At 64.4% G+C, this 54,239-nt stretch carries 62 protein-coding genes, 1 tRNA gene and 1 pseudogene (2 of these 64 only partly in view); 38 read left to right on the top strand and 26 right to left on the bottom strand.

Annotated elements, in window-relative coordinates:
- From LG047_RS02580 to LG047_RS02455, 26 genes and pseudogenes are all read left to right on the top strand, one after another.
- Window positions 1-1,832, top strand: partial view of an AAA family ATPase gene (locus tag LG047_RS02580; protein ID WP_227965173.1) — the 3' portion only. 229 nt of this gene lie to the left of the window's left edge; 1,832 of the gene's 2,061 nt are visible here — the last part of the coding sequence; the start codon falls outside the window, past its left edge; its stop codon occupies window positions 1,830-1,832.
- A gap of 38 nt (window positions 1,833-1,870) precedes the next feature.
- Window positions 1,871-2,527 (top strand): annotated as a pseudogene (locus tag LG047_RS02575) (terminase large subunit domain-containing protein); the annotation flags it as partial.
- Between the two features lie 177 nt (window positions 2,528-2,704).
- Window positions 2,705-3,538, top strand: coding sequence for a terminase TerL endonuclease subunit (locus LG047_RS02570; protein WP_227968413.1), 834 nt, complete (start codon window positions 2,705-2,707; stop codon window positions 3,536-3,538).
- A complete protein-coding gene (locus tag LG047_RS19695; RefSeq protein ID WP_227965166.1) occupies window positions 3,529-3,900 on the top strand; it encodes an HNH endonuclease in 372 nt (123 codons plus the stop codon). Before LG047_RS02570 ends, LG047_RS19695 begins: the two co-directional genes overlap by 10 nt.
- Window positions 3,901-3,916: 16 nt before the next feature.
- Entirely contained in the window at window positions 3,917-5,077 is a 1,161-nt protein-coding gene (locus tag LG047_RS02560; protein WP_255679526.1) for a phage major capsid protein, read from the top strand.
- On the top strand, window positions 5,077-5,601 hold the full coding sequence (locus LG047_RS02555; protein ID WP_227965162.1) for an HK97 family phage prohead protease: 525 nt from the start codon (window positions 5,077-5,079) through the stop codon (window positions 5,599-5,601). The genes LG047_RS02560 and LG047_RS02555 overlap by 1 nt, the downstream gene beginning before the upstream one ends.
- 1 nt (window position 5,602) lies before the next feature.
- Window positions 5,603-6,130: a hypothetical protein gene (locus LG047_RS02550; RefSeq protein ID WP_227965160.1), complete on the top strand. Its 528-nt coding sequence runs from the start codon at window positions 5,603-5,605 to the stop codon at window positions 6,128-6,130.
- 116 nt (window positions 6,131-6,246) lie between these two features.
- Complete coding sequence (locus tag LG047_RS02545; RefSeq protein ID WP_227965158.1) at window positions 6,247-6,471, top strand: hypothetical protein; 225 nt, start codon at window positions 6,247-6,249, stop codon at window positions 6,469-6,471.
- The gene (locus LG047_RS02540; RefSeq protein ID WP_227965156.1) at window positions 6,443-7,489 is read left to right on the top strand and encodes a phage portal protein; all 1,047 of its coding nucleotides are present in this window, start codon (window positions 6,443-6,445) and stop codon (window positions 7,487-7,489) included. The genes LG047_RS02545 and LG047_RS02540 overlap by 29 nt, the downstream gene beginning before the upstream one ends.
- A gap of 188 nt (window positions 7,490-7,677) precedes the next feature.
- Window positions 7,678-8,451 carry a hypothetical protein gene (locus LG047_RS02535; RefSeq protein ID WP_227965154.1) on the top strand — a complete coding sequence of 258 codons (774 nt, stop codon included), beginning with the start codon at window positions 7,678-7,680 and terminating at the stop codon, window positions 8,449-8,451.
- A complete protein-coding gene (locus tag LG047_RS02530) occupies window positions 8,444-8,680 on the top strand; it encodes an AlpA family transcriptional regulator (protein ID WP_227965152.1) in 237 nt (78 codons plus the stop codon). Before LG047_RS02535 ends, LG047_RS02530 begins: the two co-directional genes overlap by 8 nt.
- 5 nt (window positions 8,681-8,685) lie before the next feature.
- Window positions 8,686-9,774 carry a tyrosine-type recombinase/integrase gene (locus LG047_RS02525; protein ID WP_227965151.1) on the top strand — a complete coding sequence of 363 codons (1,089 nt, stop codon included), beginning with the start codon at window positions 8,686-8,688 and terminating at the stop codon, window positions 9,772-9,774.
- 314 nt (window positions 9,775-10,088) lie between these two features.
- The gene (locus LG047_RS02520; RefSeq protein WP_227965149.1) at window positions 10,089-11,372 is read left to right on the top strand and encodes a site-specific integrase; all 1,284 of its coding nucleotides are present in this window, start codon (window positions 10,089-10,091) and stop codon (window positions 11,370-11,372) included.
- A 203-nt stretch (window positions 11,373-11,575) separates the two neighbouring features.
- Window positions 11,576-12,013 carry a hypothetical protein gene (locus LG047_RS02515; protein ID WP_144259511.1) on the top strand — a complete coding sequence of 146 codons (438 nt, stop codon included), beginning with the start codon at window positions 11,576-11,578 and terminating at the stop codon, window positions 12,011-12,013.
- Window positions 12,014-12,141: 128 nt separating this feature from the next.
- Window positions 12,142-12,351, top strand: a complete 210-nt coding sequence (locus LG047_RS02510; protein ID WP_036281898.1) for an AlpA family transcriptional regulator — start codon at window positions 12,142-12,144, stop codon at window positions 12,349-12,351.
- A gap of 382 nt (window positions 12,352-12,733) precedes the next feature.
- Window positions 12,734-14,869 carry an AAA family ATPase gene (locus tag LG047_RS02505; protein ID WP_227965147.1) on the top strand — a complete coding sequence of 712 codons (2,136 nt, stop codon included), beginning with the start codon at window positions 12,734-12,736 and terminating at the stop codon, window positions 14,867-14,869.
- 394 nt (window positions 14,870-15,263) lie between these two features.
- On the top strand, window positions 15,264-15,515 hold the full coding sequence (locus LG047_RS02500; protein WP_227965145.1) for a hypothetical protein: 252 nt from the start codon (window positions 15,264-15,266) through the stop codon (window positions 15,513-15,515).
- Entirely contained in the window at window positions 15,512-15,766 is a 255-nt protein-coding gene (locus tag LG047_RS02495) for a hypothetical protein (protein ID WP_227965142.1), read from the top strand. The genes LG047_RS02500 and LG047_RS02495 overlap by 4 nt, the downstream gene beginning before the upstream one ends.
- Window positions 15,767-15,851: 85 nt before the next feature.
- Window positions 15,852-16,109 carry a hypothetical protein gene (locus LG047_RS02490; RefSeq protein WP_227964266.1) on the top strand — a complete coding sequence of 86 codons (258 nt, stop codon included), beginning with the start codon at window positions 15,852-15,854 and terminating at the stop codon, window positions 16,107-16,109.
- A gap of 49 nt (window positions 16,110-16,158) precedes the next feature.
- The gene (locus tag LG047_RS02485; RefSeq protein WP_227964268.1) at window positions 16,159-17,217 is read left to right on the top strand and encodes a hypothetical protein; all 1,059 of its coding nucleotides are present in this window, start codon (window positions 16,159-16,161) and stop codon (window positions 17,215-17,217) included.
- The gene (locus tag LG047_RS02480) at window positions 17,217-17,618 is read left to right on the top strand and encodes a hypothetical protein (RefSeq protein WP_227964272.1); all 402 of its coding nucleotides are present in this window, start codon (window positions 17,217-17,219) and stop codon (window positions 17,616-17,618) included. The genes LG047_RS02485 and LG047_RS02480 overlap by 1 nt, the downstream gene beginning before the upstream one ends.
- A complete protein-coding gene (locus tag LG047_RS02475; RefSeq protein ID WP_227964275.1) occupies window positions 17,615-17,773 on the top strand; it encodes a hypothetical protein in 159 nt (52 codons plus the stop codon). Before LG047_RS02480 ends, LG047_RS02475 begins: the two co-directional genes overlap by 4 nt.
- Before the next feature lie 188 nt (window positions 17,774-17,961).
- A complete protein-coding gene (locus LG047_RS02470; RefSeq protein WP_227965140.1) occupies window positions 17,962-18,249 on the top strand; it encodes a hypothetical protein in 288 nt (95 codons plus the stop codon).
- A complete protein-coding gene (locus LG047_RS02465; RefSeq protein WP_227965138.1) occupies window positions 18,246-18,728 on the top strand; it encodes a hypothetical protein in 483 nt (160 codons plus the stop codon). The genes LG047_RS02470 and LG047_RS02465 overlap by 4 nt, the downstream gene beginning before the upstream one ends.
- Before the next feature lie 175 nt (window positions 18,729-18,903).
- Entirely contained in the window at window positions 18,904-19,122 is a 219-nt protein-coding gene (locus LG047_RS02460; RefSeq protein WP_227965136.1) for a hypothetical protein, read from the top strand.
- Window positions 19,115-19,270, top strand: coding sequence for a hypothetical protein (locus tag LG047_RS02455; RefSeq protein WP_227965134.1), 156 nt, complete (start codon window positions 19,115-19,117; stop codon window positions 19,268-19,270). Before LG047_RS02460 ends, LG047_RS02455 begins: the two co-directional genes overlap by 8 nt.
- Before the next feature lie 274 nt (window positions 19,271-19,544).
- On the opposite strand, the gene LG047_RS02450 is transcribed toward LG047_RS02455, so the two are convergent.
- Together LG047_RS02450 and LG047_RS02445 are read right to left on the bottom strand one after the other, a co-directional pair.
- A tRNA-Pro gene (locus LG047_RS02450) sits at window positions 19,545-19,622 on the bottom strand.
- 155 nt (window positions 19,623-19,777) lie between these two features.
- On the bottom strand, window positions 19,778-20,389 hold the full coding sequence (locus LG047_RS02445) for a MerR family transcriptional regulator (RefSeq protein WP_227968412.1): 612 nt from the start codon (window positions 20,387-20,389) through the stop codon (window positions 19,778-19,780).
- Window positions 20,390-20,587: 198 nt separating this feature from the next.
- On the opposite strand from LG047_RS02445, the gene LG047_RS02440 reads away from it, so the two are divergent.
- On the top strand, window positions 20,588-21,700 hold the full coding sequence (locus LG047_RS02440) for a COX15/CtaA family protein (protein ID WP_227965132.1): 1,113 nt from the start codon (window positions 20,588-20,590) through the stop codon (window positions 21,698-21,700).
- A gap of 11 nt (window positions 21,701-21,711) precedes the next feature.
- A complete protein-coding gene (locus LG047_RS02435) occupies window positions 21,712-22,566 on the top strand; it encodes a TIGR04222 domain-containing membrane protein (RefSeq protein ID WP_227965130.1) in 855 nt (284 codons plus the stop codon).
- Between the two features lie 86 nt (window positions 22,567-22,652).
- On the opposite strand, the gene LG047_RS02430 is transcribed toward LG047_RS02435, so the two are convergent.
- A complete protein-coding gene (locus LG047_RS02430) occupies window positions 22,653-23,057 on the bottom strand; it encodes a flagellar export protein FliJ (protein ID WP_227965128.1) in 405 nt (134 codons plus the stop codon).
- 184 nt (window positions 23,058-23,241) lie between these two features.
- Here LG047_RS02430 and LG047_RS02425 point away from each other — a divergent pair, with 184 nt between their 5' ends.
- Window positions 23,242-23,715 carry a cupin domain-containing protein gene (locus LG047_RS02425; protein ID WP_051134481.1) on the top strand — a complete coding sequence of 158 codons (474 nt, stop codon included), beginning with the start codon at window positions 23,242-23,244 and terminating at the stop codon, window positions 23,713-23,715.
- 6 nt (window positions 23,716-23,721) lie between these two features.
- Here the strand turns inward: LG047_RS02425 and pqqE are convergent, their stop codons facing one another.
- Genes pqqE through pqqB form a run of 3 tightly spaced genes read right to left on the bottom strand, consistent with a single transcriptional unit; the run spans window position 23,722 to window position 26,923 of the window.
- Window positions 23,722-25,185 carry a pyrroloquinoline quinone biosynthesis protein PqqE gene (pqqE, locus tag LG047_RS02420; RefSeq protein ID WP_227965126.1) on the bottom strand — a complete coding sequence of 488 codons (1,464 nt, stop codon included), beginning with the start codon at window positions 25,183-25,185 and terminating at the stop codon, window positions 23,722-23,724.
- Window positions 25,186-25,235: 50 nt separating this feature from the next.
- Window positions 25,236-25,997, bottom strand: coding sequence for a pyrroloquinoline-quinone synthase PqqC (pqqC, locus tag LG047_RS02415; RefSeq protein WP_036281876.1), 762 nt, complete (start codon window positions 25,995-25,997; stop codon window positions 25,236-25,238).
- Window positions 25,994-26,923 carry a pyrroloquinoline quinone biosynthesis protein PqqB gene (gene pqqB / locus LG047_RS02410; protein ID WP_036287273.1) on the bottom strand — a complete coding sequence of 310 codons (930 nt, stop codon included), beginning with the start codon at window positions 26,921-26,923 and terminating at the stop codon, window positions 25,994-25,996. Before pqqB ends, pqqC begins: the two co-directional genes overlap by 4 nt.
- A 272-nt stretch (window positions 26,924-27,195) precedes the next feature.
- Here pqqB and LG047_RS02405 point away from each other — a divergent pair, with 272 nt between their 5' ends.
- Window positions 27,196-28,338 carry an alpha/beta hydrolase gene (locus LG047_RS02405; RefSeq protein WP_227965124.1) on the top strand — a complete coding sequence of 381 codons (1,143 nt, stop codon included), beginning with the start codon at window positions 27,196-27,198 and terminating at the stop codon, window positions 28,336-28,338.
- Between the two features lie 48 nt (window positions 28,339-28,386).
- On the opposite strand, the gene LG047_RS02400 is transcribed toward LG047_RS02405, so the two are convergent.
- The 9 genes from LG047_RS02400 to ldtR form a co-directional block, all read right to left on the bottom strand.
- Window positions 28,387-29,223: a phosphatidylcholine/phosphatidylserine synthase gene (locus LG047_RS02400; protein WP_227965122.1), complete on the bottom strand. Its 837-nt coding sequence runs from the start codon at window positions 29,221-29,223 to the stop codon at window positions 28,387-28,389.
- 8 nt (window positions 29,224-29,231) lie between these two features.
- On the bottom strand, window positions 29,232-29,930 hold the full coding sequence (locus LG047_RS02395; RefSeq protein ID WP_036281869.1) for a phosphatidylserine decarboxylase: 699 nt from the start codon (window positions 29,928-29,930) through the stop codon (window positions 29,232-29,234).
- A gap of 99 nt (window positions 29,931-30,029) precedes the next feature.
- Window positions 30,030-31,247 (bottom strand): gephyrin-like molybdotransferase Glp, encoded by a 1,218-nt coding sequence (glp, locus tag LG047_RS02390; RefSeq protein ID WP_227965120.1) that lies wholly within the window; start codon window positions 31,245-31,247, stop codon window positions 30,030-30,032.
- A 48-nt stretch (window positions 31,248-31,295) separates the two neighbouring features.
- Window positions 31,296-31,775: a cyclic pyranopterin monophosphate synthase MoaC gene (gene moaC / locus LG047_RS02385; protein WP_227965117.1), complete on the bottom strand. Its 480-nt coding sequence runs from the start codon at window positions 31,773-31,775 to the stop codon at window positions 31,296-31,298.
- Between the two features lie 3 nt (window positions 31,776-31,778).
- Window positions 31,779-32,603 carry an indole-3-glycerol phosphate synthase TrpC gene (gene trpC, locus LG047_RS02380; RefSeq protein ID WP_227968410.1) on the bottom strand — a complete coding sequence of 275 codons (825 nt, stop codon included), beginning with the start codon at window positions 32,601-32,603 and terminating at the stop codon, window positions 31,779-31,781.
- A gap of 103 nt (window positions 32,604-32,706) precedes the next feature.
- Window positions 32,707-33,720 (bottom strand): anthranilate phosphoribosyltransferase, encoded by a 1,014-nt coding sequence (gene trpD / locus LG047_RS02375; RefSeq protein ID WP_227965116.1) that lies wholly within the window; start codon window positions 33,718-33,720, stop codon window positions 32,707-32,709.
- Window positions 33,717-34,331 (bottom strand): aminodeoxychorismate/anthranilate synthase component II, encoded by a 615-nt coding sequence (locus LG047_RS02370; protein ID WP_036281856.1) that lies wholly within the window; start codon window positions 34,329-34,331, stop codon window positions 33,717-33,719. Before LG047_RS02370 ends, trpD begins: the two co-directional genes overlap by 4 nt.
- Before the next feature lie 63 nt (window positions 34,332-34,394).
- Window positions 34,395-35,510, bottom strand: a complete 1,116-nt coding sequence (locus tag LG047_RS02365) for a site-2 protease family protein (RefSeq protein WP_227965111.1) — start codon at window positions 35,508-35,510, stop codon at window positions 34,395-34,397.
- 166 nt (window positions 35,511-35,676) lie between these two features.
- The gene (gene ldtR / locus LG047_RS02360; RefSeq protein WP_036287262.1) at window positions 35,677-36,189 is read right to left on the bottom strand and encodes a transcriptional regulator LdtR; all 513 of its coding nucleotides are present in this window, start codon (window positions 36,187-36,189) and stop codon (window positions 35,677-35,679) included.
- 360 nt (window positions 36,190-36,549) lie between these two features.
- Between ldtR and LG047_RS02355 the strand changes: the two genes are divergently transcribed.
- Both LG047_RS02355 and LG047_RS02350 read left to right on the top strand, forming a co-directional pair.
- A complete protein-coding gene (locus tag LG047_RS02355) occupies window positions 36,550-37,572 on the top strand; it encodes a bifunctional nicotinamide-nucleotide adenylyltransferase/Nudix hydroxylase (RefSeq protein WP_227965110.1) in 1,023 nt (340 codons plus the stop codon).
- 66 nt (window positions 37,573-37,638) lie between these two features.
- Complete coding sequence (locus LG047_RS02350; RefSeq protein ID WP_227965109.1) at window positions 37,639-39,036, top strand: nicotinate phosphoribosyltransferase; 1,398 nt, start codon at window positions 37,639-37,641, stop codon at window positions 39,034-39,036.
- On the opposite strand, the gene LG047_RS02345 is transcribed toward LG047_RS02350, so the two are convergent.
- From LG047_RS02345 to LG047_RS02335, 3 genes are read right to left on the bottom strand one after another with little or no spacing between them, the layout of a single operon-like run.
- Complete coding sequence (locus LG047_RS02345) at window positions 39,037-39,567, bottom strand: DUF6163 family protein (RefSeq protein ID WP_227965107.1); 531 nt, start codon at window positions 39,565-39,567, stop codon at window positions 39,037-39,039.
- Between the two features lie 53 nt (window positions 39,568-39,620).
- Entirely contained in the window at window positions 39,621-41,141 is a 1,521-nt protein-coding gene (trpE, locus tag LG047_RS02340) for an anthranilate synthase component I (RefSeq protein ID WP_227965105.1), read from the bottom strand.
- A gap of 8 nt (window positions 41,142-41,149) precedes the next feature.
- Window positions 41,150-43,057, bottom strand: a complete 1,908-nt coding sequence (locus LG047_RS02335) for a SurA N-terminal domain-containing protein (RefSeq protein WP_227965103.1) — start codon at window positions 43,055-43,057, stop codon at window positions 41,150-41,152.
- Window positions 43,058-43,281: 224 nt separating this feature from the next.
- Between LG047_RS02335 and ppk2 the strand changes: the two genes are divergently transcribed.
- Window positions 43,282-44,286, top strand: coding sequence for a polyphosphate kinase 2 (gene ppk2 / locus LG047_RS02330; RefSeq protein WP_227965102.1), 1,005 nt, complete (start codon window positions 43,282-43,284; stop codon window positions 44,284-44,286).
- Window positions 44,287-44,372: 86 nt separating this feature from the next.
- On the opposite strand, the gene LG047_RS02325 is transcribed toward ppk2, so the two are convergent.
- Window positions 44,373-44,939: a hypothetical protein gene (locus tag LG047_RS02325; protein ID WP_227965100.1), complete on the bottom strand. Its 567-nt coding sequence runs from the start codon at window positions 44,937-44,939 to the stop codon at window positions 44,373-44,375.
- Window positions 44,940-45,184: 245 nt separating this feature from the next.
- Here LG047_RS02325 and LG047_RS02320 point away from each other — a divergent pair, with 245 nt between their 5' ends.
- Window positions 45,185-45,601 (top strand): DUF2202 domain-containing protein, encoded by a 417-nt coding sequence (locus tag LG047_RS02320; protein WP_227965098.1) that lies wholly within the window; start codon window positions 45,185-45,187, stop codon window positions 45,599-45,601.
- On the opposite strand, the gene LG047_RS02315 is transcribed toward LG047_RS02320, so the two are convergent.
- From LG047_RS02315 to LG047_RS02300, 4 genes are all read right to left on the bottom strand, one after another.
- The gene (locus tag LG047_RS02315) at window positions 45,577-46,965 is read right to left on the bottom strand and encodes a glutaredoxin family protein (protein ID WP_227965097.1); all 1,389 of its coding nucleotides are present in this window, start codon (window positions 46,963-46,965) and stop codon (window positions 45,577-45,579) included. The genes LG047_RS02320 and LG047_RS02315 overlap by 25 nt on opposite strands.
- Before the next feature lie 128 nt (window positions 46,966-47,093).
- Entirely contained in the window at window positions 47,094-48,155 is a 1,062-nt protein-coding gene (gene arsB / locus LG047_RS02310; protein ID WP_227965096.1) for an ACR3 family arsenite efflux transporter, read from the bottom strand.
- An 8-nt stretch (window positions 48,156-48,163) separates the two neighbouring features.
- Window positions 48,164-48,688 carry an arsenate reductase ArsC gene (locus tag LG047_RS02305; RefSeq protein ID WP_227965094.1) on the bottom strand — a complete coding sequence of 175 codons (525 nt, stop codon included), beginning with the start codon at window positions 48,686-48,688 and terminating at the stop codon, window positions 48,164-48,166.
- Window positions 48,685-49,026, bottom strand: a complete 342-nt coding sequence (locus LG047_RS02300; RefSeq protein ID WP_036281828.1) for a helix-turn-helix transcriptional regulator — start codon at window positions 49,024-49,026, stop codon at window positions 48,685-48,687. Before LG047_RS02300 ends, LG047_RS02305 begins: the two co-directional genes overlap by 4 nt.
- A gap of 126 nt (window positions 49,027-49,152) precedes the next feature.
- Between LG047_RS02300 and tpiA the strand changes: the two genes are divergently transcribed.
- Complete coding sequence (gene tpiA, locus LG047_RS02295) at window positions 49,153-49,905, top strand: triose-phosphate isomerase (protein ID WP_227965092.1); 753 nt, start codon at window positions 49,153-49,155, stop codon at window positions 49,903-49,905.
- Window positions 49,906-49,995: 90 nt separating this feature from the next.
- Entirely contained in the window at window positions 49,996-50,418 is a 423-nt protein-coding gene (gene ndk, locus LG047_RS02290; RefSeq protein ID WP_227965090.1) for a nucleoside-diphosphate kinase, read from the top strand.
- Between the two features lie 120 nt (window positions 50,419-50,538).
- Here the strand turns inward: ndk and LG047_RS02285 are convergent, their stop codons facing one another.
- Complete coding sequence (locus LG047_RS02285) at window positions 50,539-51,237, bottom strand: glutathione S-transferase family protein (RefSeq protein ID WP_227965088.1); 699 nt, start codon at window positions 51,235-51,237, stop codon at window positions 50,539-50,541.
- 165 nt (window positions 51,238-51,402) lie between these two features.
- On the opposite strand from LG047_RS02285, the gene LG047_RS02280 reads away from it, so the two are divergent.
- The gene (locus LG047_RS02280; protein ID WP_227965086.1) at window positions 51,403-52,119 is read left to right on the top strand and encodes a hypothetical protein; all 717 of its coding nucleotides are present in this window, start codon (window positions 51,403-51,405) and stop codon (window positions 52,117-52,119) included.
- Between the two features lie 51 nt (window positions 52,120-52,170).
- Here LG047_RS02280 and purN read toward each other — a convergent pair whose 3' ends face one another.
- Together purN and purM are read right to left on the bottom strand one after the other, a co-directional pair.
- Window positions 52,171-52,812 carry a phosphoribosylglycinamide formyltransferase gene (gene purN / locus LG047_RS02275; protein ID WP_227965084.1) on the bottom strand — a complete coding sequence of 214 codons (642 nt, stop codon included), beginning with the start codon at window positions 52,810-52,812 and terminating at the stop codon, window positions 52,171-52,173.
- Window positions 52,809-53,876 carry a phosphoribosylformylglycinamidine cyclo-ligase gene (purM, locus tag LG047_RS02270; RefSeq protein ID WP_227965082.1) on the bottom strand — a complete coding sequence of 356 codons (1,068 nt, stop codon included), beginning with the start codon at window positions 53,874-53,876 and terminating at the stop codon, window positions 52,809-52,811. The genes purN and purM overlap by 4 nt, the downstream gene beginning before the upstream one ends.
- Window positions 53,877-54,035: 159 nt before the next feature.
- Between purM and LG047_RS02265 the strand changes: the two genes are divergently transcribed.
- A protein-coding gene (locus tag LG047_RS02265; RefSeq protein WP_227965080.1) for a hypothetical protein crosses the window boundary here: on the top strand, window positions 54,036-54,239 show its 5' portion. The gene runs 870 nt beyond the window's last position; the window shows 204 of its 1,074 coding nt (coding positions 1-204); its start codon is at window positions 54,036-54,038; its stop codon lies off the right edge, out of view.

Genomic DNA, 54,239 nt, shown 5'->3' with positions numbered 1-54,239 from the left:
TCCTCGGGCTCGCCGATCGCTATGGCTTGCCGGAAGGCGTCCCGATCGTCGAAACGCCCTCGGGCGGCCGCCATTACATCTTTCGGCAACCGGACGGCGAGCCGCTCGGCAACGCGACGGGCGCGCTCCCTCGCGGAATCGACGTGCGAGGCGCCGGCGGCTACATCATTGCGCCCGGCGCGGCGTTGCCGGATGGGCGGGCGTGGCGGCAGATAGGCGGGCCGGACCTCGCGGCCGCGTTCTTTTGCGAGACTATCCCGGTTCTCCCGCAATGGCTTGGGAAGCTGATTCGGCCTCCCAAAGAGCCGCGCGAGCTTCCCATTGCGGGGGCTCGCGCCGCAGGAACGCGCGAAGAGGAATACGCGCGCGCCGCGCTGGAAGCCGAATGCGCGAAGCTCGCCGAAACGGCCGAAGGCGGGCGCAATCAAGCCTTGAACGTGGCGGCGTTTTCGGCCGGAACGCTTATCGGCGCGGGATGGCTTGACCGCGGCGAGTGCGAGGCCGCGCTGTATGCGGCTGCGCTGGCCAGTGGGCTTGACGAGGGCGAAACGGCGGCAACCATAGCTTCCGGGCTCGCGGCGGGCATTGCCAAGCCACGCGGCCCGCTTGGGGAGCGCCCGGCGCCGTCGCTGGTATGGCCGCCGCTGGACGGTCGCGCGATAGAAGTCCGCGCGCCGGCGAGAGACGGCGAGCCGTTCGCTGGCGTCGTCTTTGATGGCGACGCCCCAACAGAAGCGCCGCGAATGCTCGTGAAGGGGCTGCTACCGTACGACGGAATCGCGTTCATCGGCGGCCAGTCGGGCGCCGGTAAGACTTTCGTCGCGGTCGACCTCGCGGTTTCGCTGGCCAGCGGCGAGCCATTCTTCGGGCGCAAGGTCAACGAGCGCGTCGGCGTCATGATCCTTGCGGCCGAAGGCGGCGGGACGATTGCGAATCGCGTTGCGGTCGCGCGCAATGAAAAGGCGCAAGGCGAGATTCTTCCGATTGCGTGGACTTCTGCGGTTCCCGATCTGTCAAAGCCGCGCGAGGTCGCGGCGCTCGTCGAAAAACTGAAAGCAGTTGGGGAGCGGTTCAAGGAAACGCACGGCGTCCGCCTTGGCGCGGTCGTTATCGACACGTTGGCGGCGGCGTTCGGGCTTGACGACGAAAACAACAATTCCGAAGCCGCTCGCGCCATCCGGCAGATGAACGTCCTTGCGCAAGCGTTGGGCGTGCTCGTCATTCCGATACACCATTATGGAAAAGGCGAAGAAACCGGATTGCGCGGCGCGAGCGCGTGGCGCGCGGGCGCGGACGTGGTGATTTCAGTTCTCGCCGATCGAAACCAAACGACCGGAAAGGTTGCAAATCGTCGCCTCGCGCTGGCCAAGGCGCGCAGCGGCGAAGAGGGCGAGATTTCCGCGTTTGATCTTCGCTTCGTCGAGCTTGGGAAAGACGAGGACTTTGAGCCGTTCGGGGCGCCCGCTGTTGAGCCGACAGCGGGCGCGGAACGGGCGAGCGTCCCAAAGGCGTCGCGGGCGGCGCGCGTCTATCTCGCGGCGCTGGAAACCGTACTGCGGACCAAGGGCGCCCCGGCGCGGCCGTTCGGAGAGGACGGGCCGGAAGTTCGCGCGGTCGACCGGGAGGACGTGCGGGCGGAGTTCTACCGAAGTTGGCCGGCGGACGGGGATAGCGAGGCGAAGAAAGCCGCAGCTAAGCAAAAAGCCTTTCGGCGGGGTGAGGCGGAGCTGTCCGACGCCGGGGAGATAGGAACGCGCGAGAGCGGAACGCTGACCATCGTCTGGTCGGACCCGGACACCGGACAGAGGCCGGACACGACAACCCCCTTCTAGGGGGGTTGTCCGGTCCGTCCGGCAGACAGGCCGGACAAATGTCCGGTCTGTCCGGGTTGTCCGGTTGTCAAGCTCACGATGGTCCCAATGCCCGAAAAGCCTTTTGGGGCGCCAATCGGACTGGAGCTTTTCCTTTCTCACTATTCCACAAATCGAAAATGTGGTTTATATCTACAGTCGGAATCTGTGAAATGAGCGACTCAACCAAAGCAATCCGCTTTCTCGAAAGCTTGGCCGTTCCCGAAGGAACGCGAGCCGGCCGGCGGCTGAAGCTCGCCCCGTTCCAAAAGCATTTCGTTCGCGGCGCGCTGGCGCCGAAGACGTCGACGGCGGTCCTGAGCGTGGGGCGCGGCAATGGCAAATCGGCGCTTTCCGCCGGGCTCGCGCTCGGGGAGCTTTTGGGCATTTGGGATGGGCAGCCGCGCCGTGAGATTCTCTTGGCGGCTCGCAACCGCGACCAGGCGACGATTGCTTGGAAGTTCGCGGCCGGCCTGTCTCAAAGCCTCCCAATCGAGACGCAAGGGCAACTGACCTTCCGGCGCGGCGCCAAGCTCGAAATCGAGTTTGCCGGCGACGGCGGCGGGCATTTGCTGCGCGTTGTCCCGGCGGACGGCAAGTCGGCGCTGGGCAGCGCCCCGACGCTGGCGCTTCTTGATGAGCGCGGCCATTGGGAACGCGACAAAGGCGATTCCCTCGAACACGCGCTTTTGTCCGGCCTTGGCAAACGCGGCGGCCGGGCGCTCATCATCTCGACAAGCGCCCCGGATGACGCTCATCCGTTCTCAAAATGGCTCGATGAACCGCAAGAGGGCGTTTACCGCCAAGAGCATCGCCCGGCGCCGGGCCTTCCTGCGGATGACGTGGAAAGCCTCTTGCTGGCGAATCCCGGCGCCAAGGCGGGAATCGGTTCAAGCGTCGAATGGCTTGAAGCGCAGGCGCGTCGCGCCATCGCGCGCGGCGGTTCCGCCCTGACGACCTTCAGGCTCTACAACCGCAATGAGCGCGTGAGCGGCGAGACGCGCGACATGCTTTTGAGCACCGACGAGTGGTTGAACTGCGAATGCGCGGACCTTCCGCCGCGACAGGGGCAAGTCGTCATCGGAATCGACCTGGGCGGCTCGGCCTCGATGACGGCGGCGGCGTTCTACTGGCCCGCAACTGGCCGGCTCGAATGCCTCGGGACGTTTCCCGGCAAGCCCGGTCTTCTCGATCGCGGGCAGGCTGATGGCGTCGGCGGACGCTATGTCGAAATGCGCGACCGCGGCGAACTCTCGACACTCGGCGACGCAACCGTTCCCGTCGCGCCGTGGCTGGGCGAAGTCATGAAGCGCGTGGCCGGGCTTCCGATCGCGGCGATTGTCGCTGATCGCTACAAGCAATCCGAACTTGGCGAAGCAATCGACCGCGCCGGCATTCGCGCGCCGATTGTGTGGCGAGGACAGGGCTTCCGCGACGGCGGCGAAGACTGCGAGAGATTCCGCCGCGCGTGCTTCGACGGAAAAGTGAAGGCGGCGCCGTCGCTCTTGCTGCGAAGCGCTTTCGCGGACGCGGTGACGCTGCGCGACCCGGCGAACAATCTGAAACTGGCGAAAGCGCGATCAAACGGCCGAATTGACGCGGCGGCCGCAACAGTTCTCGCCGTGGCCGAAGGCGCGCGCATTGCCGGCCGGCCCGCTAAACAAGCGAGGCAAGCGCTATGGATTTGAGGGCTGGGACGAAGGTTTATTACACGAGCCGTTGGGCGCGGTTGCGTTGGATTGCGCTGCGCCGCGACGGCTTTCAATGCGTCAAATGCGGCGCGCGCGCCAATCTCGAATGCGACCATATCGCGCCAATTCGCAAGGCGCCGGAACGGGCGTTCGACCTCGCGAATCTGCAAACGCTGTGCGTCTCCTGCCACACCGCAAAAACGAATGGAGAACTTGGCCGCCGTCCGATCGCCGGGCGCGCGGAATGGTCTGAACTATTGAAAGGAAAAACTCATGTTGGAAAGTGTGAAAATCGCACGTCGCCAGTCGGAAATTCGACAGGCTCTCGCGGGCCTTGTCGGGAAGGAAAACCCGTCTGAAGACGAAACCCGGAACATGTCGGCGCTCGATTCCGAGTACCGCACGAACGAAACCCGCTACCGCGCGGCGCTCATTGCCGAAGACAACGAACGCCGCGACGCGGGCCGCGACCTCGAAACGCGCGGCTCGAATGAATGGGCGGACCTCGTAAACAAGTTTGAAATGCGCCAGGTGGTGCTCGCTCTCGACGAGGGCCGCGCCATGAACGGCGCGACGGCCGAAGTCGTCACGGAAATGCGCGCCAAGGGCGGATACCGCGGCGTCCCAGTCCCTTGGGAAGCGTTGGAGCGCCGTGTCGGCGAAACCGTCGCTTCCGGCATTTTCGATCCGAAGCAGGTGCGCCCTGTGATTGATCGCCTTTTCCCCGATTCCGTCGCCGCGCGCATGGGCGGGCAGATGATTTCGATCGACACTGGCCTGATGGAAATCCCTCTGACGACTTCGAGCGTCACGGCGGGTTGGGCGGCGTCCGAAACCGGCAACGTCGCCGGTCCGACGACGTTTGCGACGACCGAACGCACGCTTTCGCCGGAGCAGACGCTCGGCATTCAGGTGAAGCTCACGCGCCAGTCAATGAAGCAGTCCGGCGACGCGCTGGAGCAGGCTGTCCGACGCGACATCAACGGAACGATGCAGGCGGTTCTCGACGACGCTGTTTTCAACGGCGGCGGCGCTTCTGGCGTTCCGCTGGGCGTCATCGCCGGGCAGGCGACGTATGGTTACGGAACGACCGCCGTTTCCGCCGCGGCGAGCGCGGCTGCGTTCCGCGCCGTGGCCGCGACGTTCATCGGCGCCAATGCCGCGAACGGTCCGGGCAGCGTTAACGTGCTCATGCACCCGCAGACGTGGAGCTACATGGACGGCACGCTAATCACCGGCACGGCCGTCAGTGAATGGGACCGGCATGTCAAGAATTTCCCGGCGGCGAATAACGTGCTCTCGACGCTCGCCACGCTGACGGCGGGAACGCCCGACACTTCGGTTGCGCTGCTGACGACCAATGCCGGCGGCGTCGCGCCCTTCGTCATCGGCGCCTGGGGCGGAATCGACATGATCCGCGATCCCTACAGCGACGCGCAGGCGGGCATGCTGAGGCTGACCGCTCTGGCGACGTTTGACGTGAATATTCTTCGCGTCGCGCAGCTGCATCTTCTGACCGCGCTTCAGGTGGAATAGTGGAACGGCGCGCCCTTCAAATCGAGCTTCGGGCGGCGGGGAATTTTCCCCGTCGTCTCGAAGGCTACGCCGCGAAATTCGGCGTTGAAACCCGCATTGGCGATTTTGTCGAAAGCATTCGGCAAGGCGCTTTTGCGGATTCGCTTGCGAGCGGGCGCGATGTTTTGGCGCTCGCAGATCATGACGCGACGCGCGTTTTGGGACGGACGAAAAGCGGCACGCTGCGCCTGTCGGAAGATTCGCACGGCCTCGCGTTTTCTTTGGACCTCCCGGACACGCAATCGGCGCGCGATCTTTTGGCGCTTGCTGAGCGCGGCGACATCGGCGGCGCTTCGTTTGGCTTCAAGGCAAAAGACGAAAAATGGAGCGGCAACCGTCGCGAGCTTCGCGCGATCGAACTTCACGAAATTTCGATTGTGCAAAGCTGGCCCGCATATTCCGACACGGTAGTTGAAGCGCGCTCGCGTCCGATCGAAGAGCCCGACGCCGGCCTTCGTCGCGCTCTCGGCCGATGGAGGGCGTAAAATGCTAATTGCAATTAGAGAAGACGAAGCGATTCCGGCGAGCTATCCGGCTGCGCCGGCTGGCTTGTCGCCGGAAGCCGCTGCGCTCGATTCCGATTTTATTTGGGCAAGGATCGAATCTCACATTCGGTTCCGATACACCGCGCGCGCTGTCTCGTGGATCGTCGAAGGTCCGGGCGAATTTGCGCCGCCGCTTTCCCCGGCGACTGTGAGCGCAACGGAAATTTGGAACGGCGCGACTTGGGAAGCCGCTTCGCTCTCCCCGTCGCCGCTGGGCGGTTATCAGCTTCCCGGCTGCGGCCCATATCGCTTCACGGCGAGCGTCGGCGGCGGACCCGTCACGGCAACCGCAAATGAAGCATATCGACGGCTCGCCGAATATTTTTCAGGCGTTTCGCTGGCCAATGGCGTGCGACAGGAAACAATCGAGGGCATTGGCTCGACAGAATTTGACGTGAACGCTGTGGCGAAAGCGTTGGTCGCGAGCGGCGCGGCGGATTTGCTTCGATACTACCGGAGGACGAACTAATGATAATTAGTTTGTTTTGTCGGTTTGGTTTCAACTACAAAGCCGGCAACTTATTTTATTTACAGGATGCTTTTCTCGCCGTAGCTTTTCTGTGCTTGAAATGAAGGAGCACGGCTATGAGTGAGCCGCTTTATTCGCTTACCATCGACGACGCGGGCGTTAGTGTAAAAGCGATCGCAGAAACCCGCGAAGAGGCGACGCGCGATATTGCAAGGCTTTGCCGAATTTTCGGCGTTACGAATGCGCGAACTGAAATCCGGCAGACATATCCGCTCTCATGGGTGGCCGAAGCAACGAAGGAAGGGGCCGGCAATGTGGCCATTCAAAAAGAAGGCAGTTGAAAAGCGATCGAGCGCGAGCGGCTTCAGTGCGGAAATCATGGCCGCGCGCGAGTCATATATCAGCGGGCGCAGCGGCGTCGGGGAATTGACGGCGACGGTTCAAACTTGCGTGAGCCTTTGGGAAAATGCTTTCAGCATCGCGGACGTTACTGGCGCGGCGATGCTGAATCGTAGGACGATGGCGCTCGCGGCGCGCGGGCTTGCGTTGCGCGGCGAGGCGCTTTTCCTGATCCGCGACGGCGGCCTTGTTCCGTGTTCCGATTGGGACTTGCGGACGCGCGACGGGCAGCCGACTGCTTATCGCGTGTCCATATCGGAAGCGGGCGGCGGAACGACGCAAACCGCTCTCGCGCCCGAAGTGCTCCACTTCAGGATTGGCGCGGACCCTGTGGCGCCGTGGACGGGGAGCTCGCCGTTGCGGCGCGCGTCGCTTACGGCGGGGCTGCTACAGGCAGTGGAAACGGCGCTTTCCGAAGTCTACGAATTTGCGCCACTCGGCAGTCAGATTGTCCCCTTCCCGGAAAGCCGCGACGTGGATTTAGAGAACCTGGGCCGCGGCTTCAGGGGGCGCCGCGGGCGCGTGCTTCTGCGCGAAAGCGTCGCCGTCTCGGCCGCTGGCGGCCCGGCGCCGGCGAGCGACTGGAAGCCGCAAGACGTGACTCCGAATCTTCGCGACGCGATGACGACTGAAACGCTTGCGGCGGCCCGTAGCGCCATCTGCGGCGTGTTCGGCGTGCTCCCGTCGCTCTTGGTCGACAACGCGCAGGGGCCGCTTGTGCGCGAGGCGCAGCGCCATCTGGCGCAGTGGACGCTTCAGCCGATCGCTCTCGCGATGGCCGAAGAAGCGAGCGAGAAGCTAGGTGCGAGCGTAGCAATAGACGTGACGCGGCCGCTCCAAGCTTATGACGCGGGCGGCCGGGCGCGAGCGCTCGCGACGCTTGTCGACGCGGCGGCGAAGGCGAAGGAAGCTGGCATTGAAATCGGAAGCTTTGCCGCTCTTGTCGATTGGGCCGAATGACGAAAACGGCTGGCCAGCCGGCGGCGTGATTCCACCGCAACGGCCCGACCAACTCGCGCGTGGTCGTGATAACGGCGAGTGGACGCGGCCGATTCCTTAGCGGCGCGGCGTCTCGGCGCCGGGGGCGGGATGCTCCCGGCGCTGGATTTACCGTTGACGGAATCGAAAAACTCGATTTAACTCGCCACATGGTTGAGCAGGCGCCTTTTTTCTATCCGGCAAGCGAAATCGAGGCCGCCCTCGGGCTGGAGTCGCGAGCGCTCTCCATGCTCGACAAGCTCGGCCTTGCGCCGGTAGCTGTCTCCGGCGGCGGGCGGGGGCGCGAGCGTCTTTTCGACGCGAAAGGATTGGCGGAAATCGCAGTTTGCGCCGGGCTGTTTTGGGCAGGCGTGGAACTGGTGCCGGCGGCGAAGCTTGCGGGCGCAATCCTGCGGAGTTTCGCGGAAATCTACGGCCGCCCTCCGTCCGGGCTGTATCAAGCTTCGCGCGAATTTAATGACGAAGTTTGGCGGCTGCGAGAGTCGCCAGAATGGGCAGCCGTCGCCGATCGCGACGACGATGATTCGCTGCTTTATGCGGCGTCGCGAGCGGCCCAGAAATATCAAAGCGGGCCATGGCCCTTCGATCTTCATTTTGAACTTGTCGATAGGCAGTATGGCTTTGTGGGCAACCCGGATTCAAAACTGGGCGCACCCTCGGGGCTGTCCGGGCGCAAAGCGCATATGCAACCCGAGTTGAGAGTCTTGAATTGGACGCGCGGCGGCGACGTGTCCGCGCACCAAATTTACAAGGAATTTCCCAAGGGATGGGACGAGCCCGGCACGCAAGCGCACGCGCAAGCTTGCCAAATCGAGACGGAGTTTTTCCGGGCGTACGACAATCCACGCGGAAAACTTTCTCTCAATGTCTCGCGCGCAATCCGCTTCGCGCACGATCGGATTTGGGAGGCGCGTAATGGCTGACGCAAAACGCGCGATCCTGCCGCGCCTCATGCGCCGCGAGCGCGCGGCGGCCTATCTCGACATAAGCCCCGCGCATTTTGACAAGCTCGTGGCGCGGCGGATTCTTCCTGCGCCGAAGCGCCTCGACGACAGAATTAAAGGATGGGACGCGCGAGACCTCGACGCCGCAATCGACCATCTGCCTTATGACGGCGTGGCGGGGGCTGGTGCGCCGTCCGATTGGGATTAAAGCCAATGCCGCGCAAGCGCTTCCCATTTGTGCAGCAATTCGTCGATCGTCACGGCCGCTTGCGGTTCTACTTTCGCAAGCCGGGATTCTCGCGCGTCGCGCTCCCCGGCGACTACGGCGGGCCGGAATTTCTTGCAGCTTACCAAGCTGCGGCCAATGGGAAGCCGTTCGAAGTCGGCGCGGCGCGGACCATTCCCGGCTCAATCAACGCGCTCATTGTGAGCTACTACAATTCGCCCGGCTTCACCTCGCTGCGCCCGTCGACCGCTCGCGTGTATCGCAACATTCTGGAGCGGTTCCGCGAGGAGCACGGCCACAAATCTGTTGCCGGCATGCATCCGCGCCACGTCCGTTCGATCATGGCGGCGAAGGCGGCGACGCCCGACGCGGCGAATCGTCTTCTCAGCATGGTTTCCCTTCTGATGGACCATGCCGTTGCGCTTGAAATGCGGCCGGACAACCCATGTCTTGGCATTAAGCGGCTTCGCCATAAGGTCGGCGGATTCGCGACTTGGAGTGAAGACGACATTGCGACCTTTCGCGCCCGCTGGCCAATAGGCTCGCGCGAGCGGCTGGCGCTCGAACTGGCGTTGAACACTGGCCAGCGACGCGGCGACCTCGCGCGGCTGGGCTGGCGTCACGTCGCCAATGGCGCAATCCACTTGCAGCAATCCAAGACCGGCGCCGTTGTCGCAGTCCCGATCGTTCATGAGCTTCGCGCCACTCTCGACGCCCTCCCGCGCGACCGGCTGACCTTCCTTGCGACGGCGACGGGAGCGCCCTTCAGTCCTGCGGGGCTCGGCAACTGGTTCCGCGACGCGGTGCGAGGCGCGGGCCTGCCAGATGAATTGTCGATGCACGGCTTGCGCAAGGCCGCCGCGCGGCGTCTCGCCGAAGCCGGATGCACCACGCACGAAATCGCGAGCGTAACCGGCCATCGGACGCTTTCCGAAATCGAGCGCTACACGCGCGAGGCGGAAAAAGCTCGGCTGGCCAAGACGGCGAGCGCCAAGGTCATTCGAGCATTTGGAGGGGAGGGGGAGGACAGGGAACAAAAATTGTCAAACCAAGGCGAAAGGTTTGACAAATTCTGAGCCAACTATCTGATTTAAAAGGAGAATAAAATGAGAATGGTCGGAGTGGCGGGATTCGAACCCACGACCCCTTGTCCCCCAGAGAACCAAGGTAGGAAATCATACCTATTTTTACTTGTCCAAGAGCTATCAGAAAACACTTGCATTTCAATGGCGAAAGCTGTCAATTCGTCTCACGGGGGTTCAAGAGAAATCGCGACATATCGACCCTTTTGAACCCCTACTGTCCCCCGTGAACCCCCGCACGGCGGGAAGGGCTCGCGGGGGACAACCCCGACAAGGGCTCACGCCGGGGGTTCAAGAAGGGAGACGGGATGGCTGTTGTTGCTCTTACGGACGCGTTCGTCCGCAGCATCAAGCCGGGCGCGACCCGCGCGGAATATTGGGACGCGAAGGTGTCGGGGCTCTGCCTCCGCATGACGCCGACGGGCGTGGCAACATGGACTTTTCGCTACCGGCCGCAGGGCTCAACATCGTTCAAGCGGTTAAACCTGGGGCGCTACCCCGAGGTTTCGCTCGCCAAGGCGCGCGAGCGCGCGGAGACTCAACGCGTGGCCGTCTCGGGCGGCGCTGACCCGCAAGGCGAGATTCGATCCCGGCGGGAACAATCCGCGCGGGCGCTGACATTCGGGAAGCTCGCGGCGGAATATCTCCAACGCTACGCCCGAATCCAAAAGAAGTCTTGGCAGCAGGACGAGCTGCTGCTGCGCGTCCATGTCCTTCCCGAGTGGAACGGGCGCGGGGTCGACAAGCTGACCCGCGCCGACGCCGCGGCGCTGTTGGACAAAATCGCCGTGCGGGCGCCGTCGAGCGCGAATCGCACACATACTGTCATGTCCAAGGTCTTCAATTGGGCCGTCGACTCGGGGCTGCTTGAAAACAGCCCGATGACCCGCATGAAGAAGCGGGCGCGAGAGACACCGAAGGAGCGCGTCCTCTCGCCCGGCGAGATTCGCGTCCTGTGGCGGGCTCTGGAGCGTTCGAACATCGCCCCGGCGGTCGCGGCCGCTATGCGCTTCCTGTTGCTGACGGGTCAGCGCCCCGGCGAAGTGACCGAGATTGCACTCGCCGAGATCAAGGACGTCGACAACGGCGCCCGCGCCCGCATAGAGCTTCCTGCGGCTCGAATGAAGGGCGGCCGGGCTCATGTCGTCCCGCTGGCGCCGATGACGCTGGAGATCGTCCGCGCGCAGATGCGGGACATGGTGGAAGGGCAGGCGCACCTGTTCCCTTCGACCTTCGCCAGCCGGGGGCCGATCGCGCGTCATTCCGTCTCGCAAGCGGTGCGGCGCATTGTCCCGACATTGACCCCGGATGGCCCCGATCGGGAAGCCGTCCTTTCGCTGAAGGCGAACCCGCCGACTCCGCACGATTTCAGGCGCACGGTCGCAACCGGACTCGCCGCGCTGGGCGTGCTGCGCGAAGATCGTATGGCGCTGCTGGCGCATTCCTACGGCGACATTCACTCGATGCACTATGACAAACACGATCGTTTCAAAGAGAAGCGGGCGGCGCTCGAATTGTGGGAAGCGCACATTGCGGAGATTCTCGAACCGGCAACCGGCGGCAATGTCGTGAAGCTGCGGGGGCGCAAATGACGAGCAAGTTCCTGACCGTTACGGAAGCATTCGAACGCGCGAAGGTCGACGCGCCCGGAATCGCCGAAGAGGATTTCCTGTCACAGCTGGTCGCGCATTTGCAAAGCGGCCGTATCGCCGCGAGCGCCTATGATTGCGTCATTGAGCAAGGCTTACACGGCGACCTCGGGGCAATGCGTTATGTGCCTCGTACGCCCGAGGATATGCAGCGCCGCGACATTGCCGCCGTCGAGTGGATCGAACTTGCCATTCACATGGAATCTGCAACCGCGCAACGGTGGGGACACGACCGCGCGCCGCAATGGACGCGCGATGGCGGGGACGGCGCGCCGGTATGGGGCGACGGGTATTTCGACAAGGCGCCCGTCTACACCGATTTGCTCATATGTAGCGTGAGCGGCTCACTGAAAGGGCTGTTCGTGGCGCCCGCGGAAAACGGCGTATGCGATGACGAGGCGCGAGCAATCATAACGACGGAACAAGTGAAACGCGGGGGCTTCATTAGTCAAAACGACGCCGCAAAAATTGTGCGGGCGGCGCTGCCGAAATTCCCCCGCGATCGGGCGCGCGATATCGCCAAATCTGTTACAGGAAATGGGAAGCGTGGCCCGCGGGGGCCTCGCAAGAATTGTGCGGAATAATTGTGCGGAAAAATTTTTCAATCCGCACAATTGCATAATTAGGAGCTGCATTCCTTTGTGATTATTAGGGAGATCGTCCGATCACAAGGGCGACTCAAAAGGTCGCCCGCAATAAGGAGCGATCGCCAATGAAGAGCGCCCCCCGTTATCTGCGCGAGCCACAAGTTCTCGCGCGAGTCCCCTTCTCGAAACCGACACTGCATCGCCTCGTACGAGAAAAGCAGTTTCCGCGACCCGTGAAAATCGGCCCCCGCGCGGTCGCGTGGCTGGCGGACGAGATAGACGCGTGGGACGAGAAAATCCGCGCAGAGCGAGACGCGCAGACCGAGGCCGCGTGAAAATCCCTTTTCCGTAAACCGTAATCCGGGGGTGGCACATGCGGATGACAAGCGGAGCGAAAGCCTACGTCGACGCCGCGGCGGTTGCGGGCTTCAAGATAGTTGACGTAGCGCGCGGCCGCCATTTTCGCGCAACCTTCGAGACGCCCGGCGGCGCGACCATACGGGCGACAGTGCCCGTCTCACCGAGCGACTGGCGCGGCCCGCGCCGGTTTGTCCAAACATTGCGGAAGATCGCGCGGGACGCGCGCTAATCCACAAAAAAGCGCCGCTCGGGGGGAGCGACGCCGAAATTGTTAGGTGTCCTAGACGCAAAAACACCATAACAAATTCGGCGCAAAACGCAGCTCACGCGCGGCCTCTTCAGCAATCGGGGGCCAAGGTGAAAAAGCCGATCAAAATAACTAATCAGCAGTTCCTCGAAGCGCTCGCAGGCGAGAACTGGAAGCGCGTTCCGGTATCGACCGGCGATAAATCCTGGGTCGTCTATCCCGCCGAGCGAATGGTCGGCGTGCTGACCAATGAAACGGCCAATTACTATTGCGTCTCGGTCTTCCGCGAGACTGCGAAAGGGCATTTCGTTCGCCGCATCGAATGCTTCGAGGAGCAGTTCGTCCTCGTCATTGACGACGTGGGGACCAAGATCAATCTGAAAGAGCTACTGCGCGTCATCCCCCTCCCGACCTATGTTCTGGAGACGTCGCCGGGCAACTATCATTACGGCTTCAGGATCACCAACGGGCGCGACGCGCGCGTCATCGCCGCGTTGATCGACAGCATCATCAGCGACGAACTGATCAATCCGTCGCTGCGCGATCCGGGCATGGTCGGCGTGACGCGCGTGGTGCGCCTGCCCGTGGGGGCCAACTGCAAGCCCGCCATCATGGCGAAGAACGGCGGCAAGCCGTGGCCGCACGTGATGCACGTTTGGGAGCCCTCACGGGCCTATAGCGTCGAGCAGATGGCCGAGGAGCTTGACGTCGACATCAGCCCGGAGGCGCTGGCGCGCTTCAAGGGCGGCGGCCATACGAGGAAGGCAACGGCCGCCGAGGTCGGCATAGACCCCCTGATGAAGCTCTTTGACGCGCGGGGGATGCTGATTGACGCGACGCCCAACGACAATGGCTTCGTGGCGATCAAATGCCCATGGGCCGCCGACCATTCGGACGCCCGCGACGAGGCGGGCTATCGGCCGGGCTCGGGGGGCTTCCAATGCCACCACGGCCATTGCGAAGGCAAGGGCATGAACGAACTTCGCGCGTGGGTAGAGGAGGCGTTCACAGGGGCGGAGAGGGCGGCTGCGCTCGCGGAAACCTTCGGGCCGGTGAATGAGAACGACCCCGTGCTTCAGGGCGAGATCAAACGCGCGATGATGCGTGACCCCGCGTATCGCGCCATTTTCCGCGACGGCGACGATGATGACGACGGCGGCAACCGCAACGTCGTTCCGGTTCGCCTTGTCGCGGCGTCAAAGATCAACCCCGAGCGTGTGGACTGGCTTTGGAACGGCTATTTGGCTCGCGGGAAAATGCATCTACTCGCCGGGCCATCGACGGCGGGCAAAACGACCGTCGCCATCATGCTCGCCGCCATCCTCTCGACGGGCGGAACATGGCCGGACGGTACGCGCGCCAGCGCCGCGGACGTTCTTATTTGGAGCGGCGAGGATGGCATAGCAGACACAATCGTTCCGCGCCTCCTCGCGGCGGGCGCCGATGCTTCCCGCGTGCATGTGATTCAAGCCGTGAAGGACGGGCGACAAGAGCGCGCGTTCGATCCATCGCGCGACATGGCTGCACTATCCGCCGCACTCGACGCGCCAGAATTGCGCGGCAAGGTGCGCCTTCTGGTCGTTGATTCCTTGGCGTCGGCGATCGCCGGGGATGCGCACCGCAACAACGAAGTTCGCCGCGGATTGCAGCCGGTCGTCGACCTCGCCGAACGCCACGGCGTCGCCGTTCTCGGGATCGTGCATTTCAGCAAGGGAACGCAAGGCCGGAATGTGATGGAGCGCATCAACGGTTCGCTCGCCTTCGGCGCCCTCGCGCGCATCGTTCTGATTTGCGCCGTTGAAGAAAAGGAAGACGGCAGCCGCCGCTGCATGTTCTTGCGCGGGCCTTCCAACATCGGCCCGACCGGCGGCGGCTGGACATATGAAATCATCGAATCCGCCGTGCCGGGACACGATGGGATTCGGAACACCGTCGCGACCTTCCGCGACCCGCTCACTGGGTCCGCGCAGACCATCCTAAACATCGCGGAGGGCGTCGGCGAAGAAGGCGGCGGGGGCGCACTCGCCGGCGCCGAGGCGTTCCTGCGGGAGAAGCTGAAAAACGGTCCCGTCGCCGTTTCGGAAATTAAAGCTCATGCGGGCGCCGAGGGCTTCGCGTGGCGAACGCTTGAGCGCGCAAAGGGGCGTCTCGACATCTCCGCCGTGAAGATCGGAAAGTCGTGGAGCTGGCGCCTGATCACTGCGGCGGAACGCTTCGCGGAGGAGTCGGCAGATGCTCCTTTTTGACGCGCGCGAACCGTCCCGAGAATGGGTTGAATTTGTCGCCGTTCGTGAAAACGGGCGCTTTTTGAGCGCAATCGCCGTCGTTTTTGCTCTTAACAAGAAAAGTTGGCGGTCTTGGCGGTCTTCAAGGAAAACCGTTGAAAAACAAGGATTTATAAGTCCGCCAAGAAGACCGCCAATGGGTAGCTTTGGCGGTCTTGGGAAGACCGCCAAGAGAGATGTTGGCGGTCTTCATTGGCGGTGTTCTAAGATATTGAAAATAAAGAGAAATACTCCTCTAAAAAGAAGACCGCCATGAAGACCGCCAAAAATCTGTTGGGCGCTCTTGTATGCGTTCGCGTGAAAAGGAGTTGAGCGAAATGGGGCGGCGGCTTCGCCCGAAACGGGAGCAAAAGTAATGGCCTTGAATCTCAGCAAGCGGCGCGGCCCCTCCGGCCGCCCATTACTTCGATTGCCGCGCCCGGCGACCACGCCCGCCACGCCCGCCACGCCCGCCACGCCCGCCACGCCCCCCGCGCCCGCCACGCCGACCACGCCCGCTGCGCCTCCGCCGCGGCCCGATCCTCTCGACGTGCTGCGCCACGCCCCGCGTCGGCGCGCGACGCGCGCGCAGCTCGAAATGCTCGCCGAGCGATGGGGGCGGAAATGATCGACATAGATGGTGACGCCATTCTTGAACTCCTTCGGCGGGCCGAGCAGTTCGCCCTGTTGGATGGGCCGCGGCTGGAGCGCGAACTCGATGGCGTCCGGCTCCGCGCCGCCGCCGCCTTCGCCGAGGCCGGCGATGACGAACTCTCGGCGTTTTTCCGCGCCGACGCGATCGTTACGCGGTTGCGCGGCATGATCGAGCGGCGACGGGCGCGCCTGCGGCCGCCGCCGGGGGGCGATCGAAAATTGTAGCCGGGCGGGGGCGCTTCACCGGCCGGGGGAGCGTTTTTGAACGCGTGCAAAATGGGAACAAAAACAGGTTGTTAGGAGCTTGGCCGTGCCGAACGTGCAAAATGGAAAAGGAAAGCATCGGCGCACGGGCGCCGAGCGCCAGCGGCGGCGACGCGCTCGCCAGCGGCTCGGTCGGCGCGTCGTCGCGGTCGAAGTGGACGCGGGCGCGCTTGAAGACTTGTTGGTTTGGGCGGGCGACATTCACCCCATCGAGGCTGACGACCGGGAAGCTGTCGCGCGCGGCCTCGCTGCGTTCGTCGCGCGCGCTTGCGGCCTCGTCACGCGTGACGCCGGCGGCCGGTGAAACATGCGACGATTCGCGAAATCACAGTTTCGTAGAAGGGGATTCGCGAATGTCGAAGCATAGTAGCATCCTTCAAGCCCTGAAGGCGCCCGCCGCCGATCGCGGGGGCGATCTTGCAGCGGCCGCCTGGGTCAGCTTTTTGCAAAAGGCGAAACGGCCCGATGAAGCCGATCGGATCATGAGGGAAAACCCCCGACTGGCGCGAGTCTTCGAAAACGGCGGCCGCGTCGACAAGGCCGATCAGACAGTTGGCGCGACCGGCGCCGGCTCTTGGGGCGCGAATCTGACGCAGAGCGCGGTCGGCGCCTTCTTCAGCGCCCTTGGCGCGCAGAGCGCGGGCGCGCAGCTCGTCAAAGCGGCCGGCGCGCATGTCGAGTTGGCGCCGCTTACCTCGATTAGCTTCCCGCGTTCGGCAGCTGCGCCTGCGCCGGTGAGTTGGATTGGCGAAGGCGCCCCGATTCCCCTCGACGAGCACGCGTTCGGTGAGGACACGATCGGACCGGAAAGAAAATTCGGCGTCATTCTCACGCTGACGCGTGAACTCGCGAAGCGCTCCGCCGGCCGCGCCGTCTTTGACGCGGTCCTGAGAGAGCGCGCCGCGATCAGTCTCGACGCCGCGATCTTCAACACTGCGGCCGGCGACGACGTCGTGCATCCTGGCATCCTTGCCGGGCTCACGCCGGTTTCACCTTATGGCGCTCCCGAAGATGACGTCGCCTTGCTGCTTTCGTCCTTGGCGGCAGCCGGCGGCAGCGGCAATGCGGCGCTCGTCTGTCATCCAACCGAAGCGGCGATTTTGCAGGCGAGAATGCCGACGTTGAAGGTTCCGGTTTGGCCGAGCCGCGCCGTCGCGCAAGGAACCCTCATCGCGCTTGATCCTACCGGCTTCGCCGTCAGTTTCGGCGCCGTCGATATCGAAACCGCCGAGAGCGCGACCCTGCACATGCACGACACGCCGGCGGAAATCGTCAGCGGCACTGGCCCGACGACCGCGGACCCCGTGCGCGAAGTTTATCAGACCGCGACGATCGCCGTGCGGTTGCTCGTCGATATCGCCTTTGTTCAACGCAATGGCCTCGTTGTCTTCGCGGAGGGCGTATCGTGGTGATGATCGAAGACGAAGAGCAAGCCGAACCCCGCGCGCTCGCGCCGCACGAGCTGAGGGCGCTTCAGGCGCTTGGCCGTGCCGAACAGACGCTCGCCACGCCGCGCCCATGGCCCGGCGCCGCCGATGAATGGGCGCGCGACGCTCGCGAGCGCGAGCCCGCCGCATCGGGCCAGCACCGGCCCGCCCCCTCGCGCCCTATGCCGGCACCACCGGCGACATTGGCAGATGACGACGGTGACAATGGGTTCGTGCGCACTGGCGTGCTGCTCATGCTCCTGCAAGGCGTCATCGTGCGGGAGCGCGAACACGCGGCGCAGATCATCGCCGATCTGGAGCGCCGCGTAGTGGCGCTCGAATCTCGCGCGGCTGGCGGCGAGACGAAAAAGGGGAGAAAGAGATGATCGACGACCTTCAAGACCTTTACGGCCGTTGCCGCGCGTCGGGTTTCGATCATGAGGGCGCGCTGACCTTCATCGAGGCGGCGATCGAAAATGAGCTTCGCGCCGCCGTCGCCGCCGTCAAGGCCGGGCTTTCTGAAGACGCGCCGGCCAAATAATCCGGCGGCAATGTCGCCTGATATGGGGCGTCGCGACCGCGGATGGACCGGCGCGGCGCCCTGCTCACCCCCTAGGGGGGAGGGTAAAACATCTGTGAAAGCAGGGGCTCGACACCGGCAGGGGTGGCATGCGCAGTTCAGACGCGCGCGACGATTGAATTTTTTTCAGCCTGAACAGGAGGCCAACTGTGACGATGAGAGCGCCAACGAAGCCGAAGCCGGCTCGACCGGCTCGCAAAGCCGCGGCAACTGCGCCGGTCGATCCGATCGAGGTTCTGGAGCAAATCGCGGGCAACCGGCGGCTGAAGCCGACGCCGCGGGTACAGGCGGCGCGAGAGCTGCTGAAGTATCGGCAAGGGCTCGCCGCGAAGGCCGCCAATTCGCCTGAGGCGAAGAAAGACGGCGCCACCGAGCGTCTCGCCCGCGACCTTAACGCGAAGGCGCTCCAACTCCTGAGCGCGAAGGGGACCGCATGAAAGACGACGATCACATTCCGACCATCGGCGAACATCGCGGCGTTCCCCTGCACGACTTTCAGGATGAGGCACGCCTCGCCGTTGTGCGCGGCGACATTGACGCCGTTGACGCCATGACGGACTGGCGGGAACTGTGGCGCGTCGTCACGGAGCGGCGCCTTGCGCCCGAGGCGTCGCTCTATGCTGAAGCTAAGCTGCGTGTCCTCTATGCGTCTGCCGCAACCGCGCGCGTCGCCCGGCCCGACATCGATCTTGAGATGCTGAGCGCCTACACGGCGGGCCTCAACTCCTTCCAATGGATCGATCCGGCCTATTACGGCTCAGTTTTGCAGAATGTCCGGCCCCCCGGCGACGACTCCCTTACCCCGCGCCCGCCCGAGAGCCGCGCCGCGATCGAGGCGGAAGAGGATCGTCGTCACGCCGTCGACAAGGCAAAGTACGAAGCCGCTCGCGCGGCGCAGACGCAGGCCAGGAAATAATAATTTAGTCGGTTTTGTAGAAATACAAAGACTACAAAACCGATAACTCTTGGCTGGCCCTGCGATCGTCTCGACTATTTGTACGTTTCTAAAGCGACGCTTGCCGGAATTATTTGCATGTGCTTCGATTTAGCCGATCGCGCGGCGGCGGTTTATTTTGTTGAAGGAGATGAACATGACCACCACCACCACGGGCGGCCGCTATGAACTTGGCCAGCATCTCGACACGGCTGCGGACATGTCGCGCGTTCTCTGGCTGCTTCTCCAGAATGACGACCTCTTCCACGATCCGGCCGACGCCGCAGCCGTCCGGGCGCTGGCGGGACAGGTCGAAGACGCAGCCGCAGCGGCGCGAGCGCAATTCGAGGGGCAGAGGGGAGGCGGCGATGTATGACCGCGCCGCCGTTATGAGAGGAGCCCATAAACGCTACCGCGACGGCAAGCGTCTCGGGCTCGGCTGGTCTTGGTCGCAATGCCTCTCGACGGCATGGGCCGCCGAGAAGATGCGGCGCTCGGGCGCCGTGGCGCGGATGGCGGCGTAGGGCGCGCCACGGCGGCGATGCTTGCATCTGGGCGGGCGGCCGTTACAGCATCCCCTCGCCGCGGGGTGGGTGCCTCTCGCCCGTGGTGGAGCCTGAGCGCCGATTCGTCCCGGCGCTCGGGCTTTTTTCTTGTCGGGCTGGAGTCGGACGGGACAAACCGGCGGCTTCTGTAGCGCCAGCCACAAGGGCCATTTCCGATTCGGGGGATTTGAACCCCCCGTGAACCCCCGTCGCCTTATCGCTCTGTCTTAGCTTACGTAAGTCTTTGATTTTATGGTCGGAGTGGCGGGATTCGAACCCACGACCCCTTGTCCCCCAGACAAGTGCGCTAACCGGGCTGCGCTACACTCCGACTTGGCGTCCTTATAGAGAGGCGCTCGTCGGCTTGCAACGTCGATCACGCCTTTCGCGCGGTTTCAGGAAAAGTGCGTGCTGCTTTCCGACTGAACGCCCGGCAATTGCGGGAGCGACAGCGAATCCCGCCAATCCGAATTTGCCGGATTCGCCCTACCGGCGGGTGAGGTTCAGAAGACGCTTGCATTCCTCGATTTCCGCCAGCGCCTCGCGCAAGACCTGCGCCTGCGACTCGTCGAGACGGCGCGTCACGATCACCGGCGCGTCGATCAGCGCCGGCGGATGGATGATCTGCGCCGGCGCAGTTTTCGGTTCCTCGGCGATTTCCTCGACCGGCTCCGTCGATTCTTCAGCCGGCGGCGCTGTCTCTTCCTCCTCCATTGGCTGAAGGATCGACGGCTCGAGAAAAACCTCGGGCGCTTTTGGCTCCGGCAGGTCGAGCGTCGCCTGCCGATGGGGCTCGGGGGGCGCGGCGGGCGGCTCCACGGCGGCCTCGCCGCTCTGGCGGCGGCGGACGTCCTCGATCACGGCGTCGACGCCCTGCTCGGCGAGGATGCGTTGCACCCCTTTGATAGTATAGCCCTCGCGGTAGAGCAGATGGCGAATCGCGGCGACGAGTTCGATGTCGTGCGGGCGGTAGAATCGCCGGCCGCCGGCGCGCTTTACGGGATCGATTTCCTTGAAGCGCGTCTCCCAGAAGCGCAGCACATGCTGCGGAAGGTCGAGACTCTCCGCGACCTCTCCGATCGTGCGCAGCATCGCCATATCGTTTCTGCCGGGCGCGCTTCTGCCGGTCACATCCCATCCTCGACTCAAGACGACCGCATTCTTACATCGCCGGGCGCGCCGTTTTCAGTCGAAAATCGGACCCGCGAGCGGCCGGCCCGCCGCAAGGTGTGGACAAGCGTCGCCACCATCCCTTAACTGCCGGCCAGAACAAACGACAACTCAGGCGAGCGGGCTATGGAAGACTGGCTTCATTTTCCCCAACCCGTGCCGGCGATCCGGCCGCATGCGAACGAAGAAAATGCGATCGCCGTGCGCAATTGGCTATGGGTCGTCGCGGCTCTCGTCTTCCTGATGGTCATTGTCGGCGGGGCGACGCGCCTCACCGAGTCCGGCCTCTCCATCGTCGAATGGAAGCCCGTCACGGGCGTCATTCCGCCGCTCTCCGAGACGGAGTGGAAGCAAGCCTTCGAGGACTACAAGAAGATACCGCAATACAGGGAGCTGTTCCCGGACATGGACCTGTCCGGCTTCAAGTTCATCTACGCCTGGGAGTGGGCGCACCGGCTGCTCGGGCGGCTCATCGGCGTCGTCTTCGCGGTCCCGCTCATCTGGTTCTGGGCGACGAAACAGCTGCCGCGATCTGTAAAGCCCAAGGTGCTTGGCATCCTCGCGGTAGGGGCGCTGCAGGGCGGCGTCGGCTGGTGGATGGTCTCCTCGGGACTGATCCACCGTACGGAGGTCGCGCAGGAGCGGCTTGCGACTCATCTGTTGCTGGCGGCCTTGATCTTTTCCGCCTGCCTTTGGGTCGCGGGCGGGCTTGGGCCGCGCGCACGTTCAATCGTGCATGAGGGGGCGGGGCGGCTGCGCACGGTGGCCACCATGCTGCTCGGGCTTGTGTTCCTGCAGATTTTCGCGGGCGGGATTGTCGCTGGCCTGCGCGCGGGGCTCGTCAACAACACCTGGCCATTGATGGACGGCGTCTTCATCCCGTCGTCCGAGGTGCTCTGGCGGCTCGATCCTGTCTGGACGAATCTCGTCGACAACCCGGTGACTGCGCAATTCTTCCACCGCATGATCGCCTATGTGATCCTCGCCATGGCGAGCCTGCATCTCATCGACGCATTGGTGAACGTCGAGGGAAAGGCGCGGCGTGGCGCGATCATCGTTTTTGGGCATGTGCTGATGCAGATCGCACTGGGTGTTGCGACGCTCGTGCTGGTCGAGCCGCCCTTCGCCGGAACGCCGCATCTGTTGCTTGCGCTCGCGCATCAGGCGATCGGCATGGCTGTGCTGGCGGTCGCGACGCTTCAGGCGCGCCGTCTTTTCGATGACGTTTTCGCAGGCTGAGGAGTTTCGCCTTGCAGGATCTACCGTTCTTCAATCTTTCCGGCCCCGAGTTTCTCAACTTCTTCGGCGTCGTCGTCATCGCCGTGCTGGCGACGACCTTTCTCGTCATTCATTTCGCGGATCGCTCGGGCCGTCGTCCGCCGCCGCCGGTTCCGCAGACGCCGGACGCGATGGAGGTCGCTTATCTTCAGGGCGGCGTGAATCAGGTCATCCGCACGCTGGTTTACGACCTCGATGAGCGGGGATTCGTCGTTCTCGGGCCGGAGTCGCGCATTGTCCCGACCGGCGCCGCGCCTCAGAGCGGTGACATGAACGCTCTCGAACTGCGCGTTCTGGAGGCCGTGCGAAACGGGCCGACCGCTCAAGAACTACTGGAGGATCGCGCGCTCCGGAATGCGCTGGAGCAGCAGCTTCAGCCGGTTCGGGATCGGCTCGCGGCCGACGATCTGTTGCAGCCGCCGTCCGTCAAGGTCTGGAGACGCCGTCTGGAGATCATCGGCGCCATTCTCATCATCGCCGTCGCGGGCGTGAAGCTCCAGATGGCTTTTGCTGAGGGGCAGAACGTCTCCTATCTGCTTTTCCTGATGGTCGCCGCCGTCGCCGCGCTTTTTGCGGAGGGCTATGTGCTCACGCGCGACGCCGCAAGCCGCAGGGGGCAGGCCTATCTCGAGGCGATGCGCGTCGCTTACGCCGATCGCCTGAAGGAAGCGCTTGCCCATATCCGCTCGCCGGGGCCGGAGGCGCGCGCCTTCAAGGGCGCGTCGCTTTTCCTCATCGCCCTGTATGGGTTTTCCATGCTCAAGGGCACGACCGAGGCGAAGTTTCCCGAATCCTTCGAGCGCGCATCCGGCGCTGGCGACGACTAAGGTCGCGCTTTTCGGCGCCGGCTGTTGGTTCTGACTGTCTCTTCGCGCGCCGCGGCGCAAATCGCGGCTGCGCGTCTTTTCGGGATTTACGCCCGGCGGAAAGCTTCCGGCATCTCGGCCGACCGGCGTTCGGCGACGACGTCCACCATGCGCTCGACTCCGCGATCGCGCGCTTCCTGGCTCTGCGCCTTGGCGAAGTCTTCATTCGCTTCCTTGTATTGAGCCTCGGCTTCTTCGAGCTGACCGCGCAATTCGGTCAGCGACGCGACGATGTTGTCGCGACGCGTGCGTGCTGCGCGGGCGTAGGTGGGATAGGCGAAATGATTGGGGTCGCTGATATTGGCGCGCTGCTCTTCGAGAGCGATTTCGCGGTCGAGCTCTGTCGACATGCGCGTGAATTCCGCGATCATCGCATTCAGCTGGACGACGCGCCGGCGCTTTTCCTCGGCCTGGAAGCGCTTCAGGCGAACAAGTGTATCCCGCGATTTCATGCACTCAACTCCATGACGCGACTCGTATGCGAAACAAATGATTAACTCCGCGAGACGGAGATAAATATGCATGGGGGAGGTTGCTCTTTTGTTACCGCAATTAAAAATTTACGGCCCCTGAAGAGTTAACCGCCGCTGCGCCGCCCTATTTCTCATGAGGGGGAAATCGACGGAGGAGAAAGCCATGCGGACCTTCGCACTCCAAATTTCTGCTGGCGCTTTTTTCGCTTTCAGCTCGTCCGGAGCGGTGGCGGAATCGGCTTCGGTCGTGCTCGCGAACGGGCTTGTCTGGAAAGCCGCGCCAGGCGCTTTTCAGCGTGGCGCCGAGGTCGCGACGCTGTTCGGCGACCCGACCAAGGCGGGGCCGTTCGTGATACGGCTGCGGGCGCCGGGCGGCTATCAGATCGCGGCGCATTCGCATGAAGACATGGAATTGCTGACCGTGATCTCCGGCGCGTTTCGTTTCGGTCAGGGCAAGCAGATCGATCCCGGCGTCGAAAAATTCGTTCACGCGGGCGACTTCGTCGCCATCCCGCCGGGGGTGGAGCATTGGCTCGTCGCGAATGAAGACGCCGTGGTTCAGGTGAACGGCGTGGGACCGATGAAGATCAATTACCTCGACCCCCGCGACGATCCCGCCGCCGCGCCGACGCGTTAGGCCAACTTAGGCCTGCTCTTTGACGAGGCCCGGAGACGCCTGTGGCGCGCCGCCGACCCGACGGTAGATGAACTCCGGCGCTGGGGCATGGGATTCCGTTTCGGCGAAGGCCGCAAATCGCGCGTGCTCGGGCGAGAGATGGCAGGCGGGATCGGTCGCCGCGGGATCGCCGGTGACGGCGAAAGCCTGGCAGCGGCATCCGCCAAGATCGATCTCGCGTCGGTCGCAGGAGCGGCAGGGCTCCTTCATCCAGCCCGTGCCGCGATAGGCGTTGAAAGCCGAACCGTCGAGCCAGATCTCGCCGAGCGGCCGTTCGCGGACATCTTCGAAGACAAGTCCGGGAAGCGTCTGCGCCGCATGGCAGGGCAGAGCCTTGCCGGAGGGCGTGACCGCCATGATCGAGCGGCCCCAGCCGCCGGTGCATTGCTTCGGACGCGTCGCGTAATGGTCGTGGATGACGAAGTCGAAGTTCAGCACGCCCTGGAGCCGCTTTTTCGCTTCCTCGACGATCGTTACGGTCTCCATAAAAGTTTCGCGCGTGGGAATGAGCGCGGCGCGATTCACCTGCGCCCAGGCGTAATACTGGATATGGGCGATCTCGATGCGCTGTGCGTCCACCTCGACCGCGAAGTCGATGATCTGCGGCAGATGCGCGATATTCTGGCGGTGCATCGGCGCGTTGATCGTGAGGCCGAGGCCAAGCTCGCGGGTCCAGCGCGCGACATCACGCTTCTTCGGCACGCCTCCCTCGTAAGCGGAAATGCGATCGGCGCTCTCCGGGACGACGTCCTGAATCGACACCTGCACATGGTCGAGGCCGATCTCGGCGAGGCGCTCCAACCGCTCGCGCGTCAACAGCACGGCGGAGGTGACGAGATTCGTATAGAGCCCCGCGTCGACGGCGTGAGCGAGTATTTCCTCGAGATCGCGTCGCGCCGTCGGTTCGCCGCCGGAGAGATGCAGTTGCAGCGCGCCGATCGACGCCGCCTGTCGGAAAGTCTCGCCCCATTGATCGGCGGTCATTTCCGTATTGGCGCGCTCGAGCTCCAGCGGATTGGAGCAATAGGGGCACTGCAATGGGCAGCGATGCGTGAGCTCAGCGAGAAGTCCGGCGGGGCCGCCGGCGAAGGGCGCAATCGAAGAAGCAAAAGCCGAGGGTTTTGGCGGCGAGAACGGATCGGCGCCGTCTCGTAGCAGGCGCTTGTCCGCAAGGCCCTGCAGCAGCGCCGTTACGTCACGCGTAATGACTTCCAGCGGCGCCGCATATTGCTGTGCGAGACGCGCGCAGAGATCCCCCACGCTCGTCTTTCCATCGATCGCGCGGAGCACGATCAGGCCGATGGGATCGAGTTCGTAGGCGCGCTCGGGCGCGAGAATAACGGTCCGCTCGCGCGCGCGATCTTCATGCAGTCGCGAATAACGTGTGAAGGCGGGCCGCGACTCGGGGCCGATGATGTAGCGCGCTGCCATTTTTCTTCCCTGTCCGTCGATGTCGATCGATCGGAGCTATTCGCTGTCCGTTACTCGCCCGGACGCCACGCGCCCGGAGGTATCAGCCCGGGCGTGACATATGCGTGATTTAAGGCGTCGAGCTGCGCCCACAAGACGTCGCATTTGAAGCGCACGGCGCCGACGCAGGCTTCCTGCTCCTCGCGCGTGCGGGCGTTTTCCAGGACGTAACCGAGCGCGAATTCCGAGTCGCGCGGCGCCTGCGAGAGCCGGCGCTTGAAATAGGCCATCACGTGGTCGTCCACGAAATCGTAATTCTCCAGCATCCCGGCGATGCGCTCGCGATGGATCGAGGGAGCGAAAAGCTCGGTCAGTGACGACGCAACAGCGACGACGAGCGGCTGCTCGACGACAAAGCGCACATAGGCCTCGACCGCGAATTTCGTCGCGGGCAGGGCGCCGCGGCGTGAGGCGACATACTCGCGTGAAAAGCCGAGCGCGTCGGTGAGCACCAGCCAGCGCTCGATGCCGCCGCCTTCCTCGCCGAGTCCGTCGTGATCGTGGATGCGGTGAATCCATTCGCGGCGCAATTCGCGGTCGTGCACCCGGCTCATGAAGGCGGCGTCCTTGCGCGGCACGGCCTCCTGATAGCAGTAGCGATTAAGCGCCCATGCCGCGACCTGGTTCCTGTTCAGCTTGCCGCCGTGCAGCAGCTTATGGAACTCGTGCTTGTCGTGGTAGCGCTCGACGCCGACGTTGCGGATCGCGGCTTCGAAATCTTCCCGGGAGAGCGGCGCTGCGTCGCGCCAGTCGGCGGTCACGATCTCATTCATAGCCTCACCTCCATGCCGTCCTCGCCGATTTCCCAGCCCGCCGTCTGCGCGACACGGTATTCGTCGGAGAATTCGTTGAGCACCGGGTTTGAATTATTGATGTGGACGTAAATCTTGCGCGCGACATTGAGCGGGGCGAATGCGGCCATCGAGCCGTCATCGCCGCTCATGTTCACGTGGCCCATGCGCGAGCCGGTCTTGCCCATCAGCCCCTGTTCGATCATTTCGTTTTCATGGAACAGCGTGCCGTCGAAGAAGACGAGCGCGGCGTCCTTCAGCCGGGCGGCGAGCGGCGCGTCCACCCTGGCGCAGCCGGGAATGTAGAAGAAGGACTTGCCCGTCTTCGATTCGATGACTTCGAGGCCGAGCGTGTCGCCTGCGCTGGTGCCGAAATTCGGCGCGTTCGCGTCCTCTAGATAGAGCGCGATCTTGCCGGGAACCGGAAAGGCGCGAATCGAAAGCCCGAGATCGACGCCCGCGCCGGAAAGCGCAATCGGCTGGTCCATCTGCAATTCGATGCGCGGCACGAGCGCGGGCTGCAGGATCGAGAAGATCGGATTGGCCTTGAGCGCATCGAGGACGCGTTGCGCGGCGTAGACGCTGAAGGGCTGCGCCTCGCGCAGGTTCAGCAGCCCCGCGACATGATCGACGTCGCCATTGGTGAGCGCGACGGCCTTGATCGGACTTGCGCGCAGGGGGTCGTCATGGCGCGGCGAAAGCTCCGGCGCAGCGGCGATCTGCTCGCGCAGGTCGGGAGAGGCGTTGAGCAAAACCCAATTGGCGCCGTCCGCGCTCACCGCGAGGGACGACTGCGTGCGTCGGACATAGCCGGCGACGCCGTCGCGCACCGCGCGGCAATTGGCGCAATTGCAGTTCCATTGCGGGAAGCCGCCGCCGGCGCCCGACCCCAGAATTCTGATCCGCATGTCCAGACCGGCGGCGCGCTGAGCCCGCCGCTCCTCCCGTTCTTTTTTCGTCGTTGGGGCGCAATATGCACGGTCGCGCCGCGAGCGCGCAAGTGCGGCAAATCCGCCCGGATTCATGAATTATCAAGACTTTCTCCCGCATCGGACGGGCGCTTCGCCCCGCTTTCGTCGCTTTCCCGGGCCACAAGTTCGGCTCGGGAGGGGGCGCCGGGAAAATAACTCTCGCCACGACGGGAAAATTTTCCCGACAGCGCCGGATCGAAACGATCGCCTTGTTCAAGACTGCAGCAAAACTCGCGACAATCGTTCTCGCCGCAGCGCTCTCCGGCTGCGTGTCGGATGGCGTGCGCGCGGTCGACGGCCATGTCGCCAATGCGGTTTCATATGTGGGCGGACCGCGCGGCGAGCCGATGAACGTGCCGTTGTTCGTGGCCTCCACGCGGCGCGGGGAGGGGAGCGCTGACGACGGCCGCGCGCGCTACTCGCTGACCTCGATCGGCGTGCCGCGGGATCATCGTCCCGGCGCAATCGAGCGGCCGAGCTTCGGCGCGGCGGACAGGCAGCGGCATTTCACGGTGCTGGCGAAGCGTGGCATGGACGAGCAGGAGTTCTACAACGAGGTCGCCGCCCATGTGTCGGGGCGCGTCGGCGTCTCTCGGGACATCCTGCTTTACGTGCATGGCTTCAACACGGGGTTGGACGAGGCGCGGTTCCGCCTCGCGCAGATCGTCGCCGACGGCAGTTTCTCGGGCGTCGCGGCGATGTTCACATGGAATTCGCGCGGCGGACTGTTCAATTACGAATCAGACAAGGAGGCGGCGACCGTCTCGCGCGACGCGCTGGAGAAGCTGCTGCTGGGTCTCGCGCAGACGCCCGGGGTCGGGCGTGTGCACATCCTCGCGCATTCCATGGGCGCCTGGCTCACGATGGAGACGCTGCGCGGCGTGGCGATCGCGGGTCATCCCGACCTCGATGGGAGGCTCGGCGAAGTCATGCTCGCGGCGCCGGACATCGACCTCAACGTTTTCCGGCAGCAGATCGCGCGGCTCGACCCGCATCATGTGTCGATCTTTGTCGCAAGCAATGACCGCGCGCTGTCCATTTCCTCGCGTATCGCCGGCGACCGTCCACGGCTCGGCGCCCTTGACCCGTCGAAACCCGAGGACCGCGAGGCGCTCGACCGGCTCGGCGTCTCGGTGCACGACATCACGTCCTTCTCGACGGATTTCGTCGGACATGGCTCCTTCGCGGAGGCGCCCAATGTGGTGCGCCAGATCGGCGCCCAGCTCACCGCGCCCCGCGAGGCCGAAGCCGACAAGCAGGCGGTCATCAATCTGCGCGAGGCGGGCCCGCCCGCGCCGCCGCCCAGCACGAAGATCGAGACCGAGCCGCTACCGCCGTTGGCGGGGCGGTGACGGGCTTTACATCGCGCGGGGAGAGGAGACCCGGTCCGCTGCGTCCGGTCAGCTTGCGACGCTGCCCGCTCTCTCGGCGTCCGCCTTGCTCAAGGCGTTGAAGCGCTTCACGCTCAACGGGATCATCGCAAGGAAGGCGATGCTCACCACAGCGAGCACTTCCATCGGATAGATCGCGAGCAGCAGCGCCGTGACGCCGACGCCGAAGAGCACGGGGATCACGAGATCGCGCGGGATGCGGCCGATGCGCTTGCCGGAGAAATGCGGGATGCGGCTCGCCATCAGGAAGGCGATGGCCAACACGTAGACGATATAGAAGGCCGCCGCGGTTTTTGTCGCCGGCAGCTCCAGCACGGAGAAATGCAGATAGAGCGGCAGCAGCACGGTCACGGCCCCGGCCGGCGCCGGCATGCCGACGAAGAATTCCGCGTGCCACGCGGGCCGGGTCGGATCGTCGATCATCACGTTGAAGCGCGCGAGGCGCAGCGCGGCGGCGATCGCGAAGACGAGAACCGCGAACCAGCCGAGTCCCTTGATCTCGTGCAGCGTCCACAAATAGAGCAGCAGCCCCGGCGCAACGCCGAAGTCGACGAAATCCGAAAGCGAATCCAGCTCCGCGCCAAAACGCGACGTGCCCTTGATCGCGCGCGCCAGACGCCCGTCGAGCCCGTCGAGCACCGCCGCCGCCATGACGGCGGTGACGGCGGTCTCGAAATGCCCCTCGATCGCATAGCGGATGGCGGTCAGACCCATGCAGAGCGCCAGCAGCGTAACGAGATTCGGCAACACGACGCGCAGCGGAATGTTGCGGAACCTCAGCCGGCGGCGCTCGGAGGCCGTCAGTTCGTCTGCGTGCGGTTCGTTCGTAACGGGCTCGTCGGTCATGTGCGGTCTCAACCGGCCTTGAAGGTGATCGCGGGCGCGCCCGCGTTCATGTCGGCGAGGACGGTTTCGCCGGCGATGGCGCGCGTGCCGACGGCGACCATCGGGCGCGCGGAGGAGGGCATGTAGACGTCGACGCGCGAGCCGAAACGGATGAGGCCGAAGCGTTCGCCGACGCCGACATTCTCGCCTTCCTTGATGAAGCAGACGATGCGCCGCGCGACGAGGCCAGCGATCTGCACGACGCCGAAACGCCCCATCGGGGAGTCGATGACGAGGCCGTTGCGCTCATTGTCCTCGCTCGCCTTGTCGAGGTCGGCGTTGACGAAAAGGCCGGGCTTGTAGGCGATCTTGGTGACGCGGCCCGTGACCGGCGCGCGATTAACATGGCAGTCGAAGACGCTCATGAAGACGGAGACGCGCTGCATCGGATCGGCGCCCATGCCGAGTTCCGGCGGCGGCAGGAAGAAGCCGATCGAACACACCACGCCGTCGGCGGGGGAAACGACGAGCCCCTCGCGCAGCGGCGTCACACGCGGCGGGTCGCGGAAAAAGTAGACGCACCATGCGGTGGCGATGAAGCCGATCCAGCCGAGGGTCGGCGAAAACCAGTCGAGAAGGAAGGAGACAACCGCGAAGCCCGCGATGAAGACATATCCCTCGGGATGAATGGGGACGAGGACTTTGCGAACGGAATCGATAATGGACATTTGGTGCAGGCTCCCGTTGCGCGGCGCGGCGAGTCAATCTGAGGGCGATTGCGACTGTTTGCCATGTTGCAGCGCCAAAGTCACGGCCGTGCGACGGCCTCAGCGCAAGCGCCAGATGCGGCAGGGCGCCCCTGCGGGCAGCGGCGGCGCCCCCGCTTCGCGGATGAGCAGCGCTTGCGATTGCGTCAGCTCCGTGAGGAGCGACGAATCCTGCATGGGTTGCGGCGTCGCGATCAGGCGGCCGTCGGCGCCGGTCGTCAGCCGGGCGCGCATATAGTCGCGCCGCCCCTTGTTCGCGGGCAGGTCCGCGCCGGCGACGGCCGCCTCGGTCTTGTCCTCGCCGGCGCGCGGATCGCCCTGCAGCGCCCGGACGAGCGGCGCGAGGAACACCATCGCGCAGACGATGGAGGCGACGGGGTTTCCCGGCAGGCCGAGGATGCGCATGTCGCCGAGCGCGCCGTGGATCAACGGCTTGCCGGGGCGCATGGCGATGCGCCAGAAGTCGAGCGTCATGCCCTGTCGCGCGAGCGCCGGACGCAGCAAATCGTGATCGCCCACCGAGGCGCCGCCGAGGGTGACGAGAATGTCGGCTTTGGCCTCGCGGGCGAGGGCGATGCCGCGCTCTAGCTCGCCGATGTCGTCGCGGAAAAGGCCGAGGTCGATGATTTCGGCGCCGGCGTCCTCCGCGATGGCGCCGACCGCATAGCCGTTGCAGGCGATGATTTGCGACGGCCCGGGCTCGGCGCCGGGCGGCGCGAGCTCGTCCCCGGAGGCGAGGATGGCGACGCGCGGTCGGCGCGCAACCGCCAGCGCCGCGTGATTCATCGCGGCCGCCAGCGCCAGTTCGGCCGGGCCGAGACGCGTCCCCGCAAAGAGCGCGGCCGCGCCGTCGCGGAAATCGAGGCCCGCCGTCCGGATGTGCTGGCCCGGTTTGACGGGGTCTTTCGCGATGATGGCCGAGCCTTCGGCCACGGCGTCTTCCTGAAGGAGAATCGCGTCGGCGCCGGCGGGGACGGGGGCGCCGGTGAAGATGCGGACGGTTTCGCCCGCGTTCAGCGTCGCGCCATAGCCGTGTCCCGCGGCGCTTTCGCCAACAAGGCGCAGGGGCGCGCCCGAGGCGAGATCGGCGGCGCGCAGCGCATATCCGTCCATGGCGGAGACGTCGACCGGCGGCTGGGTGCGTTTAGCGACGAGGTCGCGCGCCAGCGTGCGGCCGCGCGCGGCGTTCAACGCGACATTTTCCTCGCCGAGCATCCCGGCGCCCGCCAGCACGCGGGCGAGGGCGTCGTCGACCGAGAGGAGTTTGTTGTCAGCCATTCCGGGGAGCCTCTGTTCATGTGGGAGCCTTCCGGCTCGCATGGAATCTCAGTCGTCGCGCCGCCAGTCGCCCGACTTGCCGCCCTGTTTGGACACCAGCTCCACGCCCTCGATTCTCATGGCGCGGTCCGCGGCTTTCAGCATGTCGTAAATCGTGAGGCAGGCCACGGAGACCGCCGTCAGCGCCTCCATCTCGACGCCGGTCTTGCCGGCGCAACTCGCCTCGACGCTCACACGCACGCCGGGCAGCGCTTCGTCGGGCGTAATCTCCACCGTCACGCTCGACAGCGGCAGGGGATGGCACAGCGGGATGAGGTCGCTCGTCTTCTTCGCCGCCATTACCCCGGCGATGCGCGCGACGCCGAAAACGTCGCCCTTCTTCGCCTGTCCCGCAACGGCGAGCGCGAGGGTCTCCGGCGCCATCACCACGCGCCCGCGCGCCTGGGCCACGCGCTTCGTGTCGGCCTTGGCCGAGACGTCGACCATATGGGCTTCGCCCTTGGGGTCGATATGCGTGAGACCACCCATCGATCAGGCGCGCGCGGTCGTCTTCTGACCCGAGGGGCCAAACAGCAGCGCGCGCGTCGCCGCCTCCACGTCCTCCTGCCGCATCAGGCTTTCGCCGACGAGGAAGGTGAAGATGCGCGACTTCTCGAGACGCAGGCAGTCGTCATGGGTCATGATGCCGCTTTCCGCGACGATGATCCTGTCGTGCGGAACCTTCTCGGCCAGGCGTTCGCTGACGTCGAGCGACACCTTGAAATCATGCAGATTGCGATTGTTGATGCCGATCAGCCGCGTCTCCAGCGCCAGCGCGCGATCGAGTTCGCGTTCGTCGTGGACTTCCACCAGCACATCCATGCGCAGATCATGCGCGGCGGTGTTGAGCGCCTTCGCCTCGTCGTCGCTCACGGCCGCCATGATGATGAGGATGCAATCGGCCCCGTAGGCTCGCGCCTCGAACACCTGATAGGGATCGAAGAGGAAGTCCTTGCGGATCGCCGGCAGATGCGTGGCTTTGCGGGCGGCCTCGAGATCTTCGAGCTTGCCCTTGAAGGAGGGTCCGTCGGTGAGCACGGACAGGCAGGCCGCGCCCGCTTTTTCATAGGCGCGGGCGATTTTCGGCGGATCGAAATTCTCGCGGATGACGCCTTTGGACGGGCTCGCCTTCTTTACTTCGGCGATCAGCGCGATTCGGCGCTCGTTCAATTTCTGTTCAATCGCATGCACGAAGCCGCGCGGCGGATCATGATCGCGCACGTTGCGTTCGAGAGTCGCGAGCGGCATGCGCACCTTGGCCTCGGAGATTTCGGTGCGCTTGTAAGCTTCGATTCGATCCAGAATATCGGTCATGATAGCTGCCTGCAGCGAGCGCAGCGCGCCCTGCCTTTTGATTTCGTGAGATTAGCCGATTAGCGGGCGCAATCCTATCCCTCCAAAAGGTCGCGGACGGCGCGCGTCACGCGTTGGAGGCGCGGATCAGCGCGTCGAGTTTTTCGCGCGCCGCGCCCGAATCGAGCGCGCGGGCGGCCTGCTCCGCGCCGTCATGAATGTCAGCGGCGCGCTCGGCGACGACGAGTGCGATCGCGGCGTTGAGCACGGCGATGTCGCGATAGGCGTTCTTTTCGCCCGCAAGCACGGCGCGCAGCGCTTTCGCATTATGGGCAGGGTCGCCGCCGACGAGTTCCTGCGCCGTCGCGCGGGGGAGGCCGGCGTCCGCGGGCGTGATGTCGAAAGAGCGGATCACGCCGTCCTCCAGCGCGACGACGTGAGTGACGCCGGTGGTCGTCGCCTCGTCCAGCCCGTCCTCGCCATGGAGCAGCCAGACGCGCCGGGAGCCGAGTTCAGAGAGCGCGCGGGCGAGAGGCTCCAGCCAGTCCTTGGAGTAGACGCCGATGGTTTGCCGCTCGACGCGCGCCGGATTGCTCAGCGGGCCGAGCAGATTGAAAATGGTGCGGACGCCGAGCTCCGAGCGCACCGGCGCCGCGAAACGCAGGGCAGGGTGATGCGTCGGGCCCGCCATGAAACAGACGCCCGCCTCGCGCAGGCAGGCGCTCGCGGCCTCGGGCGGGATGCCGACCTTCACGCCCAGTTCTCCCAGAACGTCCGAAGCGCCGGAAAGAGAAGATGCGGCCTTGCCGCCATGCTTGGCGACGATTGCGCCGCAGGCGGCGGCGATGATCGAGGCGAGCGTCGAAATGTTGTATGTGCCGGCGCCGTCGCCGCCGGTGCCGACAATGTCGATCGCGCCCGGCGGCGCCTCGACAGGCGTCATGGCGGCGCGCATAGCCTGAGTTGCGCCGACGATCTCCTCGACCGTCTCGCCGCGCATCCTCAGTCCCATCAGAAAGGCGCCGAGCTGCGCCGGCGTCGCCGCGCCCTCGAAGATCAACGAGAAGGCCGCGCGGGCTTCGTCCCGGGCCAGCGGTTCGCCTTCGGCGATAACGGCGATGTAGGGTTTGAAGTCGCTCACGCCACCTTGGCCCGGCCGCGTTGCGCGGCGTTCCACTCGTCGGCGAGATCGAGGAAATTGCGCAGGATCTTGTGGCCGTGCTGCGAGGTGATGCTCTCCGGGTGAAACTGCACGCCATGGGTCGGCAGCGTCTTGTGGGAGAGCGCCATGATCAGCCCGTCGGGCGTCTCGGCCGTGATGTGCAGGCATTCGGGAAGCGTTTCGCGCTTCACGACCAGCGAATGGTACCGCGTCGCCTGGAACGGCCCCTCGATGCCGCGGAAGACTGTCTCGCCATGGTGCAGGATGGTCGCCATCTTGCCATGGATCGGCAGCGGCGCGCGGATCACCTCGCCGCCGAAGACCTCGCCGATGGACTGGTGGCCGAGGCAGACGCCGAAGATCGGGATCGTCTCCGCGGCGGCCCGGATCAGGTCCATGCAGATGCCGGCCTCATGCGGCGTGCAGGGGCCGGGCGACAGGACGATGGCGTCCGGCCCGCCGGCCAGCACCTCCGCCACCGAGACGGCGTCGTTGCGGCGCACAGAGACATTCGCCCCCAGCTGGCCGAAGTAATGGACCAGATTGAAGGTGAAGCTGTCGTAATTGTCGATCAGCGTGACATTGGACATTGCTGTTACGGGTCCGGTTTCGCCGCTCTTGGCGCTGAAAGTCCCATAGGCCGCGCGGCGGCGTTAGGCAACCGTCCGAGAGCTTTGGCTGCGTCTCGAAAACCGCCAGTCTGGGCGCGCGTCTCGGATCATCATGATCTCGGCCAGCGACTGACGGGTCAGCAGGCCGACAAGCCGGCCGTCAGGGTCGATCACGCCGACGGTCTCGCCGCCGTTGAGAGCGGGCAGCGCCGCATCGACCGTGGCGTCCGAATTGATCGTCGGCGTCTCCTTGCGGGCGAAGGGCGCGATCGGCGCGCCGGGGTCGGAGGTGCGGAGCGCCTCGACAATGTCCGAGCGCGACAGCAGGCCATGGAACCAGCCGGCCGAATCGACGACGGGAAAGTCATCCTGCGACGTAGCGAGCAGAATCTCAACGGCCTCGTTCACGGTCGATCCCCGGTCGATCGTCGCGATCCGCGTCTCCATGGCGTCGATCGCGCTGAGGCCCCGCGCCGCCTCGGACATGCTGGTCATCTGCGCTTCGCCGGCGGCCGCCATGTAGACGAAGATGGCGATGAAGACGAGCATGGGATGGCCGGACGTAAGCCCGAGAAAGCCGAGCAGGAATGCGAACCCCTGGCCGATCTGCGCGGCGATGCGGGTGGCCTTGTCCTGTCCGAGCCACATGGCCAGCCCGGCGCGCAGCACGCGCCCGCCGTCCATGGGGAAGGCCGGGATGAGGTTGAAAATGGCGAGAAAGATGTTTGTCGCCGCGAGCCGCTCCACCATGCTGATCGAGGGATCGCTTATCTGCGCCGCGTCGCCGAAGTTGAAGGCGCCGGACAGGGCGAGCAGCACGATGGCGATTGCGACGTTAACCATCGGCCCGGCGACCGCGATCAGCAGCTCCTGATAGGGCTTCTCCGGCATCTTGTTCATGTCCGCGACGCCGCCGATCGGCAGGAGCGTGACCTCGGGCGAGACGATGCCGAACTGCCGGGCGGTCAGTATATGGCCGAACTCGTGCAGCACCACGCAGGCGAAGATCGCCGAGATCAGCAACACGCTCTGCCCCGCGGCTTCCGCGCCTCCGCGCTGATAGGCGGCGAAGCCGATCCAGGCGAGAAAGAGGAGCAGCGTGACGTGGATGCGGACCGCGGTCCCTTTGAACGTGCCTATCGTGAAGGACCAGCGCATGAGGTCGCCCGGGCGAGAGGAAAGTTAATTTACCAGAAAATAGAGCGTCTGCCCCGTTCGCGCCAGATCGACGGCTCAAAAACGAAAATCGCCGGCGAAAGCGGCTTGGGACGCTTTGCCGGCGAAAAGTTGAAGACTGCGGGAGAAGAAGTCGAAACCTGAAATGTCAGAGGCGATAGCGGATCTGGTCGGTCCAGAAGCGCTCCAGACGCGAAAGCGACGTGTTCAGATTGCGGAACTCGTCGCATGAGACGCCGCCGATGTGCTCGACCGTCATCGCGTGCTTCTCATAGAGCTGCGAGACGATGTCATGGACTTCCTTGCCCTTGGGCGTGAGGCTGATGCGGACCGAGCGACGGTCGAGGCGCGAGCGCGCGTGATGCAGATAGCCCATCTCGACCAGCTTCTTGACGTTATAGGAGACGTTGGACCCGAGATAATATCCGCGCGTGCGCAGTTCGCTCGCGGTCAGCTCCTTGTCGCCGATGTTGTAGAGGAGGAGCGCCTGCACCGAGTTGACGTCGCCGCGATCGCGACGATCGAACTCGTCCTTGATGACGTCGAGCAGGCGGCGATGAAGGCGCTCCACGAGCGTCAGCGCCTCGAGGTAGACGGGACGAATTTCGCTGATGCGTTCCGCGCGGGCCTGCTGCGGGGCGGTTTTCGTGACGGCGCTCATCGTCTTCTCCATTTCCTCGGATGCATCGAGCATCTCTTGATCGGCGTTTGATGAGTTCAAATTAGATCGATCCGAATGAAAAGCAGTTTAAACAACAAGCTGAATCTGACGTTTACCCAGTAAAGCCCGCATTGGGTGAACAACGGCTAAACTCAATCGCTCGTTTACGCTGAATCTTCCTTAAGCATATTGAACCGCGCGCGCTCGCGGAGGTAACGAAGTTTAACGAGTGAAGGACCGCGCCTTTAACGAAACGTCATTTTGTCCCTTGTCGCGCGCCAAACAGCGGCCTAGCCTGTGGAAGACGGCGGATCGCCGCCACGTTCGGGCAGACCGGACGGCACTGCATGAGGGAGCCTCATGATGCGTTACGACCTTGCGGTCTTCATCGGCCGTTTTGAACCCTTTCATCTCGGACACCTTGCGATTTTGCAGCGCGCGCTGGCGCAGGCGGAGCGCGTGGTCGTGCTCGTCGGCTCGGCCGATGCGCCGCGCAATGCGAAGAATCCATGGACCTATACGGAGCGGGAGGTGATGATTCACGCCGCGCTCGGCGTGGACGGGAAGCGCGTCGTGACGCTGCCGTTGCGCGATCATCTCTACAACGAGAACGCCTGGCTTGCAGAAGCGCAGGCGCAGGTCGCGAGCGTCGCGGGCGACGCCAGATCGATCGCGCTCTTCGGCTTGAGCAAGGATGCTTCGAGCTATTATCTGAAGGCATTCCCGCAATGGGAGCTCGTCGACGCAGCATCCGTGCCTTTGCTTTCCGCGACGGAGTTGCGTCGACATCTTTTCTCTGAAGACGCAGGCGCGTTGCGGCTGATCGAAGCCAATGTTCCGGCGCCCGTTTTCGAGATCATCAGCGCCTTTCGCAACACGGCCGCCTATGCGCAGACGCTGGATGAATTTCGTCATGTCGAAAACTATCGCGCAGCCTGGGCGAAGGCGCCCTATCCGCCGATCTTCGTCACCGTAGACGCCGTCGTGGCGCATTCGGGCCATGTGCTTCTGGTGAAGCGCAAGTCGCAGCCGGGACGAGGGCTATGGGCTTTGCCTGGCGGCTTCGTCAATGAAAACGAAACATTGCGCGACGCCGCCATCCGCGAATTACGCGAGGAAACGCGGCTGAAAATTCCTGTCGCCGTATTGCGCGGCAGCATTCGCGGCGAAAAAGTTTTCGACTATCCCGAAAGATCGCTGCGCGGGCGCACGATCACTCACGCCTTCTATTTCGAATTTCCCTCGGGCGAATTGCCGGGCGTGCGTGGCGCGGACGATGCGGCGCGCGCGAGGTGGATTCCGGTATCCGAAATTCAGGGCATGCGCGCGAGCCTGTTCGAGGATCATTTCTTCATTCTCGAACATTTTCTCGGCGCCGCCTGACAACGCCCATTGATCCCGCGAGGGGAGAGACCCCGAAGCGGAAGTAGCGCGCGAAGGAGTTTCGCCATGACCCTTTCTTTCAATCCGATCCTCAATACGGACAGCTACAAGACCAGTCATTTCCTGCAATATCCGCCGGGAACGACGCGCGTTTTCTCCTATGTCGAAAGCCGGGGCGGCGCCTATGATCGCACCCTCTTCTTTGGCTTGCAGGCGATTTTGAAACAGGAGTTCCTCCGCCCCGTCACGCAGGAAAACATAGCGGAAGCGCGCGAGTTGCTCGCTTTGCACGGCGTTCCTTTCAACGAGGAAGGCTGGCGCCGGCTGATCGAAAAACACGGTGGACTCTATCCGCTCGAAATACGCGCGGCCCCGGAGGGGAGCGTCATTCCTGTCGGCAACGCGATGATGAGCGTCGTCAACACCGATCCGGAATTTTATTGGCTGACAAGCTATGTCGAGACGGCCCTGCTGCGCGTGTGGTACCCGATCACCGTCGGCACGATCAGCTGGCACGTACGCAAGACAATCGCCGAGGCCCTGGAAAAGACGGCCGGCGCGCCCGCTGACGAACTGCCGTTCAAGCTGCATGATTTCGGTTCTCGCGGCGTCTCCAGCTACGCCAGCGCCGCGCTCGGCGGCCTTGCGCATCTCGTCAGCTTCAGAGGCACAGACACCCTTGCGGGCATTGTCGCGGCGCGTGATTTCTACAACGAACCGATGGCCGGTTTCAGCATTCCCGCCGCGGAGCACAGCACGATCACGGCCTGGGGGCGGGAAGGGGAGTGCGACGCGTACGCCAATATGGTCGCGCAATTCGGCAAGCCGGGCAAAGTCTTCGCCGTCGTCTCGGACAGTTACGATATTTACGCTGCGGTCGATCATCTTTGGGGCGAGCGTTTGCGCCAGCTCGTCATCGACAGCGGCGCGACTTTGGTCGTTCGGCCCGACAGCGGCGATCCGGAAACGATTGTCGCCGATACGCTGCGGATTCTCGGCGAACGCTTCGGCGTCGACATCAATTCAAAAGGCTACAAGGTGTTGCGCCATGTGCGCGTCATCCAGGGCGACGGCGTCAATCCCGAAAGCATAAGGAAGATGCTGTCGCGCATTGTCGCCGACGGCTTCAGCGCGGCGAACGTCGCTTTCGGAATGGGCGGCGCGCTATTGCAACGGCTCGATCGCGACACGCAGAAATTCGCCTACAAGGCCAGCGCGGCCGAGGTGAATGGCGTCTGGCGCGACGTCTACAAGGATCCCGTCACGGACCATGGGAAACGCTCCAAGCGCGGTCTTCTCGGCCTTGTGGCGGGACCGCATTACGCTACCGTGCCGGTGGATGGCGAGCGCTTCCAGCCCATCGGCGGCGGGGTCAATCTCCTGCGCCCGGTTTATCGCAATGGCGCGCTGCTCGTGGATGAAACGCTCGCGGAAATTCGCGCGCGGGCGGCGGCGGCCGAGTGATCACTTCGCCGGCGGGGCGGTCTCGGGAGCGGCGCGGGCCTTCCGCTTCTCGGCCTTTCTTCGCCGGCGTTCGCGCAGCCGCTGCGCGTCAACGTCGCGGCCGGCCTCGAAGGTCAGGCCGAAATACATCAGGATGAGGAGGGCGTTGACGCCGATCAGCCAATAGCCGCCGATGAAAAAGCCCGGCATGCTGAGCGTGAGAAAAATCTGTCCGCTCGCGATCAGCAGCCAGAGCACGCCGCCCCACGGCGTCGCAAGCCACAGGCCGACGCCGGCGATGAGATCGAGCACCGCGAAGAAGATCACCGCGAAGGCGGCGTTCTGCGGCATGGTGTCGAAGATCGATTGCGGCGCCGACAGCACGATGCGCCAGTGCATCAGCCCCTGCAGGATCCAGAACAGCGCGACGATGCGCATGAAGCGCGACAGCAGCGCGCCCCATTTCGCCGTTTCGCCCGCAGGACCGGGGTCGCCGACGCGGATCGGGCGATAGGGGTCGTCGCCGTCATCATATATGGTCGGGTCCGCCATCCATGGTCCTTCGTGCGCGCAACATCATGCCGCGCGCTCGTTAATTTTCGCTCTTACTGGCCTCGGCGCGCGCGCGTCGCGAAACGCACGGCTTCCTCCGCCGCGCGGAACAGCGCCTTCGCCTTGTTCACGCATTCGCGATGCTCATATTCCGGCTGGCTGTCGTAGACGACGCCGGCGCCGGACTGCACATGCATCCGGCCGTCCTTCACGATGGCCGTGCGCAGGACGATGCAGGTGTCCATCTGCCCGCCGGAGCCGAAATAGCCGATGCAGCCGCCATATATGCCGCGCTTGTCGGTCTCCAGTTCGTCGATGATCTCCATTGCCCGCACCTTCGGGGCGCCGGAGACCGTGCCGGCCGGGAACCCCGCAGACAGCGCGTCGATACAGTCGAAGCGCGCGTCGTCGAGTTCGCCCTCGACGTTGGAGACGATGTGCATGACGTGGCTGTAGCGCTCGATGGTGAAGCTGTCGGTGACGCGCACCGTGCCCGTCTTCGCCACGCGGCCGACGTCGTTTCGGCCGAGATCGAGCAGCATGAGATGTTCTGCGCGCTCCTTCTCGTCGGCGAGGAGGTCGGCGGCGAGGCGCTCGTCCTCCACCTTGTTGTCGCTACGCCATCGCGTGCCGGCGATGGGGCGGATCGTCACCTTGCCGTCCGCCACGCGCACGAGAATCTCGGGGCTCGAACAGACGATCTGGAAATCGCCGAAGTCGAGGAAACAGAGGAAAGGGGCCGGGTTAACCCGCCGCAGGGCGCGGTAAAGGGCGAAGGCGGACAGGGCGAAAGGCGCCGTGAAGCGCTGCGACAGCACCACCTGAAAGATGTCGCCCGCGCGGATGTATTCCTTCGCGCGCTCGACCATTTCGAGGAAGCGCGACTGCGAGGTGTTGGAGACCGGCTCCTGCACGAGAAGTTGCGGGTCGGCGCCGGTTTCGCGATGCTCGAGCGGGGCCTCCAGCGTCGACACGATCCTGTCGAGGCGCGCGAGGGCGGCCTCATAGGCGGCCTTGGCCGTGACCCCGGCGCGGGGGCGCACGGGCGTCACGATGGAGATCTCGTCGCGAACCGTGTCGAAGACGACCATGACGGTCGGGCGCAGCAGCAACGCGTCCGGCACGCCGATCTTGTCTTCCTTGGCCGGCGCGAGCCGCTCCATCTGGCGCACCATGTCGTAGCCGAGATAGCCGAAGACGCCGGCCGCCATGGGCGGAAGCTGCGTCGTCTGAGGGACGGCCGACTCGGCGATGAGCTGGCGCAAGGCGATGAGAGGCGGCGCGTCGCAGGGCGTGAAGGCGCCTCTGTCCGTCAGCGCGTCGCGGTTGATCTCGGCCCTGTCGCCCACCGCGCGGAAGATCACGTCCGGATCGAGCCCGATCATCGAATAGCGGCCGCGGGCGGCGCCGCCTTCGACGGATTCGAGCAGGAAGGTCGCGCCCGGCCGCTCGCGCGACAGCTTCAGATACGCCGAGACCGGCGTTTCGAGGTCGGCGACGAGCCTGGTGACGACGAGCTGCGCGCGGCCCGCGTCATAATTCTCGCCGAACTCATCGAGGGACGGTTCGAACATGGCGCCGGTCACTGTTCCTTTTCCGTCCCCGTCGCGGCTTCGAGCGCCTTCTGGTTGATTTCGACGTTGAGCGCCTTTTCCAGTCCGCCGACAAACTGCTCGAGCAGGTCGTTGTGCAGCGCCGGCCTCAGCTGTTCGGCGATGGTCTTCGACTCGATCGAGAGGGGGTCGAAGGCCGGCGCCGTCGAGTCCTTCACGAAGAACACCAGACGACCGGCGTCACCGGGGAGCGAACCCGCTCCGCGCGGCGGCACGTCGAAGAACTGCACGATCGTGGCGTTGTTGAAGTCGGGGCGAGCGGCGCGCTTCACGTCGGTTGCGCGCTTCACCTCGGCGTTCACGGACTTGGCGACATCCTCGATCGGCTGACCGGAGCGCAGCTTGCCGACAAGCTCGTCGGCCTTCTCGGCGAGCGCCTTTTGCGCGGCGTCATTCCGCATGGCCTCCAGAACGGCGCCCTTCACTTCCTCGAAGGTCTTCTGGCGCGCGGGCTCGACGGCGTTGACCTCGAACCAGACATAACCGCCGTCGCGGGTCGCGACCGTGTCATTGTCGACGCCGACGTCGGAGGCGAAGGCCGCCTTCAGCAGATCGGGGCCGGCGGGCAGGTCGGCGATCGCCTTGCCGTCCTTGTCATGGCCGGCGTCGTCCACGGCCTCGATCACGCGGACGTCGAGGCCGACGCCCTTCGCGGTCTCGGCGAGAGTCTTGCCGGCGGCGCGCTGGTCCTCGATTGCGTCATGGAGACGGCGCACCTCCGGGCCAGCCTTTTGCGCGGCGATCTCGACGCGCAGTTCCGGCGCCGCCTGTTCGAAGGTCTTGGTGTAGACCGCCGGGGCGATGGACTTCACCTGCGAAATCACCGTGCCGAAGGCGGTCTTCACCGGTTCCGCGAGGCCGGGCTTGGCGAGGGCGAAGACGGCCGCGCCGACCTTGGCGTCGCCGAAGTCGCGCTGCTCGACCAAGCCGAGATTGACGTCCTTCGGATTGAGCTTGAGCTCGGCAGCCAGGGCGTCGATGTCCATACCGCCCTTGAGCCTGGCGAGCGCGTCCTCGGCTTCCTTGTCGGTCTTGAGGACAATCTGGCGCACGTCGCGCTTTTCGGGCGTTCCGAAGCGCCTGGCCTTTGATTCTTCATAAAGCTTGCGGACCTCGTCCTCGGTCACTTCGCCCGGCTTGCCGACGCTCGTCGGGCTTACGACCAGCGCGGTCAGCTTGCGATATTCCTTGGCGCGGAAGGTCTGCTCGCGCTCGTCGAAATATTTCTTCAGCTCCTCGTCGGACGGCGTGGCCGCGGGGCCGGCGGCCGACACGGGCAGCACGAAATAGTCGATGGTGCGCGATTCGTTGCGGAACCGGTGGATCGCCTCGATCATCAGGCGCGGCGGCTCGACGCCGTTGGTCACCAGGTCCGTCAGGAGCTTGCGCAGATAGGCGCTCTTCTGGTCGGCCACGAAGCCGCGCTCCGTGAAGCCGGCGTCGCGGGCGATCTGCTTGAAACGCTCGACGTCGAACTTGCCGTCGGGGCCCTGGAGCACCTTTTCCTTCGCGAGAAGCTGCTGGGTCGTCTCGTCGCTGGACGCAAGGCCGAGCTGGCGGGCCTTCTGGTCGAGCGCGACTTCGGTGATGAGGCGCTCCAGAACCTGCAGGTCGAGACCGGCCTGACGCGCCTCCTGATTGGTGACCGCGCGGCGCAGGCGCTGCTGGATGCGGCGCAATTCGTTCTGGTAGGCGTTGCGGAAGGAGTCGACGCTCACCTCGCCGCTGCCGACCTTCACCAGCCGGCTGGTGGTCATGCCGCGAAAGACGTCGCCGACGCCCCAGATCGCGAAACTGACGACGATGACGCCCATCACCACCGCCATGATGGTGCGGCCGATCCAGTTCTGCGAAGCGACGCGCAGGCCCTCTAACATGATTTTGGCTTCCCTTGTGCGTAATTCGGGCTGACCCGCCCCCCGTTTTGGCGCGGGACTATAGGGAGGGGCGGCGGCCGTGGCAATGAGCCGCGGAGAACAGCCTCGCGCCGCGTCGATATGCGTCATTGCGGGCTCAGGCGGGACGATACAATTTGGCCGCCGAATTCAGGCCGCGGGGGGTCAGTAAGCCGACCCGGGCGCATTTCTCGTAAGGAGCATTGATGGACGACACCACCACCACCATCAGCGCCGAAGCCGTCGAGTCGCTCGAAAAAATGGGCGCCGGGACGGTGGAGGGGGAAGAGGCCGCGGCCAAGGCGGCTCGCCCGCAGGTTCAGCCGCCGCGCGAGGACGTGCGCCGGCTCCGCGCCGATTCGGACGCGATCCGCCACGCTTTCGAGTCAGGGGAGTTCCCCTACAAGACCCGGCTGAGCAACAGGGTCTATCTCGCCCATATGGAATCTCTCCAGGTGGAGCTGCTGAAGGCGCAGAACTGGGTCAAGGAGACCGGCCAGCGCGTCGTGATGCTGTTCGAGGGCCGCGACGCCGCGGGCAAGGGCGGCACGATCAAGCGTTTCATGGAGCATCTCAATCCGCGCGGCGCCCGTGTCGTCGCGCTGGAAAAGCCTTCCGAGCGCGAGCGCACTCAGTGGTATTTCCAGCGCTACATCAATCATTTGCCATCGGCGGGCGAAATCGTGTTCTTCGATCGCTCCTGGTACAATCGCGCGGGCGTCGAGCGCGTGATGAATTTCTGCACGCCCAATGAATATCTCGACTTCATGCGCCAGTGCCCCGAGCTCGAGCGCATGTTCGTCAATTCGGGCATCGGCCTCTACAAATACTGGTTCTCGGTCACGCGCGAGGAGCAGACCCGCCGCTTCAAGGCGCGCGAGACGGATCCGTTGAAGCAGTGGAAACTGTCTCCCATCGACCGCGCCTCCATGGACAAATGGGACGACTACACCGAGGCGAAGGAGGCGATGTTCTTCTTTACCGACACAGCGGACTCGCCATGGGTGGTCATCAAGTCGGACGACAAGAAGCGCGCGCGCCTAAACTGCATGCAGCACTTCCTGTCGAGCCTCGACTACCCCAACAAGGACACGAGCGTCGTGCGCGGCCCGGACCCCCTGATCGTCGGCGCGAGCGCCCATGTCATCGGCCGCAGCGAGCATATCATCGGCAAGTCGCTCGACCTCGACAAGAAGCGCAAGCGGAGCTGACATCCGCCGGCTCGAAAAAAGAAACCCCGGCCGCCAACATCAAGGCTGCCGGGGCTTTGTGTCCGGGCCGATGACCGTTTCGTGCGTCAGGCCTCCGCCGTGAATGTGTGAGCGTGAACGTCGCGTCCGGAGTGCCTCTTCAAAATCTCGGTCGCTGTCTTCTCTCGCTCGGCGTCCCAGGTGCGGACCCATAGCAGCAATCCGCCGTGCACGAGCTGCTCTTCCAGATATTTCGCATGATGCTCACCGATGAGTTCAGCGAGCGCGGCGCCGACCATTCCCCACGTTCCGGTGGCGACTGCCGCAGCGCCGAGCGCTGTCGCGACCGTTCCGCCCGAAACGAAGACCGCCGTGATCGTGGCGGCCGCGCCGAGATAGACGAGCCCGCCAATTATGGCTCCCTGAGCGGCGCCGATGGATTCGAGCGAAACGTAATGCGTGCGCGGCGTCTCCTTGTCGTCTTCTAGTTCAGTCACCTTCTTGTATTTGTGGCCCAGCTTCTCGTCGACCGCCTTCTCGCCGGCGAGGAGGCTGATCTCAGCACGGTCGAAGCCCGAAGACATCAATTCGTCGATCGCCGCCTGAAGCGTGTCCGCGTCAGCGAATACGCCGACCACTTCGCGCATATTGGCCAGCTGCTCGTCTGTAGCCATTTGTAAATGCCCCTCTCGATGTCGCTCCGCCCCGAGCGTCGAATTTCCGCTCCTCGATAAAAAAGGTTCCGCGCTTTCCCGTTTCAAGAATATTCGCGCGGGTAGATTTGCCGAGGCGGGTCTAAGCCTCGAAAATCGTTTTGGAATCGACGCGATGTGGCCAATCGACGCGCGGCGTCCGCCTACAATTTCCCAGGACGGCGGCTAGGTAAGTTTTCAAATCAATTATTGCGAGGGACAGCGTCATGCCGGTCGATCAGAAAACCATAGATGCGCTGCGAGAAGCGATCGACGAGGAATACCGCTCGCGCGCAACCTATCGAAGCGTGATCGACGCTTTCGGGCCGGTGCGTCCATTCGTGAACATTCTCGAGGCGGAGACGCGGCACGCCGACGCTCTGCTGAGTTTGTTCGAGTGTTTTGGAGTCGAGCCGCCGCAGGACAAATGGGCGGGGAAGGTTCGCGCCCCGACAACGCTCGTCGAGGCTTGCCGGGCTGCGGTCGAGGGCGAGATCGAGAACGCCGCCATGTATGATCGGTTGCTGAATCAGATCAGCGATCCGGAGGCGCGCAAGGTGATGCAGCGTCTCAGGGAAGCGTCGCAGGAGCGCCATCTTCCCGCGTTTCGTCGCTGTCTTCAGCGCGAAACGGGCGCGGACTGAACTTTTGTTCCCCGAGGGCGCTCTCGCTGCTTCTTTCGCGGCTTCCTGACGCTTTCAGTTTTGGCGCCGCGATCCTCCCCGGGCCGCGCGCTTTCTTCCGCCGGTCGCGGCGCGGGAAGCGGGGCGGCCTGTTCGCCGCCGGTCGCCGGCTCCGGCTTGTCGGCCGGGGCGGGGGAAGGGGCAGGGGCCTCGCGGGGCGCGGTCTGCGCCGGGCCCGGCGGGGGCGCCGAAGCCGCCTCTCCGCCGAGCATCCAGCCCCCGAGCCCCACGAGGATGACGCCGCCCACGGCGCGGCTGACGGCGGCGTAGCGGGTGTCGACGATCTTCTGCACGGCGAACGCGGCCAGCCCGAAAATGATGAGATCGTCGAGCATGAAGAAGAGCACGTATAGCGCGACATAAGCGTAATGAAGCGCAGCCGGAAGGCCGGTGAGCGCCAGCACATGCGTGTAGATCGCCGGCAGCGCCGCAGAGCACATGAATTCGATCGCATTCACCGTGAATGCGAGAGCGACGACGGTAAGAAGGCTGGCGACGCCGATCGGCGCCGCGACGATCTCGCGTTCCCAAGCCATCGTCCGGCGGCGCTGCTCCATGTCGCCCACTTCACAAGCCACCTCGCCGCGATTAACCGCGAGCTGGATGAGATGGTCCACGCCGAAACCGATGGCGAGGAGCGCTATGGCCTGAGTGAGCGGACGCACATAGCCGAGGAACAGAAAGGCGTTCAGCCACGCGGTCATGAAGAGAAAATAGAGGATGCCCGAGGAGAGCACGAAGATCCCTACGAGCCACCAGATCTTGCGCCGGTCCTGAAGATTGACGATCAGCGAGATCAGATAGACGAGCACCCACATCGCGCAGGGATTGAACCCGTCCGACAGCCCCATCAGCGCGGTCAGCGCGAGCAGCGAGTGATGGGTGGGGTCGATCTCCCCGATCAGCGGCAAGGTGATTTTCGGGGGATCGGCGCTGGCGCCACCCTTCGGATTTGGCCCGTCGAGCAACTCGCGGAGTTGCGCGCCGGTCGTTTCTCCGGAGCCGAAGCCAGTCATGTAACGCGCGCCGTAAACGAACATGGGAACGGCGACGCGCGTCATGCTGAAGCGCCTTGCGACATCGACGAGCAGCGCTTCTCCCGCCGGCGTCGAAATATCGTGGAGGACGTAGTCGATCCCCGGCTGCGTCTTCAGATAGTCGATCGCCTCGTGACAATGGGGACAATCGGGAGAGAAGAACACATGCAGGCGGCCATCGTCCCGCCAGTCGCGCGCGGGCGTCGAGGGAGATGTCCAGTTCGCGAATTGAAGCGAAAGGAATGCGGCGCCGAGAACCACGGCGAGCAGGATGCGAAAACGCGACAAGGTCGGGATTCTCACGAGACGCAGGGGAGCCGGCCGTCCCGTGTCCGGGCGGGCGACAGCCGGTCATGTAAGGCCTCGATAAGGCTCGATCACGGCTACAAATTGTCGCTCCGGCCGGAGGGCCCGGCTCAGCTTTCCCGCGCTCCGGCCGTTTGCGCCGGCTGCGGGACGCCCCGTTCGTACCAGCCCTTGCTCCGGTTCACGATCCACACCACCGACAGCATCACCGGCACTTCGATGAGCACGCCCACGACTGTCGCCAGCGCCGCGCCGGAGTCGAAGCCGAAAAGGCTGATCGCCGCCGCCACCGCCAGCTCGAAGAAATTGCTGGCGCCGATCAGCGCCGAAGGGCCCGCCACGCAATGCTCCTCGCCCGCGACGCGGTTGAGCGCATAGGCGAGCCCGGAGTTGAAATAGACCTGTATCAGGATCGGAACGGCGAGCATGGCGATGATCGCAGGCTGACGAATGATCTGCTCGCCCTGAAAACCGAACAGCAGCACCAGCGTCGCGAGCAGAGCGATGAGCGACAGCGGTCCGATCTTTGAGAGCGCCTGCGACAGCCGCGCCTCGCCGCCCGACGCGAGCAGACGCCGGCGCGCGATCTGCGCCACGATCACCGGCACGACGATATAGAGCGCCACGGACAGAAACAGCGTGTCCCACGGCACGGTGATCGCCGAGAGCCCGAGCAGCATTCCGACAATCGGCGCAAAGGCCACGATCATGATCGCGTCATTGAGGGCGACTTGGCTCAAGGTGAAATGAGGCTCGCCTTTCGTCAGATTGGACCAGACGAACACCATGGCCGTGCAGGGCGCCGCAGCGAGCAGGATCAGCCCCGCGATATAGGAATCGATCTGGTCGGCCGGCAAATAGGGCCGAAAGAAATGGCCGAGGAAGATCCACCCGAGCAGCGCCATGGAGAATGGCTTCACCGCCCAATTGACGAAGAGCGTCACGCCGATGCCGCGCCAATGGCGGCCGACGTCCTTCAGCGCCGCGAAGTCGATCTTCATCAGCATGGGCACGATCATCAGCCAGATCAGCGCCGCGACGGGCATATTGACCTTGGCGATCTCCATGCCGCCGATGACGTGAAAAACGGCGGGGAGGAAATGGCCGAGCGCAACGCCCGCAACGATGCAGAGCGCGACCCAGAGGGTGAGGTAACGTTCGAAAATCGTCATCTGATCACTCAAGCTCCCACATGTGGATGTGTTGCGCCTTCCATGTCGCCGATCTCGCGCAGCCGCGCCCCGAGCGCCAGCCTGTCGAGCCGATGTAGCGGGATGGCGCGGAACTGGTCGATCCGATTTTTCAGGTAGCGGAAGGCGGTTGCGAAGGCGCGCTGCTTCTCGATGTCCGACCCTTCCACTGCGGCGGGGTCTTCGACGCCCCAATGCGCGGTCATCGGCTGACCGGGCCAGACCGGGCAGGCTTCACCCGCCGCGTTGTCGCAGACAGTGAAAACGAAATCGATCTCCGGCGCGCCGGGCGCGGCGAAGGCGTCCCAACTCTTGGAGCTGAAGCCTTCGGCCGGATAGCCGAAGCTTGCGAGCGTCGTCAGCGCGTAAGGGTTGACGGCCCCTTTCGGCTGGCTGCCGGCGGAAAAGGCGTTGAAGCGCCCGGCGCCGTCGCGGCGCAGAATCCCCTCCGCCATGATCGACCGGGCGCTGTTGCCCGTGCACAGAAACAGCACATTGTAGATTTTTTCGCTCATCTTTCGGTCTCTTCACATTTGGCGGAGAAAAGCGCTCGAGCAGGCGCGCAAGTCGCGCCGCCGCAACAATCTTCCACAAGGAAACGGACGAGCGCGTTCAGCCGCGAGAGCTCCGCGCGATAAACGACGCTGCGGCCGCTTCGGGCGTTCGTAACGAGCCTCGCGTGCGAAAGGATGTTGAGATGCGCCGATAAGGTGTTTTGTGGCACGCCAAGTTGGCGCGCCAGTTCGCCGGCCGGCAGACCCTCGGGCTCATGCCGCACGAGCAGACGAAAAGCGTCGAGGCGCGTCGGTTGCGAGAGCGCTGCGAGACAGGCGAGAGCGTTTTCGGATTCCATATTTCCAGATATATCGAAATTTATGACATGTCTATGACAGAAGAAACCGCTGCGCCCGCCCGCCGCATTGCTCCTGCGCCCGAGGCTCTGTTACGAAAGCCCGTTCTTTGCATGGAGCGTTTTGACATGACCCGCCGCCCGCTCGTCGCCGGAAACTGGAAAATGAACGGCTTGCGGGCGTCGCTCGCCGAAATCAAAGCGATGGGGGCGGCTTATGATGAAGCGCTGAGGGCGCGCGCGGAGCTGATCGTCTGTCCGCCGGCGACGCTGATCGCGCCGGCCGCAGAGGCCGCTTCGCGCGGCGGGCTGGGGCTTGGCGGGCAGAATTGCCATGCGGCCGAGAATGGCGCCCATACCGGCGATATTTCAGCCGAGATGCTGAAGGACGCCGGCGCCTCCTATGTCATCGTGGGCCACAGCGAACGGCGCGCGGACCATGGCGAGACGGACGCGATCGTGCAGGCGAAGGCCGCGGCGGCCTTGCGAGCGGGGCTCACGCCGATCATTTGCGTCGGCGAAACGCGCGCCGAGCGGGAGGCAGGCGACGCGCTCGGCGTCGTCGGCGAGCAAATCGAAGGCTCTTTGCCGGCGGACGCGCCCGGACAAATCGTCGTCGCCTATGAACCCGTATGGGCGATCGGCACGGGACTGACCCCGACGCTCGCCGATGTCGCGCAGATGCACGCCTTCGCGCGCGAGCGCATCGAGGCGCGTCTCGGCCGCGGCAAAAGCGCGACCGTGCGCATCCTCTACGGCGGCTCGGTGAAACCCGCCAATGCGCGGGAGCTGATGGGCGTCGCCAATGTCGATGGCGCGCTTGTCGGCGGCGCGAGCCTGACCGCGAAGGATTTCATGGCAATCGCCGCCGCCTATCGGTAAGGCGCCCAGACTTGCCGCTTCGCGGCGCCCCCGGTATAAGCGCGGCGCTTAACCTTTCCCAAACTCCAACAGACGAGGCGATGCGCTGCCATGGCGATCGAACGCACTTTCTCAATTCTCAAGCCCGACGCGACCAGGCGCAACCTCACCGGCAAGATCAACGCGCTGATCGAGGGCGCGGGCCTGCGTATCGTGGCGCAGAAGCGCATCCGCATGACCCGTGAGCAGGCCGAGACCTTCTATGCGGTCCACAAGGAGCGTCCTTTCTTCGGCGAGCTCGTCGATTTCATGATCTCCGAGCCGGTCGTCGTGCAGGTGCTCGAAGGCGAGAACGCCATCGCGCGCTATCGCGAAGTGATGGGCGCAACCAATCCGGCCAACGCCGCGCCGGGCACGATCCGCAAGGAGCATGCGCTTTCTGTGGGCGAGAACTCGGTGCACGGGTCCGACGCGCCGGAGACTGCCGTGATCGAAATCGCGCAGTTCTTCTCGGGCAACGAGATCGTCGGCTGAGTCTCTCGATAAATCACTGAGAGCCGCCTCATGCTTCGAGGCTCCAGTGGAGCGGTCTCGAAGCGCGAGGGGCGTCAACTTGACGTCAGCAGTGTCGTGGCCGGGGCGACCCGGCCATTTTCATTTCGGGAAATACCGCGCCATCATCCGGTCGCGATAGGCGACCAGATTTGGCTTCGCCAATGCCGCGTCGCGAATTGGGGATTCAGCCAGCGGCGCCATGATCGCGGCGAGGAAGGCGAAGACCGTCGCGTCCGCGCCGCAGCGATTTTCTCCAAACAGATAAGGCCGATCCCCGATCAGCGTCGCTAGCGCCTCTATGTCGCGCACGCCAAGGACATCGACCTCGGCCACGCTGTGTCGGCCGATTCCCTGCGTCCACAAATTCTTCGCGATGCGCCGGCGCATGTACCATTTCGCGAGAGGCCGGATCACGGCGGGAATTCCTCTGAAGAAATTCGCGGGTCCGCGTTCGAAATTGGCGTCGTCGAGCCAGAAGAGCCGCGCGACGATCCAGTAAAGATGTTCCTCGCACATTTTCTCGACGCACCAGCCGACGGCTTTTTGCTCCTCGGTGAGATGTGCGTCGAAGTCGATTCCGCGCGTCTTTTCGAGATGAAAGCGGATGAAGGTCGAGTCCGCGACGATCGCGCCGCCGTCATCGATGTAGGGCTGCTTGCCTTTCGGCGCTTTTGCAAAGCCCTTCCGGTCTTCGACATAGTCGAGGCCCGCCATCCTGAGCAGCGTCATCGCCTTGACGACGAAGGGCGAAGCGTCGGGCAGGCCGGCGATGGGCGTGAAGCAATAAAGAGTGATCATGACGATACCGTTCCACTAAGACATGGGAGTTATCGCGCGTTTCATGTTTGTGCGACACAGGGGCCGCGCCTTGTGCGGTTCCTCACGTTCCCGACGTCGCCGCTATGCGATACGTTGAAAACCGCCCGCTCGGCGAGCCCCCAAATTCGGCAACGGACAGACGTGATGAAGCATCTTTCGGGACTTTTCTTATTGCTGGCCGCATTGATCGCTCCGTGCTCCCTTGCCCGAGCGGAGCAGTCCGCTCCGCCGGATTGCCGGAACGGAACCTTCGTCCAGACCGGCGGCAAATACAGCCTGTCGAAAATCACGGGCGAAGATAAGGCCTTTTTGCTTTCGGACACTCTTCCCTGTCCGGGCGACAGCGCCGCGTGCCGATCCGGCGGCTATCTCATTCCCGGCGATCTGGTCATCGCGGGTCAATCCTTCGGCGCCTATCGCTGCGTTTTCTATCGTAATCAGAAAGACAGCGCTGGTTCAGCCGGCTATGTCCACGAGAGCCGGCTTCTTCCCGAGCCTACCGCGACGCTGACTCTCGACTCGTGGCTCGGCAAGTGGCGGAAGGGCGATGACTACATCTCCCTGCTCGCGAGGGGCGGCAAGCTGCGCGCCCGAGGCGAGGCTTTCTGGCCTTCCGCCAATCCGTCGAAAGAAGCGGCGCCGGGCGGGCCGCATCTCGGCGAAATGTCCGGCTCCGCGTCGCCGACGGGGAACCGGGTCACTTTCATCGACGAAGAAGATGAATGTCATGTCGAAATGACTTTGCTTCCGCCTTTCATGCTCGCGGCGGATAATCAGAGATGCGGCCGCATGAATGTGTCGTTTGGCGGAGTCTATCTTCTTGCGCCGCCCGCTTCGGCTGGCGGAAGAAAGAAAAGATAGGCCGCGCTCGGCCTGAGCAGCGACGAACGCCCTTTCACGTCGGAGGACGCCTTACGGCGCGACGAGCGCAGCGTCGCTCGCGGGCAGAGCCCCCAGCACGCGATTGCCCTCCACCCGCACGGCGCCCGACGTCACGAGCCGCAGCGCCAGCGGGTAGATGACATGCTCCTGTGACAGGACGCGCGCGCCGAGCGTCTCCGCCGTATCGCCATCGAGAACGGGCACCGCGGCCTGCGCGACGATGGGGCCTTCGTCCATCTCCGGCACGACGAAATGCACGGTGCAGCCATGGATCTTCACGCCATCCGCAAGCGCGCGTTCATGCGTGTGCAGGCCGCGATAGGAGGGCAGCAGGGCGGGGTGAATGTTGAGCATCCGCCCGCGCCACTGATTGATGAACCAGGGCGTGAAGAGCCGCATGAAACCCGCGAGACAGATGAAGTCGATCCGGTAGGTCTGTAGCACCACCTGCAGCGAGCGCTCGAATTCCTCGCGCCCCGCGTAAATCTTGTGGTCCACGGCTGCGACGGCGATCCCGGCGGCTTTCGCTTTCGCCAGCCCCGGCGCGTCGGGGCGGTTGGAGAGAACGAGCGCGATTTCGGCGGGATAATCCTGCGCGCGCGCGGCCAGGATCAGCGCGTCCATATTGGTGCCGCGGCCGGAGATGAGAACGGCGGTGCGCAGGCGCGTCACAACCCCAGCGCCCCGCGCATGATCACGCGCTCCTGGCCTTCTTCCGGCTCGACGATCTCGCCGATCTTCACCGGCCGCTCGCCGACTGCGCGCAAGGCCGCCTCGACCTCGCTCGCGCCATCGGCCGCGGCGATGATCACCATTCCTATGCCGCAGTTGAAGGTGCGCAGCATCTCACTTTCGGCCACCTCGCCGGACTTGGCGAGCCAGCGGAAAACGCGCGGAACATCGAAAGACGCGAGGTCGAGTGAAATGCCGAGGCCCTTGGGCAGCACGCGCGGGAGATTTTCGGGGAAGCCGCCGCCGGTGATGTGCGCGAGCGCGCGAATGTGCGGCGTGCGCTTCATGGCGGCCAGCACAGGCTTCACATAGATGCGGGTCGGCTCCAGCAGGGCGCGCGCGAGATTCATGTCCGGCGCGAAGGGGGCCGTCGCGTTCCAGGCGAGGCCGGCGCGATCGACGATGCGTCGCACCAGCGAGAAGCCGTTGGAGTGAACGCCGGAGGAGGGCAGGCCAAAGGCCACGTCGCCCGGATAAACGTCGCGCGGCAGCAGGCCCTTGCGCTCGACCGCGCCGACGGCGAAACCGGCGAGATCGTAATCGCTCTTGGAATACATGCCCGGCATTTCGGCGGTCTCGCCGCCGAGCAGGGCGCAGCCGGCCATCAGGCAGCCGTCGGCGATCCCCTTGACGACGGCGGCGGCGACCTTCGTGTCGAGCTTGCCGGTGGCGTAGTAGTCGAGAAAGAACAGCGGCTCGGCGCCCTGCACGATGAGATCATTGACGCACATGGCGACGAGATCGATTCCGATCGTGCCGTGCAGGCCCGACTCGATCGCGATCTTCACCTTGGTGCCGACGCCGTCATTGGCTGCGATCAGCAGGGGATCGCTGAACCCCGCGGCCTTGAGGTCGAACACGCCGCCGAAGCCGCCGATTTCACCATCCGCGCCCGGACGGCGCGTGGCGCGCACGGCGGGGCGGATCATGTCGACCAGCCGATTGCCCGCGTCGATGTCGACGCCCGCCTCGGCATAGGTGAGGCCCTTTGAATTATTTTGCATTGCGAGATTTCCCGTCGGGCCTCCCCGCCCGTGTTCGGTAAATGGGCGAAAGCGACGGCGGCTGTCAAATGAGACGTTGTGGGTTACGCTCATGTGAGGCCGCGCACGGTTTTTCGACACGGCCGGTGTAGGGATCGTCGGCGACAAAGGAGTCGCGTCATGAAAACACGCATCAGCACCGACGATCTTGCCGCCGCGCGTGAGGCCGGCGTCATCGACGCCGAGACATTCGAGCGCCTTTTGAGATTTCTGGCCGCGCGTGCGTCGGCCCATGCGCCGGCGCATCAGGCCCCGCGCTATGATTTCGTGAACCTGCTTTGGTACGCCGGCGCGTTGATCGTGCTCGGCGCCATGGGCATGTTC

This window comes from Methylocystis sp. WRRC1, assembly GCF_020733155.1.
Classification (GTDB): Bacteria; Pseudomonadota; Alphaproteobacteria; order Rhizobiales; family Beijerinckiaceae; genus Methylocystis.
The sequence above is the reverse complement of the archived record's forward strand: the minus strand, read 5'-3'. Positions and strand labels throughout refer to the sequence as shown.

Excerpts from the sequence above, each read along its gene's own strand:
- LG047_RS02460 (WP_227965136.1), top strand. The coding sequence starts at position 18,904 with ATGACCACCACCACCACGGGCGGCCGCTATGAACTTGGCCAGCATCTC.
- LG047_RS02370 (WP_036281856.1), bottom strand. The coding sequence starts at position 34,331 with ATGTCCAATGTCACGCTGATCGACAATTACGACAGCTTCACCTTCAAT.
- LG047_RS02530 (WP_227965152.1), top strand. The coding sequence starts at position 8,444 with ATGGCTGACGCAAAACGCGCGATCCTGCCGCGCCTCATGCGCCGCGAG.
- LG047_RS02510 (WP_036281898.1), top strand. The coding sequence starts at position 12,142 with ATGAAGAGCGCCCCCCGTTATCTGCGCGAGCCACAAGTTCTCGCGCGA.
- ndk (WP_227965090.1), top strand. The coding sequence starts at position 49,996 with ATGGCGATCGAACGCACTTTCTCAATTCTCAAGCCCGACGCGACCAGG.
- LG047_RS02525 (WP_227965151.1), top strand. The coding sequence starts at position 8,686 with ATGCCGCGCAAGCGCTTCCCATTTGTGCAGCAATTCGTCGATCGTCAC.
- trpE (WP_227965105.1), bottom strand. The coding sequence starts at position 41,141 with ATGTTCGAACCGTCCCTCGATGAGTTCGGCGAGAATTATGACGCGGGC.
- pqqB (WP_036287273.1), bottom strand. The coding sequence starts at position 26,923 with ATGCGGATCAGAATTCTGGGGTCGGGCGCCGGCGGCGGCTTCCCGCAA.
- purM (WP_227965082.1), bottom strand. The coding sequence starts at position 53,876 with ATGCAAAATAATTCAAAGGGCCTCACCTATGCCGAGGCGGGCGTCGAC.
- pqqE (WP_227965126.1), bottom strand. The coding sequence starts at position 25,185 with ATGGCAGCGCGCTACATCATCGGCCCCGAGTCGCGGCCCGCCTTCACA.
- LG047_RS02445 (WP_227968412.1), bottom strand. The coding sequence starts at position 20,389 with ATGGCGATGCTGCGCACGATCGGAGAGGTCGCGGAGAGTCTCGACCTT.
- ppk2 (WP_227965102.1), top strand. The coding sequence starts at position 43,282 with ATGGACGACACCACCACCACCATCAGCGCCGAAGCCGTCGAGTCGCTC.
- LG047_RS02520 (WP_227965149.1), top strand. The coding sequence starts at position 10,089 with ATGGCTGTTGTTGCTCTTACGGACGCGTTCGTCCGCAGCATCAAGCCG.
- LG047_RS02395 (WP_036281869.1), bottom strand. The coding sequence starts at position 29,930 with ATGTCCATTATCGATTCCGTTCGCAAAGTCCTCGTCCCCATTCATCCC.
- LG047_RS02305 (WP_227965094.1), bottom strand. The coding sequence starts at position 48,688 with ATGAGCGAAAAAATCTACAATGTGCTGTTTCTGTGCACGGGCAACAGC.
- LG047_RS02430 (WP_227965128.1), bottom strand. The coding sequence starts at position 23,057 with ATGAAATCGCGGGATACACTTGTTCGCCTGAAGCGCTTCCAGGCCGAG.
- LG047_RS02500 (WP_227965145.1), top strand. The coding sequence starts at position 15,264 with ATGGCCTTGAATCTCAGCAAGCGGCGCGGCCCCTCCGGCCGCCCATTA.
- LG047_RS02560 (WP_255679526.1), top strand. The coding sequence starts at position 3,917 with ATGTCGGCGCTCGATTCCGAGTACCGCACGAACGAAACCCGCTACCGC.
- arsB (WP_227965096.1), bottom strand. The coding sequence starts at position 48,155 with ATGACGATTTTCGAACGTTACCTCACCCTCTGGGTCGCGCTCTGCATC.
- ldtR (WP_036287262.1), bottom strand. The coding sequence starts at position 36,189 with ATGAGCGCCGTCACGAAAACCGCCCCGCAGCAGGCCCGCGCGGAACGC.
- LG047_RS02480 (WP_227964272.1), top strand. The coding sequence starts at position 17,217 with ATGATCGAAGACGAAGAGCAAGCCGAACCCCGCGCGCTCGCGCCGCAC.
- tpiA (WP_227965092.1), top strand. The coding sequence starts at position 49,153 with ATGACCCGCCGCCCGCTCGTCGCCGGAAACTGGAAAATGAACGGCTTG.
- LG047_RS02300 (WP_036281828.1), bottom strand. The coding sequence starts at position 49,026 with ATGGAATCCGAAAACGCTCTCGCCTGTCTCGCAGCGCTCTCGCAACCG.
- LG047_RS02455 (WP_227965134.1), top strand. The coding sequence starts at position 19,115 with ATGTATGACCGCGCCGCCGTTATGAGAGGAGCCCATAAACGCTACCGC.
- LG047_RS02365 (WP_227965111.1), bottom strand. The coding sequence starts at position 35,510 with ATGCGCTGGTCCTTCACGATAGGCACGTTCAAAGGGACCGCGGTCCGC.
- LG047_RS02345 (WP_227965107.1), bottom strand. The coding sequence starts at position 39,567 with ATGGCGGACCCGACCATATATGATGACGGCGACGACCCCTATCGCCCG.
- LG047_RS02440 (WP_227965132.1), top strand. The coding sequence starts at position 20,588 with ATGGAAGACTGGCTTCATTTTCCCCAACCCGTGCCGGCGATCCGGCCG.
- LG047_RS02495 (WP_227965142.1), top strand. The coding sequence starts at position 15,512 with ATGATCGACATAGATGGTGACGCCATTCTTGAACTCCTTCGGCGGGCC.
- LG047_RS02285 (WP_227965088.1), bottom strand. The coding sequence starts at position 51,237 with ATGATCACTCTTTATTGCTTCACGCCCATCGCCGGCCTGCCCGACGCT.
- LG047_RS02355 (WP_227965110.1), top strand. The coding sequence starts at position 36,550 with ATGATGCGTTACGACCTTGCGGTCTTCATCGGCCGTTTTGAACCCTTT.
- LG047_RS02335 (WP_227965103.1), bottom strand. The coding sequence starts at position 43,057 with ATGTTAGAGGGCCTGCGCGTCGCTTCGCAGAACTGGATCGGCCGCACC.
- LG047_RS02400 (WP_227965122.1), bottom strand. The coding sequence starts at position 29,223 with ATGACCGACGAGCCCGTTACGAACGAACCGCACGCAGACGAACTGACG.
- LG047_RS02475 (WP_227964275.1), top strand. The coding sequence starts at position 17,615 with ATGATCGACGACCTTCAAGACCTTTACGGCCGTTGCCGCGCGTCGGGT.
- LG047_RS02515 (WP_144259511.1), top strand. The coding sequence starts at position 11,576 with ATGCAGCGCCGCGACATTGCCGCCGTCGAGTGGATCGAACTTGCCATT.
- LG047_RS02425 (WP_051134481.1), top strand. The coding sequence starts at position 23,242 with ATGCGGACCTTCGCACTCCAAATTTCTGCTGGCGCTTTTTTCGCTTTC.
- LG047_RS02280 (WP_227965086.1), top strand. The coding sequence starts at position 51,403 with ATGAAGCATCTTTCGGGACTTTTCTTATTGCTGGCCGCATTGATCGCT.
- LG047_RS02550 (WP_227965160.1), top strand. The coding sequence starts at position 5,603 with ATGCTAATTGCAATTAGAGAAGACGAAGCGATTCCGGCGAGCTATCCG.
- LG047_RS02320 (WP_227965098.1), top strand. The coding sequence starts at position 45,185 with ATGCCGGTCGATCAGAAAACCATAGATGCGCTGCGAGAAGCGATCGAC.
- LG047_RS02540 (WP_227965156.1), top strand. The coding sequence starts at position 6,443 with ATGTGGCCATTCAAAAAGAAGGCAGTTGAAAAGCGATCGAGCGCGAGC.
- pqqC (WP_036281876.1), bottom strand. The coding sequence starts at position 25,997 with ATGAATGAGATCGTGACCGCCGACTGGCGCGACGCAGCGCCGCTCTCC.
- LG047_RS02350 (WP_227965109.1), top strand. The coding sequence starts at position 37,639 with ATGACCCTTTCTTTCAATCCGATCCTCAATACGGACAGCTACAAGACC.
- LG047_RS02485 (WP_227964268.1), top strand. The coding sequence starts at position 16,159 with ATGTCGAAGCATAGTAGCATCCTTCAAGCCCTGAAGGCGCCCGCCGCC.
- LG047_RS02465 (WP_227965138.1), top strand. The coding sequence starts at position 18,246 with ATGAAAGACGACGATCACATTCCGACCATCGGCGAACATCGCGGCGTT.
- LG047_RS19695 (WP_227965166.1), top strand. The coding sequence starts at position 3,529 with ATGGATTTGAGGGCTGGGACGAAGGTTTATTACACGAGCCGTTGGGCG.
- LG047_RS02325 (WP_227965100.1), bottom strand. The coding sequence starts at position 44,939 with ATGGCTACAGACGAGCAGCTGGCCAATATGCGCGAAGTGGTCGGCGTA.
- LG047_RS02545 (WP_227965158.1), top strand. The coding sequence starts at position 6,247 with ATGAGTGAGCCGCTTTATTCGCTTACCATCGACGACGCGGGCGTTAGT.
- LG047_RS02535 (WP_227965154.1), top strand. The coding sequence starts at position 7,678 with ATGGTTGAGCAGGCGCCTTTTTTCTATCCGGCAAGCGAAATCGAGGCC.
- moaC (WP_227965117.1), bottom strand. The coding sequence starts at position 31,775 with ATGGGTGGTCTCACGCATATCGACCCCAAGGGCGAAGCCCATATGGTC.
- glp (WP_227965120.1), bottom strand. The coding sequence starts at position 31,247 with ATGGCTGACAACAAACTCCTCTCGGTCGACGACGCCCTCGCCCGCGTG.